General features: G+C 36.1%; 55 protein-coding genes (1 of these 55 only partly in view). 28 read left to right on the top strand and 27 right to left on the bottom strand.

Annotated features, from left to right (window positions below; genetic code table 11):
- Positions 1-416 carry the final stretch of an aminotransferase class IV gene (locus B5440_RS07195; RefSeq protein ID WP_070055451.1) on the top strand. Its footprint begins 430 nt before the window's first position, so 416 of the gene's 846 nt are visible here — the last part of the coding sequence; its start codon lies beyond the left edge, outside the window; it ends in the stop codon at positions 414-416.
- Here the strand turns inward: B5440_RS07195 and B5440_RS07190 are convergent.
- The 5 genes from B5440_RS07190 to B5440_RS07170 form a co-directional block, all read right to left on the bottom strand.
- Positions 413-973: a YqgE/AlgH family protein gene (locus tag B5440_RS07190; protein WP_057483011.1), complete on the bottom strand. Its 561-nt coding sequence runs from the start codon at positions 971-973 to the stop codon at positions 413-415. The genes B5440_RS07195 and B5440_RS07190 overlap by 4 nt on opposite strands.
- A gap of 121 nt (positions 974-1094) precedes the next feature.
- Positions 1095-1367 carry an HU family DNA-binding protein gene (locus tag B5440_RS07185; protein WP_057483012.1) on the bottom strand — a complete coding sequence of 91 codons (273 nt, stop codon included), beginning with the start codon at positions 1365-1367 and terminating at the stop codon, positions 1095-1097.
- A 185-nt stretch (positions 1368-1552) separates the two neighbouring features.
- Positions 1553-2500, bottom strand: a complete 948-nt coding sequence (gene fmt, locus B5440_RS07180; RefSeq protein ID WP_070055452.1) for a methionyl-tRNA formyltransferase — start codon at positions 2498-2500, stop codon at positions 1553-1555.
- Positions 2500-4401: a RecQ family ATP-dependent DNA helicase gene (locus tag B5440_RS07175; protein WP_070055453.1), complete on the bottom strand. Its 1902-nt coding sequence runs from the start codon at positions 4399-4401 to the stop codon at positions 2500-2502. The genes fmt and B5440_RS07175 overlap by 1 nt, the downstream gene beginning before the upstream one ends.
- 5 nt (positions 4402-4406) lie before the next feature.
- On the bottom strand, positions 4407-4943 hold the full coding sequence (locus B5440_RS07170) for an AAA family ATPase (RefSeq protein WP_070055454.1): 537 nt from the start codon (positions 4941-4943) through the stop codon (positions 4407-4409).
- Positions 4944-5027: 84 nt separating this feature from the next.
- On the opposite strand from B5440_RS07170, the gene B5440_RS07165 reads away from it, so the two are divergent.
- The 3 genes from B5440_RS07165 to murA all read left to right on the top strand — a co-directional run bounded on the left by B5440_RS07165 (position 5028) and on the right by murA (position 7579).
- On the top strand, positions 5028-5321 hold the full coding sequence (locus B5440_RS07165) for a DUF493 family protein (protein ID WP_070055455.1): 294 nt from the start codon (positions 5028-5030) through the stop codon (positions 5319-5321).
- A gap of 279 nt (positions 5322-5600) precedes the next feature.
- Complete coding sequence (locus tag B5440_RS07160; RefSeq protein ID WP_070055456.1) at positions 5601-6248, top strand: DUF4290 domain-containing protein; 648 nt, start codon at positions 5601-5603, stop codon at positions 6246-6248.
- A gap of 17 nt (positions 6249-6265) precedes the next feature.
- Positions 6266-7579, top strand: coding sequence for a UDP-N-acetylglucosamine 1-carboxyvinyltransferase (murA, locus tag B5440_RS07155; protein WP_070055457.1), 1314 nt, complete (start codon positions 6266-6268; stop codon positions 7577-7579).
- Positions 7580-7712: 133 nt separating this feature from the next.
- Here murA and B5440_RS07150 read toward each other — a convergent pair whose 3' ends face one another.
- On the bottom strand, positions 7713-9173 hold the full coding sequence (locus B5440_RS07150) for a nicotinate-nucleotide adenylyltransferase (protein WP_070055538.1): 1461 nt from the start codon (positions 9171-9173) through the stop codon (positions 7713-7715).
- Between the two features lie 106 nt (positions 9174-9279).
- On the opposite strand from B5440_RS07150, the gene B5440_RS07145 reads away from it, so the two are divergent.
- A complete protein-coding gene (locus B5440_RS07145; protein ID WP_070055458.1) occupies positions 9280-10041 on the top strand; it encodes an MBL fold metallo-hydrolase in 762 nt (253 codons plus the stop codon).
- Position 10042: 1 nt separating this feature from the next.
- A complete protein-coding gene (locus tag B5440_RS07140; RefSeq protein WP_070055459.1) occupies positions 10043-10540 on the top strand; it encodes a hypothetical protein in 498 nt (165 codons plus the stop codon).
- Here B5440_RS07140 and B5440_RS07135 read toward each other — a convergent pair.
- From B5440_RS07135 to B5440_RS07095, 9 genes are all read right to left on the bottom strand, one after another.
- Positions 10537-11196 carry an alpha/beta hydrolase gene (locus B5440_RS07135; RefSeq protein ID WP_070055460.1) on the bottom strand — a complete coding sequence of 220 codons (660 nt, stop codon included), beginning with the start codon at positions 11194-11196 and terminating at the stop codon, positions 10537-10539. The two genes, B5440_RS07140 and B5440_RS07135, sit on opposite strands and share 4 nt — an antisense overlap.
- Positions 11197-11523 carry a DUF4870 domain-containing protein gene (locus B5440_RS07130; RefSeq protein WP_070055461.1) on the bottom strand — a complete coding sequence of 109 codons (327 nt, stop codon included), beginning with the start codon at positions 11521-11523 and terminating at the stop codon, positions 11197-11199.
- A gap of 44 nt (positions 11524-11567) precedes the next feature.
- The gene (locus B5440_RS07125; protein WP_070055462.1) at positions 11568-12818 is read right to left on the bottom strand and encodes a dihydroorotase; all 1251 of its coding nucleotides are present in this window, start codon (positions 12816-12818) and stop codon (positions 11568-11570) included.
- Positions 12819-12908: 90 nt separating this feature from the next.
- Positions 12909-14831, bottom strand: coding sequence for a BatA domain-containing protein (locus B5440_RS07120; protein ID WP_070055463.1), 1923 nt, complete (start codon positions 14829-14831; stop codon positions 12909-12911).
- A 43-nt stretch (positions 14832-14874) separates the two neighbouring features.
- Positions 14875-16077 carry a sensor histidine kinase gene (locus B5440_RS07115; RefSeq protein WP_070055464.1) on the bottom strand — a complete coding sequence of 401 codons (1203 nt, stop codon included), beginning with the start codon at positions 16075-16077 and terminating at the stop codon, positions 14875-14877.
- A gap of 134 nt (positions 16078-16211) precedes the next feature.
- On the bottom strand, positions 16212-17426 hold the full coding sequence (locus B5440_RS07110; RefSeq protein WP_070055465.1) for a sensor histidine kinase: 1215 nt from the start codon (positions 17424-17426) through the stop codon (positions 16212-16214).
- A 60-nt stretch (positions 17427-17486) separates the two neighbouring features.
- Positions 17487-18251, bottom strand: coding sequence for a TIGR02757 family protein (locus B5440_RS07105; protein ID WP_070055466.1), 765 nt, complete (start codon positions 18249-18251; stop codon positions 17487-17489).
- Between the two features lie 5 nt (positions 18252-18256).
- The gene (locus B5440_RS07100) at positions 18257-18931 is read right to left on the bottom strand and encodes an ABC transporter ATP-binding protein (protein WP_070055467.1); all 675 of its coding nucleotides are present in this window, start codon (positions 18929-18931) and stop codon (positions 18257-18259) included.
- A 50-nt stretch (positions 18932-18981) separates the two neighbouring features.
- The gene (locus B5440_RS07095) at positions 18982-21420 is read right to left on the bottom strand and encodes a DUF5916 domain-containing protein (RefSeq protein ID WP_070055468.1); all 2439 of its coding nucleotides are present in this window, start codon (positions 21418-21420) and stop codon (positions 18982-18984) included.
- 134 nt (positions 21421-21554) lie between these two features.
- On the opposite strand from B5440_RS07095, the gene msrA reads away from it, so the two are divergent.
- The 5 genes from msrA to B5440_RS07070 all read left to right on the top strand — a co-directional run bounded on the left by msrA (position 21555) and on the right by B5440_RS07070 (position 24568).
- A complete protein-coding gene (gene msrA / locus B5440_RS07090) occupies positions 21555-22097 on the top strand; it encodes a peptide-methionine (S)-S-oxide reductase MsrA (protein WP_070055469.1) in 543 nt (180 codons plus the stop codon).
- Between the two features lie 4 nt (positions 22098-22101).
- The gene (gene folE, locus B5440_RS07085) at positions 22102-22698 is read left to right on the top strand and encodes a GTP cyclohydrolase I FolE (RefSeq protein WP_070055470.1); all 597 of its coding nucleotides are present in this window, start codon (positions 22102-22104) and stop codon (positions 22696-22698) included.
- Positions 22699-22743: 45 nt separating this feature from the next.
- Positions 22744-23052: a hypothetical protein gene (locus B5440_RS07080; RefSeq protein WP_070055471.1), complete on the top strand. Its 309-nt coding sequence runs from the start codon at positions 22744-22746 to the stop codon at positions 23050-23052.
- Positions 23053-23296: 244 nt separating this feature from the next.
- Positions 23297-24190: a YihY/virulence factor BrkB family protein gene (locus B5440_RS07075; protein ID WP_070055472.1), complete on the top strand. Its 894-nt coding sequence runs from the start codon at positions 23297-23299 to the stop codon at positions 24188-24190.
- A gap of 138 nt (positions 24191-24328) precedes the next feature.
- The gene (locus B5440_RS07070) at positions 24329-24568 is read left to right on the top strand and encodes a hypothetical protein (protein ID WP_070055473.1); all 240 of its coding nucleotides are present in this window, start codon (positions 24329-24331) and stop codon (positions 24566-24568) included.
- A gap of 97 nt (positions 24569-24665) precedes the next feature.
- On the opposite strand, the gene B5440_RS07065 is transcribed toward B5440_RS07070, so the two are convergent.
- From B5440_RS07065 to B5440_RS07030, 8 genes are all read right to left on the bottom strand, one after another.
- On the bottom strand, positions 24666-27002 hold the full coding sequence (locus B5440_RS07065; protein WP_070055474.1) for a TonB-dependent receptor: 2337 nt from the start codon (positions 27000-27002) through the stop codon (positions 24666-24668).
- Positions 27003-27049: 47 nt separating this feature from the next.
- On the bottom strand, positions 27050-27367 hold the full coding sequence (locus B5440_RS07060) for a hypothetical protein (protein ID WP_070055475.1): 318 nt from the start codon (positions 27365-27367) through the stop codon (positions 27050-27052).
- Positions 27368-27373: 6 nt separating this feature from the next.
- A complete protein-coding gene (locus B5440_RS07055; RefSeq protein ID WP_057483037.1) occupies positions 27374-27676 on the bottom strand; it encodes a DUF6787 family protein in 303 nt (100 codons plus the stop codon).
- A gap of 44 nt (positions 27677-27720) precedes the next feature.
- A complete protein-coding gene (locus tag B5440_RS07050; RefSeq protein WP_070055476.1) occupies positions 27721-28140 on the bottom strand; it encodes a DUF6146 family protein in 420 nt (139 codons plus the stop codon).
- Positions 28141-28237: 97 nt separating this feature from the next.
- Complete coding sequence (locus B5440_RS07045) at positions 28238-28858, bottom strand: DUF937 domain-containing protein (protein WP_070055477.1); 621 nt, start codon at positions 28856-28858, stop codon at positions 28238-28240.
- Positions 28859-28921: 63 nt separating this feature from the next.
- On the bottom strand, positions 28922-29875 hold the full coding sequence (locus B5440_RS07040) for a D-2-hydroxyacid dehydrogenase (RefSeq protein WP_070055539.1): 954 nt from the start codon (positions 29873-29875) through the stop codon (positions 28922-28924).
- Positions 29876-30042: 167 nt separating this feature from the next.
- On the bottom strand, positions 30043-31107 hold the full coding sequence (serC, locus tag B5440_RS07035; protein ID WP_070055478.1) for a 3-phosphoserine/phosphohydroxythreonine transaminase: 1065 nt from the start codon (positions 31105-31107) through the stop codon (positions 30043-30045).
- Positions 31108-31139: 32 nt separating this feature from the next.
- On the bottom strand, positions 31140-32189 hold the full coding sequence (locus B5440_RS07030; protein ID WP_070055479.1) for an acyl-CoA reductase: 1050 nt from the start codon (positions 32187-32189) through the stop codon (positions 31140-31142).
- A gap of 134 nt (positions 32190-32323) precedes the next feature.
- On the opposite strand from B5440_RS07030, the gene B5440_RS07025 reads away from it, so the two are divergent.
- Positions 32324-32677, top strand: a complete 354-nt coding sequence (locus B5440_RS07025) for a 4Fe-4S dicluster domain-containing protein (protein ID WP_070055480.1) — start codon at positions 32324-32326, stop codon at positions 32675-32677.
- A gap of 102 nt (positions 32678-32779) precedes the next feature.
- Here the strand turns inward: B5440_RS07025 and B5440_RS07020 are convergent, their stop codons facing one another.
- A complete protein-coding gene (locus tag B5440_RS07020; protein ID WP_079711098.1) occupies positions 32780-33358 on the bottom strand; it encodes a helix-turn-helix domain-containing protein in 579 nt (192 codons plus the stop codon).
- 269 nt (positions 33359-33627) lie between these two features.
- Between B5440_RS07020 and B5440_RS07015 the strand changes: the two genes are divergently transcribed.
- The 7 genes from B5440_RS07015 to mscL all read left to right on the top strand — a co-directional run bounded on the left by B5440_RS07015 (position 33628) and on the right by mscL (position 44887).
- Positions 33628-34173 carry a T9SS type A sorting domain-containing protein gene (locus tag B5440_RS07015; protein WP_070055481.1) on the top strand — a complete coding sequence of 182 codons (546 nt, stop codon included), beginning with the start codon at positions 33628-33630 and terminating at the stop codon, positions 34171-34173.
- Positions 34174-34450: 277 nt separating this feature from the next.
- Entirely contained in the window at positions 34451-38794 is a 4344-nt protein-coding gene (locus tag B5440_RS07010; RefSeq protein WP_070055482.1) for a PAS domain-containing protein, read from the top strand.
- Positions 38795-38889: 95 nt separating this feature from the next.
- Complete coding sequence (locus B5440_RS07005; protein WP_070055483.1) at positions 38890-39318, top strand: response regulator; 429 nt, start codon at positions 38890-38892, stop codon at positions 39316-39318.
- Positions 39319-39441: 123 nt separating this feature from the next.
- Positions 39442-41304, top strand: coding sequence for a DNA topoisomerase IV subunit B (locus B5440_RS07000; RefSeq protein WP_070055484.1), 1863 nt, complete (start codon positions 39442-39444; stop codon positions 41302-41304).
- The gene (locus tag B5440_RS06995) at positions 41301-41783 is read left to right on the top strand and encodes a hypothetical protein (RefSeq protein ID WP_057483048.1); all 483 of its coding nucleotides are present in this window, start codon (positions 41301-41303) and stop codon (positions 41781-41783) included. Before B5440_RS07000 ends, B5440_RS06995 begins: the two co-directional genes overlap by 4 nt.
- Positions 41783-44431, top strand: a complete 2649-nt coding sequence (locus B5440_RS06990; protein ID WP_070055485.1) for a DNA gyrase/topoisomerase IV subunit A — start codon at positions 41783-41785, stop codon at positions 44429-44431. Before B5440_RS06995 ends, B5440_RS06990 begins: the two co-directional genes overlap by 1 nt.
- On the top strand, positions 44432-44887 hold the full coding sequence (gene mscL / locus B5440_RS06985) for a large-conductance mechanosensitive channel protein MscL (RefSeq protein WP_070055486.1): 456 nt from the start codon (positions 44432-44434) through the stop codon (positions 44885-44887).
- A gap of 1 nt (position 44888) precedes the next feature.
- Here the strand turns inward: mscL and B5440_RS06980 are convergent, their stop codons facing one another.
- Both B5440_RS06980 and B5440_RS06975 read right to left on the bottom strand, forming a co-directional pair.
- Positions 44889-45263 (bottom strand): DNA topoisomerase IV, encoded by a 375-nt coding sequence (locus B5440_RS06980; RefSeq protein ID WP_070055540.1) that lies wholly within the window; start codon positions 45261-45263, stop codon positions 44889-44891.
- Positions 45264-45312: 49 nt separating this feature from the next.
- Positions 45313-45723 carry a helix-turn-helix domain-containing protein gene (locus tag B5440_RS06975; protein ID WP_070055487.1) on the bottom strand — a complete coding sequence of 137 codons (411 nt, stop codon included), beginning with the start codon at positions 45721-45723 and terminating at the stop codon, positions 45313-45315.
- Between the two features lie 278 nt (positions 45724-46001).
- On the opposite strand from B5440_RS06975, the gene B5440_RS06970 reads away from it, so the two are divergent.
- The 6 genes from B5440_RS06970 to B5440_RS06945 all read left to right on the top strand — a co-directional run bounded on the left by B5440_RS06970 (position 46002) and on the right by B5440_RS06945 (position 52601).
- Positions 46002-47165 (top strand): M14 family metallopeptidase, encoded by a 1164-nt coding sequence (locus tag B5440_RS06970; protein WP_070055488.1) that lies wholly within the window; start codon positions 46002-46004, stop codon positions 47163-47165.
- Positions 47166-47240: 75 nt separating this feature from the next.
- Positions 47241-47720, top strand: coding sequence for an Lrp/AsnC family transcriptional regulator (locus B5440_RS06965; protein WP_037314044.1), 480 nt, complete (start codon positions 47241-47243; stop codon positions 47718-47720).
- Positions 47721-47815: 95 nt separating this feature from the next.
- Complete coding sequence (locus tag B5440_RS06960) at positions 47816-50389, top strand: phosphoenolpyruvate carboxylase (RefSeq protein ID WP_070055541.1); 2574 nt, start codon at positions 47816-47818, stop codon at positions 50387-50389.
- 1 nt (position 50390) lies between these two features.
- A complete protein-coding gene (locus tag B5440_RS06955) occupies positions 50391-50915 on the top strand; it encodes a DinB family protein (protein ID WP_070055489.1) in 525 nt (174 codons plus the stop codon).
- Positions 50912-51922: a YihY/virulence factor BrkB family protein gene (locus B5440_RS06950; protein WP_070055490.1), complete on the top strand. Its 1011-nt coding sequence runs from the start codon at positions 50912-50914 to the stop codon at positions 51920-51922. The genes B5440_RS06955 and B5440_RS06950 overlap by 4 nt, the downstream gene beginning before the upstream one ends.
- 130 nt (positions 51923-52052) lie before the next feature.
- Positions 52053-52601 carry a type 1 glutamine amidotransferase domain-containing protein gene (locus B5440_RS06945; RefSeq protein WP_057483253.1) on the top strand — a complete coding sequence of 183 codons (549 nt, stop codon included), beginning with the start codon at positions 52053-52055 and terminating at the stop codon, positions 52599-52601.
- A gap of 80 nt (positions 52602-52681) precedes the next feature.
- Here the strand turns inward: B5440_RS06945 and B5440_RS06940 are convergent, their stop codons facing one another.
- Positions 52682-53971: a dipeptidase gene (locus B5440_RS06940; protein WP_070055491.1), complete on the bottom strand. Its 1290-nt coding sequence runs from the start codon at positions 53969-53971 to the stop codon at positions 52682-52684.
- A gap of 163 nt (positions 53972-54134) precedes the next feature.
- Between B5440_RS06940 and B5440_RS06935 the strand changes: the two genes are divergently transcribed.
- The 3 genes from B5440_RS06935 to B5440_RS06925 are packed head-to-tail and all read left to right on the top strand — an operon-like array spanning position 54135 to position 57504.
- Positions 54135-55586, top strand: a complete 1452-nt coding sequence (locus B5440_RS06935; protein ID WP_070055492.1) for a RimK family protein — start codon at positions 54135-54137, stop codon at positions 55584-55586.
- Between the two features lie 2 nt (positions 55587-55588).
- The gene (locus B5440_RS06930) at positions 55589-56809 is read left to right on the top strand and encodes a glutamate-cysteine ligase family protein (protein WP_070055493.1); all 1221 of its coding nucleotides are present in this window, start codon (positions 55589-55591) and stop codon (positions 56807-56809) included.
- Positions 56806-57504 (top strand): N-formylglutamate amidohydrolase, encoded by a 699-nt coding sequence (locus B5440_RS06925; RefSeq protein ID WP_070055494.1) that lies wholly within the window; start codon positions 56806-56808, stop codon positions 57502-57504. The genes B5440_RS06930 and B5440_RS06925 overlap by 4 nt, the downstream gene beginning before the upstream one ends.
- Positions 57505-57671: the final 167 nt, after the last annotated feature.

Genomic DNA, 57671 nt, shown 5'->3' with positions numbered 1-57671 from the left:
TATTTTCTACTATCAAATCGAATAACCGTGCAATTAATGTTCTTGGAAGTATTTTCGCTTCTGAAAACGGATATGAAAACTGTTTTCTGATTAATGAAAAGAAAAATGTGGTGGAAGCCCTTAACGGAAATCTTTTTCTCGTAAAAGGTGATAAGATCAAAACCCCACCGCTAACAGATGGTGCATTAAACGGGATTACCAGGAAAAAGCTAGTTGAAATAATTAAGACCTTACCCGATCTAACTTTAGAAGAAACTTCAATTTCGCCTTTTGAGCTTCAAAAGGCAGATGAATTGTTTATCACTAATGTAATCAAAGGAATTCAACCGGTAACGAAATATCGTAAAAAGAAATTTGAGAATAAAGTGGCTAAAGATCTGCTTTCAAAATTAAATGTAAAAGCAAGATTGGGTTAATTGTAGCTTGGGTTTTCTGGGGCGTTAGACCATAATATATATTCCCCGCCAAGTTGCATCATTTTATCTTTCCAAAATGAACGGTAAGGACGTTCTATAATGTCTTTAGTGTCTTCGTTGGTGGTAATGATCCAGGAATGTGAGTTTAGTTCCTCATTTAACTGGTTAGCATCCCAACCGGAATATCCTAAAAAGAATCGGATCTCTTTTTCGCTAATTAAACCTTGATTAATTAGTTCTGTAACTACATCAAAATTACCACCCCAATAAATGCCATTCGCTATTTCTACGCTTTGCGGAATTAGATCTGGTATTTTGTGAATAAAGTAAAGATTGTCCTGTTCTACCGGGCCGCCATTATATATTTTAAAATTAGCGGAGAGATCGGGGACAAGATCTTTTAAGGTGAAGTCCAGTACTTTGTTGAGTATAAAACCTACAGAACCTGCTTCAGAATGCTCAGCAAGTAGCACTACAGAGCGGTTAAATGCAACATCTCCAATTATAGATGGTTCTGCTACCAATAGATGGCCTTTGGTTGGTTTTAAAGCAATCATTTTAGCATAGTTTTACTCTAAGCTACCATTTATTTAAAAAAAATCAAATAAAATGCTAAAGTATTTTCATTAAAAAAGCCTCCCATAGAGGAGACTTTTAATGTTTTACTAATACAAATTATTAGTTTACAGCTTTTTGTAAATCTGCACCGGCTTTAAATTTCACTACATTTTTAGCAGCAATTTTAATGGTTTTTCCGGTTTGTGGGTTTCTTCCTTCACGAGCAGCTCTTTTAGAAACTGACCAAGATCCAAATCCTACTAAAGAAACGCGATCTCCTTTTTTAAGAGAACCTTCTACGTTTTCTAAGAAAGATTCTAGGGCTTTTTTTGCTGCTGCTTTAGAAATTCCAGCATTTTCAGCCATTGCGTCGATTAAATCTGTTTTGTTCATAATTTGAATTTTAAATAAATTGTTGGTTAAACATTCTGTTAAATTGCTCTACAAATTTATATGGAATTCTCGGCCGTGCAAGTAATATCAAGGGAAATGCAGGATTTTGTTAATAAGTCGGTCATTTTGTTAATAAACAAGTCTCGATTTAGTTGATTTTTTACCGTTTCAGTAACCATAAGGCCTTAGAGGAATTTTGCTCCTTTTGAAAAATCGTAACCATTTAAAAGTGATTTTACATCCATTTTTCGCTTTCCGGGAAGTTGTAATTCTTCAATTATAAGGTAACCGCCCTTTGTTGCTACCTTCAGCTTTTTATCTTCAACCAGAATACTTCCATTTTCTAAAGAATGACTGGTGATTTCTTTTTTACAATGATAGATCTTGACTTTTTCTTCTTTCCCATCGTTAAACAAAATAGACCAGGCCGCCGGGTAAGGGTTTAGGCCGCGAATTAGGTTGTAAATTTGATCTAATGAATCGTTCCAGTTAATTTTTGTATTCTCTTTATTTAGCTTTGGCGCGTCTTTTAATAACTGGTCAAATGGCTGCGGAGTAGGAGTGAGGTTACCTTTTTCTATAAGCTCTAAAGTTTCCACTACCACTCCAGCTCCTAATTCCATTAGCTTATCATGGAGTTCTCCAACACTTTCTTCTTCAGCTATATTTATTTCTTTCTGTAAAATCATCGCCCCGGTATCAATTTTTTCATCTAGAAAAAAAGTAGAAACGCCGGTTTTAGTCTCGTTATTGATAATGGCCCAGTTAATTGGCGCCGCACCCCGATATTGCGGAAGCAGGGAAGCATGTAGATTAAAAGTGCCAAATTGTGGCAAATCCCAAACCACCTTAGGTAACATTCTAAAAGCAACTACTACCTGTACATTGGGATTTAGAGCTTTTAATTCGTCAATAAAGGCTTCATCTTTTAGATTTGTGGGCTGCATCACCTTTAAACTTTTGCTAATCGCGAATTTTTTTACCGGGCTTTCCTGTAATTTTCTTCCGCGACCTGCGGGTTTATCGGGTGCGGTAATTACACCAACAACCTTATAATCGGCGTTTAGAATACTTTCCAGACTGGCCACCGCAAAATCTGGCGTGCCCATAAATACGATTCTTAATGATCTCATCAATTATTTATTTTATAGCTATTCCCTGATTCACGGGAAATAAATTCTTTATCTAATAATAAACGTAATACTTCCAGAACCTGATCTTCCGGGTAATTTATTGCTTCAGTAAGTTCGCGGGAAGAAGCTTTAGAGGTTTTTAAAACTTTCATAATTTCCAGGTAAATTGCATTTTTAAGTTCCCTGGTTAGTGGCGTCATTTGTTTTTGACAAACCGAACAAATACCACAGTTTTTAGCTTTTTCCTCTCCAAAATATGCTAAAAGTTGTTTGCTCCTACAAATTTTATCGTTTTCTAAATAGCCTAAGACCGCGTCAATTTTTTCTTTTTTAGATTTATTATGCTGTTTTATGTAGGGTGCAAGCGGAAAAATAACCGAATCGTCTTCCCGCGGAACCAAAAATAGCACAGTAGCATCATGTTCGGCAAAAACATATTCCAATACCTGGGCTTTTTCTAATTCCTTGAGATATTTAAGCGCTGTTTTTTGATCTGTATTAGATTTTTTACAAACCGAAGCCAGGTCTATATTAGTTTTGTTTTCTAAAATTCCGCCATAGGTTCTCAAAAGAGCCTTGACAAAGTTTTCGTATTTCTGGTTCTGATCTAAATAAAACTGAAGTTGTTTTCCGGAAACCATAAAATGTATACTTGTTTTTTTATGAAATTCCTTTGAAAGCTTTAATACGCTACATCGGTCTAAAAGCTGAAGTACTTCGTAAGTTTTAGAAAACGGAAGTTCGTACTGAGCGCAAAATTCCGAAAAACTAAAATTATGTTCGGTTTGCTCCCCTTCGCCATAAGCGATCCTAAAATAGGTGTTTAGTTTTTTATAAACCAGTTTTACATCTTCCAGTTGCGGTAAATTTGCAAGGAACTGATTTTTTAAAATAGGAATATCGCTCTTATTGGTTAAAATAGTGGCGATCGCTTTTTTTTCATCTCTCCCGGCGCGCCCTGCTTCCTGGAAATAACTTTCTAAAGATTCCGGAAGATTTAAATGAATAACCTGCCGTACATCGGCTTTGTCTATTCCCATTCCAAATGCGGTGGTGGCCACCATTATCTGGTGTTTATTTTCCAGCCAGTCGCTAAGTCTTTTGGTCTTTTCTTTTGGTTGCAAACCACCGTGAAAAGCATCAGCTTTATAGCCTTTTTTATTTAATAACTCAGCAATTTCAAGGCTGGCTTTCCGGCTTCTTACATAAATTATCGCAGGCTCGTTTTTGTTATTCAACAGTTGATCCAGACGATAATATTTATCTTCAGCTTTTAGCACATTATAGGCTAAATTGGCCCGGTAGAAAGAGTCTTTTAGTACTTCTATATTTTCCAGTTCCAACTCTTTCACAATATCTTTAACTACGGCTGGGGTTGCGGTTGCTGTAAGCGCTATAAATGGTGTGCCGGGTTTTAAGTCTTTTAATTGAGAAATATTGCGATAAGCCGGTCTAAAATCGTGGCCCCATTGCGAAATACAGTGCGCTTCATCTACAGCAATAAGATTAACATTCATCAACTTAATACGCTCCTGTACCAGATCCTGCTGAAGCCTTTCAGGAGATAAATAGAGAAATTTATAATTTCCGTAGATACAATTATCAAGAGCAGCATCAAGATCGCGATATGCCATTCCGCCAGTTAGGGCCATTGCTTTGATACCTTTTTGCTGAAGCGCGTTCACCTGGTCTTCCATTAAAGCCACAAGAGGGGAAACTACAATACAGATTCCTTCCTGCATTAACGCCGGGATCTGGAAGCAAAGCGATTTTCCGCCACCGGTAGGCATTAGGGCGAGCACGTTCTTTTGCTCCAGGAGTTTTGCTATTACGGGTTCCTGCAGCGGCCTAAAGGACGAATGTCTCCAGTATTTTTTTAATATGTGATGTGCATCCTGCAAATAGCTTATTCAATTTGATTTAAAATAAACTGAGTTCTTTCAATAATTGAGGTTTTGGGGACTTCAATAGGGTTGTAACCGTAAGTTTTATACGTTTCAAAAAGATATTTTGAAATTAGACTGGCTTCTTTAAAAGATTCGTAACGCTCGTTATCACTCTGATAAATTTCTTCCCAGGGCGGTAAAAAGAATATCTTGTCATAAGCATATTCTGTACAGGCATCGGTAAAATATGTGGAATACTCTGTTTTAAAATAATCCATATATGCCAAAACATCTGGGATGCCGCGATCTATAAATATAGTGGAAGTAGGAATCATATCGGCTTCCCTATGTTGATTTTTTCGGCCTTCCAATAGCTTTTCGCTAAAGAGCACAGGTTTTTCGAGGAATAACTGAGCAATTCCCTGCTTTTGCGCTTCTAGGGTTACCTGCCGGGAAATCTCATGAAGACATTCGTGCCCGTGTTTTTCCAGTTGGCGAATTATTGAAGATTTCCCTGCACCGGGGCCACCGGTAATTACTATTTTTTGTTTTTTCACGCTGCAAATTTCGACATTTGAAATTGATTATAAAAATGTATTCAATCCTTGTATCTTTGCAACCTAAATTTAAGTTAGAAAATTATGAGTGAAGCGAAAGATCAGGAAGAGTTTTATAGCAAATTAAAGTCGCAATTGCAGGATACATCTCTTTGGCCATCTGAGTATCTTTATAAATTTATAGTACCGGCAAAGTCAAATCAGGTGAAAATTATTGAAGATATTTTTGATAATATGGGAGCCGTAATAACGACTAAGAAATCAAAAAAGGGAACGTATATAAGCACTTCTGTAAATGTGCGAATGAAAAATCCTGACGCCGTAATTGAAAAATATAAAGAAGTTGCAGATAAAGTAGAAGGAGTGATCTCCCTTTAATCAATCTTGGAAATGGGGTAATTCATTTTTGGTTTGCTCTGACGGAAGAAATAATTTTCAATTTCCTAAGCGAGCTTTAAATTTCCTTATTTTTTAAATTCTTAAAATTTTATCTATTTCGATAATATTTAGTATTTTGCAGCGATTAACTTCTACAGCAAATTACCTCTGGGGGAAGCCTATGAGGCATTAAAGGGAAGATTTTTTTGATTTTGAGCCTGGCCTCAAAGTATTTAAGTCTCGATTATCGAGTAAAGTATCATCTTATAAATTTCAATTTTGACACACGCATTAGAATATAACTCCGAAAGGAGCTACTTAATTATTCCCGAATACGGAAGACATCTTCAAAAAATGGTAGAAGAAGCCGTAGAAATTGAAGACGATAAAGAACGTAACCAGGTTGCAAAATCTATAATTGCCGTAATGGGTAATATGCAACCACATCTACGTGATGTGCCAGATTTTCAGCATAAATTATGGGATCAATTATTTATAATTAGTGATTTTAAACTTGATGTAGAATCGCCTTTCCCAAAGCCTAGTAGAGAAATGCTAGAAGAGCGACCTGAAATGTTAGGTTATCCGCAGAATTTCCCGAAATATCGTTTCTACGGAAATAATATTAACCGAATGATCAATGAGGTTAAAGATTGGGAAGAAGGCCCTTTAAAAGAAGGTTTGGTTTTGACTATAGCCAACCATATGAAGAAATCTTACCTAAACTGGAATCGTGATGCAGTAGAAGATGATGTGATCTTTGAACATCTTCGTGAACTTAGCGGCGGTAAAATTAACTTAAAGAACGCCGACGAAGATCTTAGCGATGCTTCCAGTCTTGTTAGAAATAAGAAGAAACACAGCAGTAAAAACAATCATCCTAAAAAGTCCAACCGCAAAGGTGGAGGTGGACGTAAGCGCTACTAAAAAAATACTTTACTTTCATGGGAACTTTCCAAATTGAAGGCGGGCAGCAACTTAGCGGAGAAATTCAACCGCAAGGAGCCAAAAACGAAGCCCTGCAAATTCTTTGTGCCGTATTATTAACTTCAGATGAAGTTGTTATCAATAACATTCCGGATATTCTGGATGTGAATAAATTAATTCAGCTTTTAGAAAATCTTGGAGTTAAGATCAAAAAACTTGGAAAAGGAAGCTATTCTTTTAAAAGTGATGATCTAAATCTTGATTATCTAAGCAGCGAACAATTTAAGAAAGACGGTAGCGGTTTACGAGGATCAATAATGATAGTAGGGCCACTTTTAGCAAGATTTGGTAAAGGTTTTATTCCGAAGCCGGGTGGCGATAAAATTGGTAGAAGAAGACTGGATACCCATTTTGAAGGATTTATAAAACTGGGTGCTAAGTTTAGATATAATAAAGAAGAGCGATTCTACGGTGTTGAAGCTCCAAACGGACTTAAAGGTGATTATATGCTTCTTGAAGAAGCTTCAGTTACCGGTACTGCTAATATTGTAATGGCTGCCGTGCTTGCCGAAGGAACTACTACAATTTATAACGCAGCCTGCGAGCCTTATTTACAGCAACTCTGTACAATGCTAAATTCAATGGGTGCTAAAATTAGTGGTGTTGGTTCTAATCTTTTAACTATTGAAGGAGTAGATTCTTTGAAAGGTTGTGAACATCGAATTCTTCCAGATATGGTAGAAATAGGTTCCTGGATTGGGATGGCTGCAATGACTAAAAGCGAAATTACTATAAAGAATGTTCGGTGGGATATGCTGGGTATTATTCCAACTACCTTTAGAAAATTAGGAATTACCATTGAGCACAGGGGAGACGATATTTTTATTCCAGCACATACCAGTGGCTATGAAGTGCAAAGCTTTATAGATGGTTCTATAATGAATATTAGTGATGCGCCGTGGCCAGGATTTACGCCAGATTTATTGAGTATTCTTCTGGTAGTGGCGACACAAGCTCGCGGAAGTGTACTTATTCATCAAAAAATGTTCGAAAGCCGTTTGTTCTTTGTGGATAAACTGATAGATATGGGCGCGAAGATCATTTTATGTGATCCGCACCGTGCTACAGTAATTGGCCACGACTTCCAGTCGCAGCTAAAGGCTACTACAATGACTTCGCCAGATATTAGAGCAGGTATTTCTTTGCTTATTGCGGCGCTTTCAGCTAAAGGAACTTCTACCATTCATAATATTGAACAAATAGACAGAGGTTATGAAAATATAGATGAACGTCTTAAAGCAATTGGCGCTAAAATAGAGCGAGTGGCTTAAGGCTAAATTATTAAAATATAGATCTCCGAATAAATTTCGGAGCAGGCTCTTAAATAAATTAAGAATAACGATTAAACATAAAAAAATCCGGATGATGATTTATCCGGATTTTTTTATGCTTGCAGTTCAGTAACTATACTTCAGTTTCTGCTTTTTTCTTGTTTTCTTTATAATGAAAAAGATTATGCTCTTTAATCATTCTAGTAGTTTTTTCGGGTAACATATCTTCCCAACCTTCTTTTCCTTCGCTAATCATTTGAAGTACTTCTCTAGAGTATACATCGAGAATCTCAGGGTTGTAGTTTTCAATATCTTCAACTCTTCCATTATATTTAAAGAATTTATACAATTCTTTCATTCTAGGATGCACCTTAAGGTTGTCGCTGGTAGTAATTTCTCCGGTCTCAGGATCTTTAAGAGGGTAGAGGTAAACCTTAAGATCTTTAAAGAATAATTTTCCGAAAGCTTCTAATATACCACCACTTAAATGTCTGTAATATTTCTCATCAAATACATCAATAAGATTATTCACACCCATACCTAAGCCCATACGTTGTTTAGAATATCTTGAGAAATACTCAACCACACGATAATATTCCTGGAAATTGGAGATCATTACGGTTTGTCCCAGGGAACATAGAAGTTTTGCCCTGTCCATAAAGTCACGTTCATCAATTTCACCTTCGGCCCTTAGGTTAGATAAAGTGATCTCAAAAATAACTTCGGTATTTTCTTTTTCTACCTTGCTTTCTTTAAGGAATAATTCAAGCGAACGCTCGTACATATCCATATTAACCTTAGTCACAGGTCTAAAACTTCCGCGGAATGCGAGAATATTCTTTTTATAAAGAATTTTGGCAGGCAGAACGTTATTTCCGTCAGGAGCAAACATCACGGCATCTGTCATTCCATTCTTCACCAGCTGTAAACTCATTAGGCGATTGTCTACACCTTTAAATCGAGGTCCGCTAAAGTTTATGGTATCGATCTCAATTTGATCTTTATCTATATGATCGTAGAGGTAACGTAAAAGTTTTTTCGGATTATCATATTTGTAATAGGCACCGTAAATAAGGTTTACACCAAGTATTCCTAAAGTATTTTGTTGATGACGTGCGTCATTTTCGTGAAATCTTACGTGCAGGCTTATTTCATTATAATCCTCTTCCGGGCTCACCTGGTATTTAATACCTACCCAGCCGTGGCCTTTATACTTCTTTGCAAAATCTATAGTTGCAACGGTGTTAGCGTAACTAAAGAAAAGTTTATTGGGATGTTTTTCGCGGGAAATTCGCTGTTCAATCAAGCCAATTTCATGCGAAAGCATCTTTTTTAATCGCGCTTCAGTTACATATCTCCTATCATTTTCAACTCCATAAATAGCATCACTAAAATCTTTATCGTAAGCACTCATCGCTTTTGCGATAGTACCAGAAGCGCCTCCAGCTCTAAAGAAATTCCTTACAGTCTCCTGGCCGGCACCAATTTCAGAAAAAGTTCCGTAGATATTTTCATTTAAATTAATGCGAAGTGCTTTACTTTTTATAGAAGGAACATTTTCAAATTCCTTATCGCCCATTATTGTAATTGGCATAATTTTTCTTTTAAGTGTGATTTCTTTTTTGTGTATACCAAAGGTACTAAAAACGGTAAGGTATAGAAAAAAATTATCTTTACTTTTGCAGGAAAACATATAATTCTTGGAAGTAATATTTTTAGGCACAGGCACCTCTCAGGGAATTCCAATAATAGGCAGCAAGCACCCGGTATGCCTCAGTGAAAATCCAAAAGACAAACGTTTACGGGTTTCGGTTCTGGTAAAATGGGAAGGCAATAATATCCTTATAGATTGTGGTCCCGATTTTAGGATGCAAATGCTTTCAAATCCTATAGAGAACCTGGACGCTATATTGTACACGCATGAGCATAACGACCATACCGCAGGTTTAGACGATATTAGACCATTTTTTTTCCGGCAGGGAGATATTCCGGTTTTTGCACATAAACGGGTACTGGATTCTTTAAGAAAACGCTTTGAATATATTTTTACTTCCACCAATAAATATCCCGGAGCTCCCGGGGTAATTGAACACGAAATTGTAAATAAACCTTTTTATTTTAACGATCTAAAGATCACGCCTATAGATTATAAGCATAATCGCTTACAGGTTTTTGGATTTAGGCTTAAAGATTTCGCTTATCTAACCGATTTAAAATCTATTGAGGAAGAAGAAGTGCAAAAACTTGATGGTGTAAAAGTTTTGGTGGTGACCGCTTTAAGAATTGAGCCACACCATTCTCATTTAAACCTTGAGGAAGCTTTGGAATTTATAGATCGCGTGAAGCCGGAAAGGGCTTATTTAACCCATATTAGCCATTTACTCGGGTTTCATGATGAAGTTCAGGAACAACTTCCAGAAAATGTATTCGTTGCTTACGATAACCTAGAAATCACTATTTAAGATGCGTAAAAACTTATTACTCTACCTTTTTATTTTTTCTCTTTTGTTTACCATTTTTATTTATGTGAATGATAAAAAGATCCTTGATTCCAGGGATGCTGATATTCAGGATTTAAAAGGAGAGGTTGAAAGACTGGAGTTTGAAAATGATTCTTTAGCTGAACTAAACGAAAATACTGGCTATTTTTCTTTGCTTGATAATGGAGATGCGATGAGCTATTTTGAAAATAAGGGAATTGAAGCTGTAAATGTTTCTGAAGCTATAGAAAACGAGCTCATGAGTCAGAATAAAGTAGATGCCGATAATTCTTATGTGCCTTTCGCCGGGATGGAAGGTGATATGCGCATAAACAAGATCAAGATTCTAAATCATAAATGGATTATCGCCGATTTCACCGATGGTAAGTATTGGGGCGAAGTATTTTTTACTTATGAAATAGATGAAAACGGAGAATTAGCGCTAAATGCAGAAAAATCATTTCTCTACCCTGCAAATTAGATTCTTTTTTTAAGCCATTCCCGCAATTCAAAGAAATTCTGTGGAGCAACACCGTGACCCACCGGGAATTCTGAATAGCTATTTTCAATATTAAGCTCGTCTAATGCAGGTTTGGTTTTACGTGCCCATTCTACAGGAATAACCTGGTCTACCGAACCGTGTGAACAATAAAATGATAGGTTTGAAAAATCGTTTTTCTCAAATCCGGGTTTTATAATTCCCTTGTTTATATAACCGCTTAGCGCAGCTATATTTTTAACTTTATCTGGGTAGGAGAGTGCTACTGCATAACTTAAAATACTGCCCTGGCTAAACCCTAAAAGCGTAACATTTTTAGCATCTAAATGATAAGCTTCCACCGCTTCATCTATAAAATCAACGATTTTTTCACGAGATTCTTTTGCCTGCTCATCGTCACTAAATTTCCCGTCCTGGTTATCCCAATGGATCGCATACCACGCATTACCGTAAGGTTGCATCGCGTAAGGCGCTTTTACTGAAATCACGAATAACTCATCTGGTAATTCTTCAGCAAAAGAAAAAAGATCGTTCTCGTCGCTTCCGTAACCGTGCAGCATAATAAGCATTGGCGGCTTATCGGATTCTATTTTGGGTTTTCTTATAAGATGTTGTAGGGAAAGTTGTTTGGTATTCATTTATTGTATTGTACTAAACCATTTTTGAAAATATGCACCAAGAATTGGTACTTCTTTTTGTTCGCCCTGTATGGCGGTTACCAGCCCGTAAATGCCTAAAACTGCGATAAAAATATAAAAGGCCGATGAAATTAGCCAGCTGTCAAACAAGCCCACCAGAACTCCTAGTACGTAGAAAGTCACGTGTATTCCTAATGCCTGCCTAATGTGAAAGGAAGCAAAAAGATTTTTATGCTCATTATTCATGAAATAGGCTATAATAGTACCAATTATCGTGAGATAGGCAACTATAGCTGGGGTTTTTCCTTCTTCGGCCACTGTTTTCATAGCTGGTTTTGTATGTTGTAAAGGTATTAAATTTAAAGCGAAATTTATAAACCGAAATCCCCCGCTTTGGTAATAATTCCTAAAGCTTTTCCTTGAAGTGGATAGGCTTTAAAAATGCTGTTTTTAGATGTTGAAAAAATATAAGCTTCGGTAAATTCATATTTTTCCTTCGGAATAAACAGCGTTAAATCTGCGGCATTTCCTTTTTTAATTTCTATATCTTCCAGGCCAAAACGTTGCTTTCCTTTGGTTAATAGTTCAATCACTTCTTCCGTTGAAAAAATGGTGCTCAAAGCGCCAAATGCCGATTCTAAACCAATAGTACCATATAAAGCATTATCAAACTCCACTTTTTTGTGCTCGGTATCAATAGGAGTGTGATCGCTGGTAAGCATATCTATAGTACCATCTTTTATCCCTTTTATTAAAACTTTTATATCTTCTTTGGTTCTTAATGGTGGCAAAACTTTAGCATTAGTGTCAAAGTCTTGCAAGAGTTCATCAGTAAAAATTAGATTATGAATGGCCACACTACAGCTAACATCTAAACCTTTCTTTTTGGCTTCTTTAATCAGCGCCACCGATTTTTTAGTTGAAATTGTAGGAATATGTAATTTTCCGCCGGTATATTCCAGTAAATAAAGGTCTCGTGCTATTTGTAATTCCTCTGCGAGATTAGGAATTCCTTTTAATCCTAGAGAGGTGCTGCTTTGTTCTTCGTTTACCATTCCATTTCCGGCAATACGGTCTTCCTGTGGAAATGATTGCACCAGCGCATCAAAATTTTGAGCGTATTGAAGTGCAATCTTCAGTAGATTAGGATTTTTAATCGCTCTTTTATAATCTCCAAAAGCTACGGCACCGCCTTGTTTCATATCATAAAGTTCGGCAAGATCTACACCTTCAGCTTTAACAGTTAAAGCCCCGGTGGGAAATAATTTAACCGGGTGATGAGCGGCCTTAGATTTAACCGAAGTGATCGCGCCATTATTGTCAATTATAGGGTAGGTATTGGGATTTAAGGCAATGCTGGTAAATCCACTTTTAGCTGCAGTATCTAATCCATTCGCTATGGTTTCGCGTTCCTCAAAACCGGGTTCTCCAAAACTTACACTACTATCAAACCAACCCCTGGAAACATGAAGATTTTCTTCATTAATCACTTTATCGGCCTTTGAAGAAATGTCTTTGGCAATCTCTTTTATAATTCCATTTTCAATTAAAATATCCAGCCTTTTATTGTTGTAAACCGATTGTTTATCAATGATTGTGGCCGATTTTAAGAGTAGTTTCATTTCTTTATAAATTTAATCCCAATGCGGGAATTTATTACAGGCATATAATCATTTTCCTGTATATTTTTTGATTCCGATATCGTACTGATTTCACTTAAGAAACTTTAAGAGTAGCATCTCTACAACTAGAAATAGCAATGCAAAAATAACAAAGCTTTTCCAAAGCTCATGGCTTTGGCTGGCTACTTTTAGTTCGTTAAAATAAGCACCTATATTTTGATGAATTTTTATGTTTTCTGTTTCTTCTGGAATGTTATACTCAAGTTCACTCTCGCTTCTGGGAGAGTTAAAACTCAGGTAAGTTTGTTTCTCGCCCCTATATTCTAAAGAATAATTTCCAGACGGAATTTCAAGTGAATTAGTATTAATTTCTACATTGTCACCAAGAGATCGTTGCTGCGGAATAAAATCTTCAGTTTCTGAAACTATATGAACTACTTCGTCTTGTTGGGTTTGAAGCGGAATTTTAATTTCGATATCTTTTCCTGTTTCGTAATATAGGTCTGGGCTTTTTAAAGCGCTAAGACCCAAATTATAAAATACAGGAACTATTAGAGGGGAGTTTCTGAAATTCGAATTTTCAGTATTCAATGGTGCCGAGAATAGATAAACTCCATTTCCTTCCACTAGAAAACCTGAATTGTCCTGAAAAGAAATTACGTTATTTCCATTTTGGATTTCATAATAAGTCTGGACTTTGGGATAGTCAAAATTTTCAACTTTTTCGTTGAAAACACCAGCGAGTAAAGGATGATCAAAAGCAAGTTCGGTAATTAAAGTTTCTTTGTTTTTCAATCCAGAATATAAAGGAGCATTTAGCTGAGTAAGGAAGTTATTGTAAGAATTGAGGTTACTGTTTCCTGACGGAATTATTACGAGCGGCACTGTGTTACTATGAAGGTTTACTAAATTAGTTTTTAAAGCCCCTGAGACTGATTCCAATTCATTTAGAATTACAAGATCGGCAGTATTTAGTTTATTAAAATCGAGCTGATCTATTTCAAATATTTCTGTTTTAAATTCGGGAGGAGTAAGAATACGATTTATGAAAGTAGCATCTGAATTTGCAGTTATAATCACCATCTTGGCAGGGTTTGGTTTATTAAAACTAAAAAAAAGTGTATTATCATATTCCAGAGAAGCATCTTCAATTTTTATCATTCCATCTTCAATTTCTTCGGCATCAATTTTAAAACCGGCTTGTGCGCTTTCGTTTTCTTGAAAACTCACCGCAGTTTTTGCCAAAAGATCTTCCCCATTATAAACAGATACACTTATGTTTTCAGAATAACCAGAGGAACTGCTAAGCAACACCTGAAAATTAATTTCATTGGCTTCCCGATTGCTAATAAACATTGAATCTATACTTATATTCTGGGTGTTTTCGGGAACCAGGGGAATAAAATGATAGTTAGTAGTAGAATCTATTATTTTATCTAAATTCAAATTTTCCTGAAAATCGGAAATGAAAATAAAGTCTTTTTCTTCAGCAGATGCCTTTAAAAGCTGATTTGCTTTTAGTTTTAGGGTGTTGAAATCTAAAGGATTTTCGGCAAAACCAAGATCTTGAAGTTCTGTAGTTAATTCTTCAGCAGAAAGATTTCTAAATTCATCATTATGGGTAAATAGGCTTATTTCTTCATTTTCAGGAATGCTTTTTATCAAGTTCTGTATCGCAGCCGTGAGGAGTTCACCATTTTGGCCCGTAGCCTCCATACTGAAAGAATTATCTAGAAAAATAACTTTTGCGCTAGATGCAGCTTCTGGATCTTCTGCAGGGAAATAAGGTTGGGCAAAAGCAAGGATCAAAAATGCAAGCATCAGCATTCTTGTGGTTAGTACCAGCCATTTCTTTAATCGCGAGCTTTTTCGGGTTTGCCGGATAACCTTTTTTAGAAACTTTACATTAGTAAAATCTTCTTTTTGAAATCGGCGGAGTTGAAATAAATGAACAGCCAGTGGGATAAGTAGTAAAAACAGGGCATAAAGAAGTTCCGGCTGTTTAAATTCCATAAAGCTTTAAAAAGTTTATCAAATATAGGAAATGGAATTTAAGCTAAGGGCGTTTAATTTTGAATTTAAAAGTGCTGCCTTCACCTTTTTTTGAAATAACATCAATAGAGCCCTGCATTTGTTCTATATGTTTTTTAACTGTTGCGAGGCCAATGCCGCTGCCGTGATTTCCGTCCCTATCTTGCGCATCTAAAGTTGTGAAGAGTTTAAAGATCTTTTCTACATCTTCTTTTTTTATTCCATTCCCGTTATCGCTAACGGCAAAACAATAATAGGAGTCTGTAGTTTTAAAGGTAATATCTACTTTTCTAAGGTTTTTATTATTGTATTTTAAAGCATTGCTAATCAAGTTCATAAAAACCTGGCTAAGCGCAGCCTTGTTTACATTTTTTAAATGCCCTTTATCTGGATACGTAATCTGTACGTTTTCTTCTAAGCTATATAGATCGGTGATTTTTTTTAGTAGAGTAGGGAGGTGGACATCTTCAAAATCTTTTTCCAGAATGTGATCACTGCGGTAAAATTTTAAAATTCCGTCTACGTAATTACGAAGGGAATAAGACGATTCTACCAGAAAATCGAGATACTGCCGGTTTTGTTCGTCCAGTTTTTCTTTGTTTTCATCTTTGAGTAATTCGGTTAAAGAAATGATATTGGCTAAGGGTGATTTGATATCGTGCGAAACCAGGCTGGCAAATTTCTCTAACTCTTTATATTTCTGCTTTAACTTGCGCTGAACGTGTTGAAGTTTGGTTTTGTGTTTACGAGCCTCGAAAAGGTTCATACACTGGTTGGCCAACGCCAGTAATGACTTTTTCTGCTCTTCCTCTAACTTTCTAATTTTTGTATCGAAAATACTGAAAACCGCTATGGCATGACCATTTGCATTTAATAAGGGCACACCGGTATAAAAATGATAATTGCATTGATAAACTCCTTTAGCTTGCTCAAAGAATTCCGGATGATCTTTACTGTTAATGCTAAAAATTTCTTCTCCTGCCCAGATACTTTGTTCGCAAAATGAGTTTTTCCTTGATATTTCATCTTGCTCCACACCGTAAACAGATTTATACCAGATCTTATTTTTACCTATAATACTAATCTTAGCTACAGGAACCTGGCAAATTTTAGCCGCCAGGTAAGTAAGTTGATCATAATCTTTGTCTTCTCCAGAATTAAAAATTGCATATTCTGCAAGAGCTGCCCGGCGTAATTTTTCTTTTGAAGAGACTTTTTTTTGCTGCATATCATCTGCTATGTTACTCAGTATAAGTTATTTGATAAACTAAAAATGTGCTGTGAGGATTTTGTTGTGGATCCCGCTATTACAGCTTAATTTAATATAGAAAAAATTAAACATTTTTCTATAAAAAAGCAGCATCAATTATGTTTTTTTCTAATCGAAAAATCGAAACGAGTACCTTCTCCTATTTCTGAATTCACCTTTAGGTTTCCGCCTAAATTACCTACGAGTCTTTTTACTGTAGAAAGGCCAATGCCATTGCCTTTATTGCCGGAACGGTCACTTTTGGCTACGGTAGTAAAGAGTTTAAAAATGTCTTCTTCTTTTTCTTTAGGAATTCCTATACCATTATCCTGAATACTGAAGTAATAGAAATCGGGGTTTTGGGAGAATTCAATATCAATTATAATTTTTTGCTTATCGTTGTACTTTAGGCTGTTCCCCAATAAATTCAAAAATATTTGTTCCAGCGCGGCGCGGTTAGAACTTATAATGGTATTATCTTCAGGAAGGTTGATGATGCAGTCTTCGGTAATATTTAAGAGGTCAATAATTTCCTCTAATAATTGATGTACGTCAAATTCTTCATTATTTGAGGCAGCAATATTATCGCTTTCGTAATGATCTAAAATGCCATTTATGTACTCGCTAAGTCTTAACCCTGCCTGTTTTAGATTTTTTAGGTATTCTAAACCTTCTTCTCCCAGTTTTTTGCCGAATTTTGCTTTAAGGATATCTGCGGTGATAATCATATTTGCCAGGGGCATTTTCATATCGTGAGATACTACCCCAGCAAAATCTTTAAGCATGGCGTTGTGGTCGTTCAGTTCCTTTTTTACATTCTCCAGGTAATCGTTTTTCCGTTTTAATTCTAAGAGAATTTCTACTTGTTTGGCAAGCGATTTCAAGGCTTTCCTTTGATCCAGATTTAATTTGTTTGGTTTGGTGTCTATCACGCACAGTGTGCCTAGAGCCATTTTATTAACGTCTTTTAAAGGCATCCCGGCGTAGTATATAACAGGATCATTTTGGGTGAGTACAAAAGGATTGTCTTCAAAACGTTCGTCTAGCCTGGTATCCTCTACTTCCATTAATTCCTCCGGGTTGAGAATAGCGTGACTACAAAAAGAAATGTCACGATCTGAAGTGCACAGATCGGTGCCGTATTTAGATTTAAACCATTGTTCGTGCTCGCCAACCAAAGAAATTAAAGAAACCGGTGTCTTGCAAATAAATGAAGCTAACTGGGTAATATTATCAAATTCTTCCTGGGTAGGACTATATAAAATGTTAGCATCCTGAAGCGCTTTCAGTCGTTGACTTTCGTTTTCTGGAATCGCAGGTCGTAACATAGAATGTAAAATTGAATTAAATCAAATTTAACAAAATTACCGGACAATGTTAAATTTTTACTAATACTTTTCAAAAACTCCGAGTCCGAATAAAGCAAAGTCATATTTCACGGGATCTGAAGCATCAAGTTTTCTTAATGAAGTATCCAATTCGGCTAAAGCTTTTGCATCGTTAGCTTTTCTTTTTAAAAGTTTTAATTTTCTTGCTACGTTTCCCGAATGTACGTCTAAAGGGCAACTTAACTGAGATGCATTAAGCTTTTTCCATAATCCAAAATCTACACCGGCCTTATCATCTCTTACCATCCAGCGCAAATACATATTAATTCGCTTGGCTGCAGAGTTCTTCAGGGGATCACTCACATGCTTAGGTGTTCTGGGGGGATGAGGAATTTCAAAAAAAATCTTTTTGAATTCGTGAATAGCCGGTTGTAAGGATTCTTTTTCAGCATTTTCAGTAAAAACAGTTTCAATCCCGCCGTGATTTTTATAGATATTCTTTAAAGCCGAAATAAAATAAATAAGATCTATTTCATTAAAAGTACGATGCACAAAACCAGATAGATTTTCAAGATCGTTTTCTGAGTGATTCAAAATAAAATCGTACGGACTGCGATCCAGCATTTCCATTAAACGATTAGCGTTTTTAAGAATGCTTTTTCGGTTTCCCCAGGCAATGGTGGCGGTAAGAAATCCAGCAATTTCAATATCTTCTTTTTTACTGAAGTGATGCGGAATTTGCACCGGATCGGTAGCTATAAATTCAGGAGTATTGTATTGTTCGGCTTTGAAATCGAGAAAAGATTTGAGTTCACTTTTTTTCAAACTGCTTAAATTTCCTTTTTATCAATAATTTTTCCGTCCTGCATCGTGATTTTCCTATCGGCCATATCAGCTAGTTCCTCGTTATGGGTTACAATCACGAAAGTTTGTTGAAACTCATCCCGAAGCTTAAAAAATAACTGGTGAAGATTTTCTGCAGATTCGCTATCTAAATTTCCCGATGGTTCATCGGCAAAAATTACAGCGGGATTATTTATAAGTGCCCTGGCCACAGCAATACGTTGCTGTTCCCCACCGCTAAGTTCCCCGGGTTTATGGTTGGCCCTGTTTTTAAGTCCTAAGAAACCCAAAAGCTCTTGGGCGCGTTCTTCAGCTTTTTCTTTTGGGGTGTTGTGAATATAAGCAGGAATACAAATATTTTCCAACGCGGTAAATTCAGGTAATAACTGGTGAAACTGGAAAATAAACCCAATATTCTTATTTCTGAACTTTGATAATTCCTTTGAAGAAAGTCGGTAAATATCCGTGTCGTTAATTTGGAGGGAAGATTCCTTATTTTTTTCGGGTTTATCTAAAGTCCCTAAAATTTGAAGCAAAGTGGTTTTACCGGCTCCCGAAGCTCCCACAATAGAAACGATTTCGCTTTTTTTAATATGAAGATCAAGACCTTTTAAAACGTGAAGGTCTCCGTAGTATTTATGAATATTTTTAGCTGAAATCATTTCTTCTATTTAGGCCCGGAAAATTAGCCAAATTAAGGAAAACCCCCAAGCTAAGAATTGAATATGTTTTTAACCCGGTTGTAATCTATGTAATATACAATACGCAGGCTAATATTATGTCTTGCCGGCCTGGCGAAAAGATTATCCATACTTTGCTGAAAGTCAAGATCACTCAATTCATCCTGGTTAAAAATGGAATTTCTATATAGTAAAATGGCTTCACTGCCGGGTGCAAATTGCCAGCGATAACTTAGATCAAGATTCCAAATATTAAAATTAGCATCGGGATTATAATTCTCTTCAGGATTGTAATTTACAGCCGATAAACTGCCATCTTTATTTAATTTTGAAAATTTATCTTCTTCAAATTGAGCAACTGACCAAAAGTTACGAAAGCTTAAGTTTAAACCCTGTCGCGTGGTAAAATTATAATTTGCCTGTAGCGAGTTTTCAAAACTTCTCATATCTCTGTTGCCAAAAATAATATCGTGAGGCTGAAGCGTGACGAAGCTGGGACGATTAATCTCATTGTCGTATTCAAAACCATAAATTACCAGGAATTTATTGCTTATTCGAACCCTGGGCTTAAAGATAAAATTGAAACTTTCGCGCGAATTCTCACCAAAAACCTGGTAAGTAGAGCGAATATCTAAAGCTAATTTCTTTCTATAATCTGAAGAGATCCAGGCATTCCCGGTAATATTGGGCTGGTAAGTGATAAAAGTGTTCCCCCGGCGCGGTTCAAAAAAGTCTTTAAAAGCTGAATTCACTTCTGCAAAACCACCAAAAGCAAATCTATCCCGCGTCATTGCAAATACACTTGCACCGCCGCCACTGGCTACATTAATATCTGGGCGATATCTGCGTTGATGATTTCCATACAATTCTACACTATACTGATTGAAAATTCCGCTGGGTTCAAAAATTTGATAGGAAGTGTTCAGGTAAAAATTATTGTAATTATTGGTGAAACTAATTCCAAGGTCATTAATGTCATAGGTCTCATTAGCTAATTCGTGAGAAATGCCATATCTGAAATTACCTTTAGTTCGATTCAATGAAAATTCAGAAGCAAAGCCGGTTTCATTTTGCCCCGGTAAGTTCACATTGCTCATTTTTGCTTCTCCGGTTACATTAAAAGAATTCGATTTATTAAAAACATCAAAAAGAAAGCCGGTTACATTACCATCTCTAAAATGTCCCTCTCTCGTAACATTCGTGTTAATTAAACTAATAGAAGAGTTCTTGTTAAAACGCTGATCAAGAACTAAAATATTATAATTAGCCAGTGGTTCGGTCACTTTCTCGCGGTTATTACCGGTGAGGGTGTCTCTAAAAATGGCTTTAGTTTCAGCCGTAACCGCATTAAAAAAACCAACTCCAAGGCCGCGCTCTGTTCTTCCGGAAACTTTTAATGCATTTAGAAGATCTGTTCTTTCTGGGTTTTCAAGAATTTCTTCATTTTCAAGCTTTTCACGTTGTGCATTGTTAAATCCTATAGGAGTATTTCCCACCCGTCTGGAATAAAAGAGATCTCCTTTTGTAAACAGCTCAGTTCCTTCAGTAAAAAAGGCACGATTTTCTCCAAAGATTTGCTCAAATGGGCCTAAGTTGAGTTCTACATCATCGTAAGCGGTTTGACCAAAATCCGGGACCAAAGTCATATCTAAAGTAAAGGCTTTGCTAATTCCGTATTTAACATCCAGCCCGGCATTAAAGTTAGTTTCGGTTTCCCCATCAAATCTATCTACTTCAGCAGAAGTATAAGGGTAGAAACTCAATCGGGTAGGAGGGTTTATATTTCTTATTCCACTAATTAAGCCTGTTTGCTGACTCATTTGCCCTACGGCTTTGTTTACATAATTCCAGGTGTAACTTTCATTTTTATGAGAAATTTGCCTTAAAAACTGAATTCCCCATTCCTGTTCTTTGCTCTCTGGAAATCGTAGCGCAGCATAGGGAATACGCATCTCTACATACCAGCCATTTTGATCTTGAGAGACTGCAGCATCCCAAACAATATTAAAACCAAAATCTGTATTCTCACCGGTTATTTTTGCATCAGCACGGGTTCCAGCCGCTGTTACCGCAAACCGAATTTGATTTTCACCATCGTCGTAAGTATTAATATCTACCTGGAAATAATCGCTTTGCTCCAGATTATCTCTTTGGGTAAATTGCTTTACAATTTTTTCAGGATTTTTGTCAATCAAAGTAGCGGCTATATATAGTGCATTATTGTCATAAACCACTTTAACCGTAGTTTTATGACTTTCAGGAATTGGATTTCCATCTCCGGGATAATACATTACAAAATTATTCGCCACAGGCACTTTGTTCCAGGCTTGGTCGTCTAAAACTCCATCTATTATTGGAGCTTTTTGCGTTGCTACTGCCGTATAATTTTTACGCTGAAGACTATCAATTTGAGCATGAATTTGATGAGTAAAAATGAAGAATAATGAAATAAACCAGAATTTCGAAAGCATTAATTGATGATTTGGGTAAAAATGAGTTCAAATATATCATAGTTCTCAATGGAGAACAAGCTATAATTTAAATTCAAGTTAAATTCGCTGTTTTTGTTTATTAATACCTTAAATTTGCTAAACAAAATTAATCTATGAATTCAGAAAATTTAGAACTTGCAACTTTAGCAGGAGGTTGCTTTTGGTGTACAGAAGCTGTTTTTCAACGTTTAAATGGAGTAGAAGAAGTGCTTTCGGGATTTACCGGGGGAAATATAAAAAATCCTGCTTACCGTGAAATCATCACCGGTAGAACCGGCCACGCCGAGGCTATCCAAATAAGGTTTAATCCTGAAATTATAAGCTTTCAGGAATTACTATACGTGTTCTTCGCGACGCACGATCCTACAACGCTAAATCGACAACAGAATGATGTAGGCACTCAATATAGAAGTGCGGTATTTTATCATTCAGAAAAACAAAAAGAAAAAGCTGAAGAAGTAATTCAGAAACTGGAAGAAAAAGAAATTTTTGAGAATAAAATTGTTACCGAAATTAGTGCGGTAAAAGATTTTTATATTGCCGAAAAGGAACACCAGGATTTCTATAATCAGCACAGGCAGCAGCCGTATTGCCAGTTTATAATAGATCCTAAAATAAAGAAACTAACAGAAGTCTTTGCAGACAAATTGAAATAGAAAGATGGCTTACAAATTTAAAGAAGAGTATAATATTGAAGTCACCGATGGACTTCAGGAAAATTACAGAAATATCCTTGAAGGAATAGGAGAGGATATTAGCCGTGAAGGCATAGAAAAAACACCCGAAAGAGCGGCTAAAGCCATGCAGTTTTTAACCCAGGGCTATAAGATGGATGGGGAAACCATTTTAAAAGAAGCCATGTTTAAGGAAAGTTATGACGAAATGGTGGTGGTAAAAGACATTGAGTTATACTCGATGTGTGAACACCATATGTTGCCTTTCTTTGGGAAAGCACACATAGCCTACATTCCTAATGGGCATATTGTTGGATTAAGCAAATTACCACGGGTTGTAGATGTTTTTGCAAGAAGGCTGCAGGTACAGGAACGTTTAACAAATGATATTCTGGAATGTATTAATAATACAATAAAGCCAAAAGGAGCAGCGGTAGTTATCGAGGCGGTGCATATGTGTATGATGATGCGCGGTGTACAAAAGCAGAATAGTGCGACCACCACTTCAGGGTTTAGGGGACAGTTTGAAAAAATAGAAACCAGAAATGAATTCTTAAAACTCATCAGCTCAAATCTTAAATAGGGAATTGGCACTTTATTTGCTTTATTAAGGTTAAAAGCAATCAAAATGAAACTTCTAAAAGATAGATTATTTATAAAGGGCCTTATGTACGATGCGGTAGGTATGGCTACCATGGCAATTCCGTTAGTGGGGTCGTTTCTAGATTTATTGTGGGCACCCTATGCAGCCAAAAAAATGGGCGAAATGTACCCCGGTAAAAAAGGAAAAGTGGCATCGGTATTAGTATTTATAGAAGAGATTTTACCTGGAACCGACATTATTCCAACCTTTACCCTAATGTACTTCTATACTTTTGTATGGGGCAAAAACAAACAACGAAATAACCGGGTGATAGATGTTGAAATTATAGAATAAAAGTTCAACATATTTTTTAGAAAAGTTACAAGATCCCAAAATTTGGATCTTTTTTTTGTTTTAATCTAAATTATTTAAAAACTCTTTAACAGCTATATTTCTTTGGTTTAGAGCACATTTATGTATTTTACTCGATAATCGAGATTGAATGCTCCGAGGCTTGCCTCGAAATCAAATTATATTTTTCAATAATAATGCTTCGTGAGCTTGCTCCGAAGTAGTTTACTTAAATAAAACTTATAAAATGTCAGAATTTGAAAACGACAGACCAAAAATTTCTAAACCATCGAAAATATCATTTTCAGGATGGAAGAAAATAGCTTTTATAATAAAGGACAAAATAGACGAAAATAACCTGGGAATTGTATCTGCCGGTGTAGCTTTCTATTCATTTCTGGCGATTTTCCCGGCTATAATGGCTTTGGTTTCTATTTACGGTCTAGCAGTAAGTCCGGCTCAAATTGAAAATCAATTAACTCAAATAGGGTCTATGATTCTGGAACAAGCTTTTGGAATTGTAGAGGAAAGGTTACAGGAATTTATTTCTACTTCGGGAAGCACTCTCGGTTGGGTTATGGCCCTCGGTATACTTTTTAGTATTTGGAGTGCAAATAAGGGAATGAAATCTTTATTTAGGGGTGTAAATGTAGCCTACGCTACCCGCAGTAAACGTGGCTTTATAAGAGAAAATGCGCTTACCTTATTATTTACTTTTGGCGCCATAGTACAAATAATTCTAAGTATGGCCTTAATTGTAGCCTTTCCGGCTATTATTGGGGAATTTGGTTTGCCTAAAAATATTGAAGTCTTAATTAACTGGTTGCGTTGGCCTCTTTTGGCAATAATTGTCGGGTTTTTCCTTTGTGTTATTTATAAATATGCACCCCAAAGAACTAATCCTAAACTAAAATGGGTAATTCCCGGTGCGCTGGTTGCTACTATTTTGTGGTTAATCGCTTCCTGGGGTTTTTCATTTTACGTAAGTAATTTTGGAAGTTATGGTGAAGTTTATGGCTCTATTGCTGCCGTAGTTATCATGATGCTATGGCTTTCTATTACTTGCTTTACGGTTTTATTAGGAGCTCAAATTAATTCTGCTTCAGAAAGATATGCCAGGAAACTAACTTCTTTTAGTTAAAAGATTGAACTGAATTTCACAAAGAAACATCATACCGTTAAAACTGTGTTATTTGAAATCTCTTTAACGCTTATCGTATAAAATTACTACGATATTTAATTTACCTAAAAAATGGTATCAACCAATAAACATAGAATTATGAATAATCAAGTAGTAGAAAAAGGAGTAAAATGGCTCAAAAGAGCTGTTATTCTGAAAGCAGGAAAAGCTATCCTTAAAAAACCGGCAAGTGCGCTGGGAGTTGGGGCATTAGCCGCGGGAGCAGGTATAGCTGCTTACAGCTTTATCAAGAAAAGAAAAAAGAACGATTTAACTCATATAGATAATATTGAAGACAATAATCCTGAAGTAGAAGGAAAAAAGAAAATAGTAGTATAAATAACTGCTAAAAATAAAAAGGCCTCACAAGTTTATGAAACCTGTGAGGCCTTTTTTTTGGTTTAAACCGAACCTGGTTTAACTTCTTAGCAGACTATTAAAGCAACCATCTAACCGAAACCGAAATGTTTCTCCCAATATTTGAAATGCCATCAGGTTTTAAACGGGAAAGGTGCGAGATATAATCTTTATTTAAAATATTATTTCCACTTACTCCAATTATCATTTCTGTTGAATTAATAGCAAACTCACCTCCAAAGCCGGCGCCTAGAAGACCGTAACCTCCGGTTTGGGTTTCAAAAGCGCTCACATTATTTTGATCAAAAACATTTTTTAATCTAACAAATGCGTATTTGCTATAAATCTTTTCATCTACATCTTCAAACTCTACTCTAAAAGTATTGGTTAAAGAGTTGGCAGGAATTAAAGGTAAATATTCACCATTATTTCTCTTACCGGTTACTGTTTCAAAGCTACTTTCCAAGTGCAACCAATCTAATGGGTGAGGATGAATGTGAAGTCCGATTTCTCCACCATACAATTCAGCATTATTCTGTGTATATTCAAAAACAGGGTTTTCTTCAATCAATTCTCCGGTAGGTTGCAAATAAATATAATCGTTTATCGAGTTATGAAACCCGTTTACGAAGGCTTCAAAATGCTTGTTTCGCCATTCTAAAGAAAGATCTACCTGGAAATTTTGTTCGTTTTCAAGAGTTTGATCTCCAACTTCATATCTATTAGTTCCGTGGTGAGCCCCGTTAGAAGTCAATTCAGATAGGTTAGGAGCTCGAAAACCGGTAGCAAGATTCAAACGAGCACTTAGTTTATCGGTAATAATATATTTTGCCCCTAAGGCTCCGTTTATACTCTTGTAAGATCTTTCTACAGCCGCAATTTCTCCACTTTCGTGCCCGTGCTCATCCTCCTCTTCGTGTTCTTCTTCGCCGTGTTCTTCTTCGTGAGGCTCTACTGCTTCGCTATCAATATTTCGTACATCATATCTAAGTCCACCTTGAAAATCCCACTTATCAAAATGCACGTGGGTAGTGGCAAATATGCCAAAATCTGTTGTTGTTGCATCAGGAATTAAAATTTCTTCGCCGTAATTAGTATTGGTTTGGTGCATTCCCTGAACCCCTAAAATAGTTTCAAACCTTCCGGTTCGTGGCAAATTATATTTTAAGTTATAATTTAAAGTTTCAAGATGCATCTCTAGCGCAGGATGATCTACACCTTCTTCTTCGTGCTCTTCTTCAGCGTGTTCTTCCTCACCTTCGTGTTCCTCTTCTCCGTGTTCTTCGTGATGATGTTCTTCAAATTCCTTTCGGTCATTATATTGATAACCAATCTTAAAATCCAGACTCGATTTGTTGAAGTAAATCTTATTTTCTAAACTTAGAATATGGTTATCTATTTCCTGATAGGGAAGAAGAGGGTCTTTATCTGTAGATTGTACACCAATCTCTTCCGGAATTCCAATATTAGATTTATTGAAATTGTATCTTAAATCGGTTTTGAATTTAGCATCCTGGTAACCAATTCCTGCTTTGAAATCGGTTGCATTAAACCGGGTATTGGTAACTCTTTCACCATCTCCTGTCTCATAATCACTATGCGCGGCGTAACTCCCACGAGCAAGAAATTTTAATTTTTCTCCCGAAGTCTTCGCCATTAAACTTCCCTGGTAACCCTGGGTATTACTGAAATAATTGACGTCTGCTTCAGCATTGGTTTCATTTTCTGCAGCATAGCGTTCAGGGTTTAGATAAAGAACACCACCAATAGCGTCGCTCCCATAGAGTAGGGAAGCGGGACCTTTTATAACCTCAACACTTTCAATTCCTTTAGAGCTTATTCCCAGCCCGTGTTCATCTCCATATTGCTGATTTTCCAACCGAACGCCCTGGGTGTAAACCAAAACGCGATTAGAACTCAAACCACGAATTACAGGTTTGCCAATTCCCACGCCGGTAGTTAAACTTTCTACCCCGGCAATTTGCGTAATCCCGTCACTTAACGTGATAGCACCTTTTCGATTAAGTTCTTCCACATTTTCACGTTCTACACGCATTACATTTTCACTTTGTAACTGGTGGAAAGGAGTAGAGACGATCACTTCTTCCATTTCTATGGCAGATTTTTCTAAAGTGATGTTTAAACTTGAAGTTCCCGGGAAATCCAGTTCATTAGAATAAGTAGCGAATCCTACTGATGAAATTACCACTTTAAATTTTCCGTTAGGAATATTTTGTATGCTAAAACTTCCATCAATATCGGTCATATCGCCTTTACCGAGTTCTGGGAAATAAATATTTGCGCTAAATACCGGTTCTCCGGTTTCAGCATTGGTAACCTTGCCAGAAAAAGTATTCTGAGCATATATAATGGGGCTCACTGCCAAAAATAGCAATGAGAAAAGTAAACTTTTCATATTAATTTTTTAAATAATTATACTTCTAACAAATAAAAATCGAAATGTTAGGCAGTCGCTGGCGGACCGCGAAGCTGGAAAGGCAGCTTCTGATAATCACTTAAAAATTGATAAAAATCGAAGAATTGTTTTTTTACCTGCTTTTCTACAAAGGGTTCAAAATTAATGAAGCTTGTAGCCAGTGCAGGGTTTTTGTGAAAAGAATGTAATTCACAGTCAATGCTGCTTGCGTGAAAATGTTCATCGGCATAATTATAACACAATTCGTGCCCGTGCCCGCTAAAGATATGCGAGAAGCTAATTATCACGGGAAGCAAAAGTAAAGCTCCCAGTGAGATGGCGAATATGTGTTTAAAGATCTTCAAAAAATATTATTGAAATAGTTTAGCAAGTCCCATTCTACTTAACATTTTCTTCTGGAAAGACCAAAAGAACTGGAACTGGCCGAAGATCCAGCCGAAACTAACCAATAATACCTGGTAAATAGGAAATATCAGAAAAATTCTGGCGCTCCAATAAACAGCCCAATGGGAAGTAGTTTCATAAATACCTAAAAAATTACATAGAGGTTCAGCCAATTTAGCCGATGTAGATCCAGTAATAGCGAATACTATAAGAATTATAAATATTTGCCAATTAGAATCTATACCCCAACGCGCTTTTAATTTATTCATACGGCAAAAGTACTAAAAGCATTGAAGAATTAAAATAAACACTGTTAAATGCGTGTAGGCACAGAGAATTTTTGGTTGTAATGCCTGCTAAAAAAGACAAAATAATTGTACAGCAAGTAATTCACTTCGTAACCATAATCTATGGAAGGATTATAATTTATTTCCTGAAGATAGAGATCAGGATTATAATTCTGCGGCTGGCTTACCCTTTGATTGTATTCTGAAACCAAAAATCTGTTTTTGTTTTCTAAATATTGCTGAGAGTAATAACCTTCTGGTCTCGCGATAGAATTGATAAACAAATTAAAACCGGGCTCGATAATAATTATTTCATATTCCAAACTATCATTAGCAATACGTACGGTGTCTTCGTTAATTTGAGAGTCTCCAAGATTTCTGTCTTTTGTGCTCCCGCAACTGTAAACAAATAGTCCAAGTATTAATATATAAATGAAATTTTTCATTCCTGTTTTTTAGCTTACCCTTAAAGGTAGTTTCTTTATCTAAATTTTTATTTAGAAGTATTTCTATAATAATTAAGGCAAAAATTATACCTTATTTTTATTTACCACCCAACATACCGCCGAGCAAACTTCCGCCTTTTTTTCCTTTTTTGCCGCCCAGTACCATTCCGGCTACATCGTCTATTACGCTACCGTCACCATCGGCATCTAATAAAGTTTCCACTAAAGATTGATCGTGAGAGGAATTGGAGCCCATAACAGAGCCTAATAGGCCAGATAATCCTGAAGCGCCTACATTATCTTTCCGCTTTTGTTGACTTAATAAACCCATGATGACCGGCGCAACCATTTCCAGAATTTTGTTTACAGAAGATTCGTCCATATTTAAAGCTCCGGCAATGGTTTTGCTTATTCCGCTTTGCCTGGACCCCAGAACGTGGTTTAAAATCTTACTGCCTTCGCCGGTAAGTTCTTCAGCATCTTTTTCTTCCAGGTTGTTTAAGACGTCCCCATTATGTTTTTCGCTCTGTAAAGCTTTATCTAAATTTTCAGCACCTTCCGGATCTTTAGTGTTTCGCTTCATGGCACCAAGAATTAGGGGTAAAGCCATTCCAAGGGCCGATGTTACTTTTCCCTTATCTTCAGAAGTTTTTGAACTGGCTTTCTTTACCAGTTCTTCTCCCATTTGTGTATTCAGTAAATCTAATATAGAAGCCATAAATTATTTTTTATTGAATTTACGGCTTTTAACCAGTATTAGGCGTTAAAGCTTTATTATAATCTACTTTTTAAAGTGTGAAATTATCTGTTGAGCAAGTTCTATACCTATGCGTTCCTGTGCCTCAAGAGTAGAAGCGCCAATGTGTGGGCTCAAAGAAAGCTTTTCGTTCATTAACAATTTTATGGCCGGTCTTGGTTCTGCTTCAAAGGTGTCTAAACCAGAAAATGCGACTTTTCCTTCCTCTATAGCATCCAAAAGCGCTACTTCATCTATTACTCCGCCGCGAGCCGTATTAATTATACCAACTCCGGGTTTCATCGCATCCAGCTCCTTTTTACCAATTAATGGCTTAGTTTGCGCCGGTACGTGTAGCGTTATAAAATCTGAATGTTTTATGAGTTCTTCAACAGGTTCAGTTTTAATAGGAATTTCTATACTTTGATGATTGTAAAATTCTAAAGTGATTTTTACTTCTCCTACTTCCTTATCACTCGCAATAACTTTCATTCCCAGACCTAAGGCAATTTTGGCGACTTCTCTACCAATTCTTCCAAAACCAATAATTCCCAGCGTTTTTCCTCTAAGTTCTATTCCTGCGGAGTAGGATTTCTTTAATTCTTTAAACCGGGATTCACCTTCTAATGGCATATTTCTATTGGCATCGAATAATTTTCTAACTCCGCTAAAAAGATGTGCAAAAACTAATTCGGCTACAGAGCCTGAAGCTGCCTGCGGAGTATTTATTACCTTAATTCCTTTACTTTCGGCATATTCCACCGCAATGTTATCTAGACCAACACCGCCGCGACCTATTAATTTTAAATCTTTACAGGAATCTAAAAGTTTATTATCTACCGTGGTTGCACTACGAACCAACAAAACCTGAATATTCTTTGAGTTTATATATTCGGCCAATTGTTCCTGGGCTACTTTAGTGCTTATTACTTCAAAACCGGCGTTTTCAAGTTGCTCTACACCGGCTTTAGCAAGACCATCGTTAGCGAGTACTTTAATTTTTTCAGGTTTTGAAGGAGTTGGTGGTTTATTAAAAAAATCTTCAGGCTTCATTTGTTTATATTTTGATCCCTCGGTGGGAATTTAAGACAGGAGTATTATAATTTTCCTGTGTATTGCTAATTTTTGCGTCCAGCATCTTGCCGGATTTTTTGGTATAGTTCTATTTAAGATTGCTTTTCTAATTGCTGCATCGCATTAACCAGAACTTTTACGCTTTCTATGTCTAAGGCGTTGTACATAGAGGCACGGTAACCTCCAACACTTCTATGACCATTAAGTCCGTTAATACCGGCCTCTTTCCACAGTTTATCAAAAGCTTCTTTTTTACTTTCATCGGTAAGGTTAAAGGTTGCATTCATTGCTGAGCGATCTTCAACTTCAGCAAAACCTTTAAATAATGGATTTCTGTCTATTTCTTTATAAAGTAAATCGGCCTTTTCTGCATTTCGTTTTTCCATAGCTTTAATCCCGCCGTTTTTCTTGATCCATCGTAAAGTTAACAGGGAAACATAAACCGCATAAACAGCCGGAGTATTGAACATACTGTCCTTTTCTATATGAACTTTATAATTTAACATTGAAGGAATCTCACGCTCGACTTTTCCTAAGATATCTTCCTTAATTATCACAAGTGTAGTTCCCGCCGGGCCCATATTTTTTTGTGCACCCGCATAAATAAGATCGAATTTTGAAAAATCCAGTTCCCTGGAAAAAATATCACTACTCATATCACATACTATTGGCGCATCAACTTCAGGAAAGCTTTTTATTTGGGTTCCGAAGATAGTGTTGTTGCTGGTGCAGTGAAAATAATCTACATCTGCAGGAATTTGATAATCTTTCGGGATATAGTTGAAATTTTTGTCTTTAGAAGAAGCGACTTCAATCACCTCTCCAAAAAGCTTGGCTTCTTTTATCGCTTTAGAAGACCAGGTTCCTGTATTGAGATAAGCCGCTTTTTTATTTAATAAATTATAAGCGGTCATTAAAAATTGCATACTTGCACCTCCTTGCAAAAACAAGGCGGTATAACCTTTATCTTTGAGGCCTAAAAGTTCCAGGGAGAGGCTTCGGGCTTCTTCCATCACCTCAATAAAAGCGGTACTACGATGAGAAATTTCCATAATAGACAATCCTGAATCCTGGTAATCTAAAATGCCCTGCGCGGCTTCCTTAAAAACTTCCTGTGGTAATATACAGGGGCCGGCGCTATAATTATGTTTTTTCATAGTTGGTTTATAAAAGTGGTTAGTCTTATGTTTTAAAGTTCTTCTAAAAATTTTAAAGTATCTACCCCATCGGCATAATCCCATAATTTTGGTTGCTGGGTTTGGCCAAAATCAACTTCAGCTTCACGGCCTACAACGCACTGTAGATTTTCTTTATTTTGTTGAAGTTTTTCCTGTAAGTTTTTTTCATCTTCATATTCTTCATAAAATAAAGTGGCGATAGGGGAACCGAAACTTTCGTCTTTTTTCAGGATAAGAAAACCGTTTTCCAGTAATTTGAATTCACTCATTAAATATACGGCTTTGTTATAATCGTAATTGTTGGCGTATTTAGCTGAATTCAATAAAGTATTCCAGGGATAAATAGCTTTGAAAAAATTATCGAAATCATATTCTTTTGGGACATAAAGCTTGGATACATTCCGGCAACCTAAACCAAAATACCTGAAAATATCTTCGCCCAAAGCTTCCAGTTCTTCTTTACTTTCTTTACCGGTGAGAATAGCTACCGAATTTCTGTTTTTTCTAATAATACTAGGTTTTCCTTTAAAGTAATATTCAAAATAACGTGCGGTATTGTTGCTTCCGGTAGCGATCACCGCATCAAAATCGCTTAGTCTATCCTCTGTAAATTTTATTCGATTTTCAAATTCAGGAGCGATCTCCATTAAAAAACCGGCAATTACCGGTAACAATTGTTTATCGTTAGAAGATTGTTTTACCAGTACTTTATGCCCAGATATTAAAACCGAAAGAAAGTCATGAAACCCAACCAATGGGATATTCCCGGCCATGACAATGGCTACTGTTTTTTGCTCATCCTGGTTAAATTCATAAGGTTTAAGCCAGGTATCCAAATTGCTTGTAGTTAGCGTTTTGCTCCATTGCTGAAGGGAAAAAATTACATTTTCCCGGGTAAACCAACCGTTATAATGAATAGACTGCTCTATTTTATCATTCAATTCATTAAAAAATCTTTCGTTACGAGGTGTGATTTTTACTGAATTATTAGTCTTATCCCCAAAAAGACTCAGGAATTTTCCCAGTTCAACAAAATATGATTTTCTTTCTTCGATTGTCATTTCCTTATTTGGTTATGATAGCCAATGGCTTTAAATTTGTATGCGAAATTAAAACTTAAGCAGGCAAACTCCTAAAATTACAGGGGAAATACCACATAAGTTTTGAGTTAATTAATTTACAAAGAAAGAAAGCTATGGCAATTGTTATAACAGATGAATGTATAAACTGCGGAGCCTGCGAGCCCGAGTGCCCAAATACAGCTATTTATGAAGGTGCAGACGATTGGCGTTATGCCGATGGTACAGATCTGGAAGGAAATGTAGTGCTACCAAATGGAAAAGAAGCTGATGCAAATGAGGCACAGGAACCTATTAGTGATGAGATCTATTATATTGTACCCGATAAATGTACGGAGTGTAAAGGATTTCACGAAGAACCACAATGTGCGGCGGTTTGTCCCGTAGATTGCTGCGTGCCAGATGATGAGCACGTTGAAACAGAGGAAGAACTACTTGGGAAGCAAAAATTTATGCACGGAGACGAGTAGTATTAACTACCGAAAATTTATACGTAAAAGATCTTGTTTCTATAGAAGCAGGATCTTTTTTAGTTTATACTCTAAATGAAATTATAGAGTTTCATTCTTTTTTTAAGAAACTGCAAACTTGATCTCATTGCGATAAACCGAGGGAGATTTTCCCGTAAACTTTTTAAACTGCTTATTAAAATGGCTAAAATTATTGTAGCCACTCTCAAAACACACATCGGTAATGCTTATTTGTTTTTGGTGAAGTAATTTAGCAGCGTGAATCAGTCGGTATTCATTTACAAACTGGACGAAAGTTTTTCCTGTTGTTTTTTTAAAATACCGGCAAAATGCAGGAACCGTTAAACTTATCAGGTTGGCAATTTCTTCTAATGTTATATTTCTTTTAAACTCGTTTTTCACAAAATTAAAGATCACATTTATCCTGTTGTTGTCTTCTAACTCTGTATCAAGTACAAATCCTTCAGCATTTAATAGGGTGAAATCTTTTGCATTCTCAAGCATATTAAGCACATCCAGTAGGCCTAAAAGGCGTTTGTAATTAGTAAGAGAACTTAAAGCTTCAATTTTTTCACCAATTAGTATTTTATCTTCTCCCTGGAAGACGATTCCTTTCTTAGCCCGCTCCAGTAAAACTTTTAAAAGAAAATGAACTTCCAAAGCTTGGATCAACTTTTTCAAAAGAAGGTTTGCTGGTTTTTATCATATCATCAATAAATTAACTTTTATATAATGTGAGCTTAATGTTCTGCTTTAAAGCAAAATTAACCCTAAAATATGCTATTTGTACAATAAACAACTATTAAATAATTACAAAGGTTAATAATGAACATTTTCTTGTTTATTCACTACTATTCTAAAGGGAAATCCTGGCTTATCTTTGTAAATGAAAATAAGGAGTATTAACAGTTAAAAAACAGGATTATGAAAAACTATTGAAAAATTCGTTATTGCTAGTAGCTTTAATTACAGGAATAAACATTTATGCGGCTAATCGTGTGGAGGTTAGTGTAAAAGAAGAGCAAACTCTTATTATAGAGTTAGATGAGGTAAGTACTATAAGTTTAAAAGATATTTCTGGCTTTATCTTATTTAAAGATAGCCCGGCGTTAGATGGCAATTACAGTAAACAAATTGATTTTAGTCGAATTCCTGCCGGAACTTATTTCTTAAATACTGAAGATCTTAATGGCATTTATACTACGGTAATTAAAAAATCTTCTAGCGGGATTAAAATTGAAGCTAAAACAGCAGCCGTAGTGTTTAAGCCCATCTATAGGGTTAACGCTAAAGAAGTGAGATTTTTCCTGACTAATCCTTCAAAAACCTATGCCAGCCTTAGAGTATACGATGCTAATGGTGAGTTAGTTGGAGAGATGAGAGAGAAAACTTACACTATGAATAAAACACTTGACTTTTCGAAAATGCCAAAAGGTGAATATACTTTTAAAGTAAGTGTTTCTGGCGAGGTTTTTACTGAAAAACTAGCTATCTAATTAAACTAATTGTATTAAATAAAAGCAGGGGTTTAAGCCATAAATTCCTGCTTTTTTTATGGCTAATTTAAATGTTTTCGGAGCTGCCCAAGTTCATGAGGTATTGGAAGTATTTTTTAATGAAATAAAATTATTTTATGTTTTATTATAAAACCGAAGTGCTAACTGAAGGCTTCGGTTTTTTTGTACCCGGCTGTTAAATTATTTAAAAGATTTTAAGTATTTTCAGCCTGAAATGGAGTTTTGTATCCTTAGTGAAATCCGTAATTAGCCTACAATGATAAGCCCTGCCCAATTAAAGGAAATATTTCAGTCTTTTCCAGACAACTGCGTGTTATTAAAACCAGATTTACCAAGATTCAATATAATTGAGGTTAATCGTTCTTTTGAAGAAATTACCGGAATCAAAAAGGAAAAACTTTTAGGGGGTGATCTAATAGAATTTTTTACCGGTGAGAGCGTGGATCAGGAATTTGTAGATATACTTTCTTCTTCTTTGCAAAATGCATTAGAATCTGGAAAACCAGATCATATATCATCGTTTAGATACGATCTCACCGACTCTGAGACAGGAACTTTACAACGTAAATTCTGGGAGGCAGATAATATTCCTATTACAAACGATAAAGGGGAAACCGACTTTATATTACACCGTCTTCGTGATATTACACATACAGTTATAGCTAAAGAAAAAGAACAAACTTCCTTAAAAACCCTTAGGGAAAATGAAAACCTATTAAAGGAGACTCAAGAGGTAGCGCAAATAGGAAGCTGGGAATTGGATGTGGAAGAAGGTAAGCTACATTGGTGTAATATGCTAAAAAAAATTCACGAAGTTCCACAGGACTATATCCCTAACCTGGAAACCGCCATAGATTTTTATAAAAAAGATAGAGATAAAACTATAATAAGTAATGCAGTTTCAAACGCTATTGAAACCGGAGAAGGATTTGACCTTGAACTGGAAATAGTTACCGCTAAAAATAATGATAGGTGGATAAGAGCTACCGGGAAAACAGAATTTAAGAACGGAAAATGTCTTCGTATATACGGTGCTACCCAGGATATTACTTCTCGAAAATTTGTTGAAACCAGACTGAAGCATATAAACGATAACGTTCCCGGAGTTGTATTTAGATATAAACTTAAACCTAACGGGGAGGATGAATTAATGTATGTGAGTGAAGGAGCGAAAGAGGTTTGGGGTATTTCTGCCGATGAGGCTACTCGTGATAATAAAAGAATATGGGATTTATACAGTAAAGAGGATTTCGAATACGTTAACGAGACTATAATGGAATCTGCTAAAAATATGCAGGTATGGTCCAAAGAATGGCGAATAAACCACCCAGATAAAGGAATTAGGTGGAATAGAGGAATTGGAGCGCCTCAAAAACTTTCTGACGGTAGCATAGTTTGGGATTCTATAGTGCTTGATGTAACCGAAGAAAAAGTAGCTTACGAATTATTAGAGATCAATGAATCCAGGCAGAGTAGTTTGCTGGATTCGCAGACTAATTATGTGATTAGAACAGATATTCACGGAAATTATACTTATTTTAATAATAAATTTAAGGAAGATTTTGGTTGGATACATGAAAAATCTGGAGTAATAGGAGACAGCTGCATGGTAGCTGTAATTGAGGAAGATAGACCTAAAGTAGAAGCCACAGCCCTAAAGTGCCTGGAAAACCCTAATGAAACCTTTCAGATAGAAATAGGAAAGCCAAGGCGTGATGGGAAGGTACGCACTACAGTTTGGGATTTTGTTGCTCTTACTGATGCTGAAGGGAATCCCACAGAAATTCAATGTATAGGAATAGATATTTCAAAGAAAAAAGAGGCCGAAATTGCTTTGAATAAAGCAAAGGAACAATACGAAGGATTGATACAAAGTATCGAAGGTGTTTTTTGGGAACTAGATATTGGAACATTTGAATTCACTTTTGTGAGCAGGCAGGCTATAGACCTTATAGGAATTGAGCCTTCTAAATGGTACCACGATCCCAAATTCTGGGAATCTCACATTCATCCTGAAGACCGGGAAGACGCAGTTAATTTCTGTATGAATCAGGTGGAGGAAGAAAAAAACCACAGTTTTGAATATAGGATGCTAAGAGGAGATGGCAGTTATGTTTGGGTGAGCGATGTGGTTTCAATAGTTAAAGAAGACGGAAAGGTAAAGTGGCTTAGAGGTATAATGACTGATATTTCTAAGCGGAAACTCGCAGAAGAACAGCTTCAGCTTAGTGAACAGCGTTTTAAAGGCCTGGTGCAGGAGGGTGGAGATCTCATCGCTTTATTAGATGAAAATGGGGATTATAAGTATGCCAGCCCTACTTCCATTTCTGTATTGGGGTACACACCTGAGGATTTCAGTAATCGAAATGCTTTTGAGTTTATTCACCCGGAAGACGTGGAAAGAGTTCAGGAGAAATTTGAAAAGATTTTATCGAAAAAAAGATTAGAAATAAGTCCGTTTAGATTTAGTCATAAAAATGGTGGTTGGCGTTGGTTGGAAACCACGGTAACCAACCTTATGGACGATCCAGCTGTAAAAGGTTTTGTTGCAAATTCCAGGGATGTTACCGAAAAATTGCGTTTTCAGGAACTGGAATACCTGGAGCGCAAAATCCTGGAAATGAACTTTAAAAAAGGTTTAAGATTAAAGCAGATTTTAAATTTTTATCTCGAAAAATTAGAGGCTATAAATCCTAATGCCTTTTTCATCATACGGAAATTGGAAAATGGCAAACTACACAATTGGGCTTCGGGAGGTGCTCCTGCAAATTTAGTCGAGGTTCTGGAAGGGCGAAAAATTAAAGAGGAAAATGGAATTTGTGAGTTGAATTTTAAAGGAAAAACATCAAAAATTTTAAAAATTGAAGATGCCATGGATTCCCCGTTGAAGACCATAGCTTTAGAAAATAAAATTGATTGCTGTTGGTCTTTTCCTATTATAGATTCAAAAGGAGAGACGCTGGGAATATTTTCTGTTTTCTATAAAAATGATCCCTTACCAGAGAAAAGCCAGGAAAAAAGAACTATTAGGAGAACAATTGGACTGTTGCAATTAATAATAGAATTTCATCTGAATGAGATCGCTTTAAAACGAAGTAACCAGCGTTTCGAATTTGTAAATAATGCCACCGAAGATGCTATTTATGATTGGGATGTTATAAACGATGAATTACAATGGGGAGATGGTTTTTATAAAATGTTTGGCTATGAGCGTGACGGCAAACATTCTAACTTAGATAAATGGAGTTCCGGTGTGCATCCCGATGATGTTGCTGTAGTAGAACGAGACCTGGAAGCCAGTCTAAAAAATACTAATATAAATAGATGGAATTCTGAATATTGTTTTAGAAAAGCTGACGGTAGTTATCTTGACATTATTGAAAACGGATATATTATTAGGAATGAAGAGGGCGAAGCGGTAAGGATGATAGGAGTTTTGCGGGATATTACCAATATAAAAGCCTACGAAAAAGAACTTGAAAGCGCGAATGAAAGATACCGGTATGTAACCAAAGCCACTTCAGATGCTATTTGGGATTATAATATGGTTGACGGTAACTTATTTTGGGGCGCCGGTTTTGAGACTTTGTTTGGATATAGATTAAATGAGTTTAAGCCACAGCTATCTACTTGGTATAATAAAATTCATCCCGAAGACCTGGAAAGGGTTTTGGATGGTTTCCAAAAGTTCATTCAAGGAGAAGAGACTATTTGGGAAGAAGAATATAGATATAGAAATGCCCATGGAGAATATTTAGATGTTTTTGACAGAGGTTTTGTGGTGCGGGATAAAAAGGGAAAAGCCCTAAGGATAGTAGGTGCAATGCAAGATATTACCCGTAAAAAGCAATACGAGATCTCTCTAACAAAACTGAATGCTGATTTAAAGGAAAGGGCCAAGGAACTTGCAATTTCTAATGCTGAATTAGAGCAATTTGCCTACGTGGCTTCTCACGATCTCCAGGAACCGCTTCGTATGGTAACCAGTTTTTTAACCCAATTAGAGAAAAAATATGCTGATGTATTAGATGAAAAAGCTTTGCTATATATAGATTTTGCGGTAGATGGAGCAAAAAGAATGCGGCAAATTATCCTGGATCTTTTAGAGTTTTCGAGGGTAGGGAGAACCGAAGATAAACTGGAGACAGTTGATATAAATGATGTCCTGGATGATGTAAAACACCTTTATCGAAAAAAGATTTCAGATAAAAAAGTAAGAATTATAACCGAAACCCTACCGGTAATAGAAGCACCTAAAAGCCCGATAAGACAGGTTTTTCAGAATTTAATTAGTAATGCGATAAAATATAGTAAAGAAGGGGTAAATCCGGAAATAAACATAAAACACAACGAAACTGAAGATTTCTGGGAGTTTACTATTCAAGACAATGGGATTGGAATAGAGCAGGAATATTTTGATCGTATTTTTGTAATATTTCAGCGTTTGCATCGCCGTGAAGAATATTCTGGTACCGGTATGGGGCTTGCAGTGACGAAAAAGATCATAGAAAATCTTGGCGGTAAAATATGGCTGGAATCCCGGGAAGGCGAAGGGACTACATTTCATTTTACGATTTCTAAAAATATTGCTAAATTGTAATATAATTCTTACATTTTAACTTGTATTTTTAGTTAAAGTAATTTTAAATAATCTGTATTAATATGCTTATATTATACTAAATATTTTTTATGACTATGGAATCTGTGCACATACTTTTAGTTGAAGATAATGAAGGAGATGTTATATTAACAACCGAAGCTCTTGAAGAAGGTAGAATTCTCAACAAGTTAAGTGTGGTTAGAGATGGCAGGGAAGCCGTAGATTTCTTGAATAAAGATGGAGCTTTTGTAAAAGCACTTACTCCAGATCTAATTCTATTAGACGTGAACCTTCCAAAAATGAATGGCCACGAAGTGCTAAGATTTATAAAGCAACACGAGACTTTAAAAAAGATACCGGTAATAATGCTTACCACTTCATCATCCCAGGAAGACATTGATAATTCTTACCAGAATTATGCTAACTGTTATATTACAAAACCTATAGAAGTTGGCGATTTTATGAAAGCCGTTAATCAAATTGAAGAGTTTTGGGTGAATTTGGTGAAACTTCCTTCTAAATAGTTATTTTTCCTTAAAATTATAGTTAACATTAAATTTTAAATCTTTGTTAATTAAAATAGTCCAGCTTTGTTTTAACTTTTTGGGCTATGCCTTATATTAGCGCCACAACTCCATGAACTACTTATGAGCCAGGAAACGAAGTATACTGAAGATAATATACGGTCTTTAGACTGGAAAGAACATATTAGGATGCGTCCCGGAATGTACATTGGTAAGCTGGGAGACGGCTCCAGTGCAGATGATGGGATTTATATTCTCTTAAAAGAAGTGCTGGATAACAGTGTTGACGAATTTGTAATGGGATCTGGAAAAACCATTGAGATCTCGGTGCAAAATCAGCGTGTTATTGTTCGTGACTATGGTCGTGGAATTCCTTTAGGGAAAGTAGTTGATGTAGTTTCAAAAATGAATACGGGCGGGAAATACGATACCCGCGCCTTTAAGAAGTCGGTAGGACTTAATGGAGTTGGTACTAAAGCAGTAAATGCACTTTCCTCATATTTTAGAGTAGAATCTTCCAGGGATGGGAAATCTCACGCTGCCGAATTTGAGCAGGGAGAATTAAAAGATGAAGAACATCTTGATGAAACTTCCCGCCGTCGCGGAACCAAAGTAACCTTTGTTCCCGATGAGGTTATTTTTAAGAATTTTAAGTTCCGAAATGAATACATAGAAAAAATGCTGAAAAATTATGTGTACCTGAATCCCGGGTTAACCATAATTTTTAACGGCGAAAAATTCTATTCAGAAAACGGACTTAAAGATCTTTTAAAAGATAGTATTCACGAAGATGAGCGTTTGTATGAAATTATTCATATGCGCGGTGAGGATATTGAAGTTGCATTAACACATAGTAAAGCCCAATATAGTGAAGAATATCATTCTTTTGTGAATGGGCAAAATACTTCCCAGGGAGGAACACACCTGGCGGCTTTTAGAGAGGCAATAGTTAAAACGGTACGCGAGTTCTACGGAAAAAATTACGATGCCAGCGATATTAGAAAATCTATAGTATCGGCAATTAGTATTAAAGTGATGGAACCTGTTTTTGAAAGCCAGACCAAAACAAAATTAGGTTCTACAGATATGGGTGGGAAAATGCCTACCGTACGGACATACATTAACGATTTTCTAAAAACACAGCTGGATAATTACCTGCATAAAAATCAGGAAACTGCCGATAGGCTTCAGCGTAAAATACTGCAAGCAGAAAGAGAACGTAAAGATCTTTCGGGAATTAGAAAACTTGCAAAAGATCGGGCTAAAAAAGCCAGTCTTCACAATAAAAAATTACGTGATTGCCGTATTCATCTCGGTGACAGTAAAAAAGAACGCTATTTAGAAACTACTTTGTTTATTACCGAGGGAGATTCGGCGAGTGGTTCTATTACTAAATCTCGCGATGTAAATACGCAAGCGGTTTTCAGCTTAAAGGGAAAACCTTTAAACAGTTATGGCTTAAGTAAAAAGATAGTTTACGAAAATGAAGAATTCAATTTATTACAGGCCGCATTAAATATTGAAGAATCTTTAGAAGATCTTAGGTACAACAATATAGTAATTGCAACTGATGCCGATGTAGATGGAATGCATATTAGGTTGTTGCTTATTACATTTTTCCTTCAGTTTTTTCCTGAACTGATCAAGGAAAATCATTTATATATTCTGCAAACGCCTTTATTCAGGGTTCGTAATAAAAAAGAAACCATTTATTGCTACAGCGAAACCGAAAGAAGAAATGCGGTAGAAAAATTAACCGGAAAAGCTGAAATCACTCGATTTAAAGGTTTAGGTGAAATCTCTCCAGATGAATTTCAGCATTTTATTGGAGAAGATATTCGATTAGATCCCGTGATGCTGGACAAAGAAAAGTCTATAGACGAAATGCTTAATTTCTATATGGGTAAAAATACGCCAGACAGGCAGGAATTTATTATTGACAATCTTAAAGTTGAACTTGACCTTATTGAAGAGTTAGGCTTATGAGATTCACCAATAGAAATGAAGTAAAAATAGTTCCTTCAATGTACATCGTTTTGGTGGCGATATTTGTTACCAACATTTTTGTGAATATTGAGCTCATGAGCAGCGAAGAACCGGTAAGGTTTAGCCATTATGTGCCAAATATTGTGGTGCTTATACTTGGTTTTTATGTACACAAAATAGGTCAGAGTTTTGACTTTGATAGTGATGGTGAAACCCTGAATCTAAAGAATAACGGGGTTTTCTTTTCAAAATTTATGGAATACCGGGTAAAGAAAGCCGAATTCCCAAAAAGAAAACTTGGGAAATTTAGATTCAGCGATTACTTTTTTTATTCCGCAGTAACAATTTACATAAGTTCTCGCAGAAGACGCGGGTACAAAAAATATACTTTTAATACTACTTTTCTCAGCCGTAAAAAGAAGCGTGGCATGATAGCTTCTATGCAGAAAATAGTGGAAAATCAAAAAACTACAGCTTAATGGAAGAAAACCAGGAAGAAGCTAAAGATGAACATTTAGAACAACCAAAAGAAGAGCTTATAAAAGTAACCGGGATGTACAAAGACTGGTTTCTTGATTATGCATCTTATGTGATTCTGGAACGTGCGGTACCTGCCATGGAAGATGGTTTTAAACCGGTGCAGCGCCGTATCATGCATTCTATGAAAGATCTGGACGATGGTCGTTATAATAAAGTAGCGAATATCGTTGGGCATACCATGCAGTATCACCCGCACGGTGATGCCAGTATTGGCGATGCCATGGTGCAAATTGGCCAAAAGGATATTCTTATAGATACCCAGGGAAACTGGGGAAATATTTTAACCGGAGACCGTTCTGCCGCACCAAGATATATTGAAGCCCGTTTATCTAAATTTGCACTGGAAGTTTTATTTAATCCGAAATTAACTGAATGGCAACTTTCTTACGATGGTAGAAAGAAGGAGCCCGTAAACCTGCCGGTAAAATTCCCAATGTTGCTTGCTCAGGGAGCTGAGGGTATTGCTGTAGGTTTGAGTACTCGCGTGCTTCCGCATAATTTTAATGAACTTATAGATGCTTCTATAAAACATTTAAAAGGAAAAAAATTCACCTTATTCCCCGATTTTCCAACCGGTGGAATTGCTGATATTTCAAATTACAACGATGGTAAGCGTGGAGGCCGTGTTAGAGTTCGGGCTAAAATTAGCCAGTATGATAAAAATACCCTGGCAATTACCGAAATTCCCTATGGAACCACTACCACAAGCCTTATAGATTCCATTTTAAAAGCAAACGATAAGGGTAAGATTAAGATCAAGAAGATTGAGGATAATACAGCTGCTGAAGTTGAGATACTTATTCATCTACCAAATAATATCTCGCCAGATAGGACTATAGATGCACTTTATGCATTCACTTATTGCGAAAATTCTATCGCACCGCTTGGCTGTGTAATTATAGATAATAAACCTATTTTCCTTGGAGTTTCAGAAATATTGAGAAGCTCTACAGATCATACGCTTCATTTGCTGAAAAGGGAATTAGAGATCACGCTTGACGAATTGGAAGAGCAATGGCATTTTTCATCTTTAGAGCGAATTTTTATTGAAAAACGAATCTATCGTGAGATAGAAGAGGAGGAAACCTGGGATGGCGTGATCAATGCCATAGATGAAGGTTTAAAACCACATATAAAACACCTAAAGCGCGCAGTAACCCGCGAAGATATTTCCAGGCTTACCGAAATTAGGATCAAGAGAATTTCGAAATTCGATTTAGATAAAGCACAACAAAAAATTGAGTCTTTAGAAGATGAGATCGCCAATGTGAAACATCATTTAGATCATTTGGTAGATTACGCCGTTGCCTATTTCACTAAACTTAAGAAAGATTACGGAAAAGAAAAGGATCGAAAAACCGAGCTTCGTATTTTTGATGATATAGAAGCAACCAAGGTGGTGATTAGAAACTCAAAACTTTATGTAAACCGTAAAGAAGGTTTTATTGGTACCGCGCTTAAGAAAGACGAATATGTAACCGATTGTAGTGATATAGACGATATTATTTGTTTTACTGCAGATGGTAAAATGATGGTCACCAAGGTAGATACTAAAACCTTTATTGGGAAAGATATTATTCACGTTGCCATCTTTAAGAAAAAGGATAAGCGTACCATTTATAATATGATCTACCGAGACGGTAAAGCTGGTGCCTCATATATAAAACGTTTCTCGGTAACTTCGGTTACTCGGGATAGGGAATACGATTTATCCCAGGGGAAAAAAGATTCAAAAGTGCATTACTTTACAGCAAACCCGAATGGTGAAGCTGAAGTAGTGACTATATTTTTAAGACAAGTTGGTAGCATTAAAAAATTAAAATTTGATGTAGACTTTGCCGATATGCTTATTAAGGGCAGAAACGTAAAAGGAAATATTGTTACCAAATATGCTGTAAAACGCGTTGAACTTAAAGAAGAAGGCGTTTCTACTTTAAAGCCAAGAAGAATCTGGTTTGATGAAACGGTAAAAAGATTGAATGTTGATGAACGTGGAGAACTCCTTGGAGAATTTAGGGGAGAAGATCGAATTTTGATCGTTACTCAGGACGGAACTGCAAAAACCATAATTCCTGAACTTACTACCCGTTTTGATGAAGAAATGGTAGTACTGGAAAAATGGGTGCCGAAAAAGCCAATTTCAGCAATTTACTGGGAACCGGAAAAAGAGCGTTTTTATGTAAAACGTTTTTTAATTGAAAATCCAGATAAAGAAGAAAAGTTTATCAGCGAACATGAAAACTCCTATTTAGAACTGGTTTCTACCGATTATTACCCGCAAGCAGAAATCGTATTCTCAAAACAACGTGGCAAAGAACAGCGTCCTAACGAAGAAGTGAATATTGAAGAATTTATTTCGGTAAAGGGCATTAAGGCTCTTGGAAACCAATTAACTACAGATAAGGTGAAACAGATAAATCCGTTAGAACCTTTACCATACGAAGAGGAAGAAGAAACACCAGCAGAAGATATTGAAGTGATAGACGATGAAGCGGTTTCAGAAGAAAAGAACAAGTTAAATATCGTGGGTAAAAAAGAAGATAAAGGGGACTCTTCTGAAAGCCAGGGAACATTATTTGATGAGTAAATGGGGATTATAAAAGAATTTAAAGAGTTTGCCATAAAGGGAAATATGGTAGATATGGCGGTAGGTATTATAATAGGTACCGCTTTTAACTCTGTTGTCAATACCCTGGTTAAAGAAGTGGTGATGCCACCTTTAAGCCTTATGACCAACGGTATTGAATTTGCCGATAAAAAATGGGTGTTACGCGATGGGGTTGCGGAAGCAGAAGGTGTTATTGCTATTGAGAAAGTAGCCATTGGCTACGGTGCTTTAATAGAAGCTTTCCTGGATTTTATTATTATTGGTTTTACTATTTTTCTGGTGATAAAAGTTATGAACCGATTTAGAACTAAAGCCGAAAACCCTGATGACAAGCGGGAAGTGACCCCAAAAGATATTGAGCTTCTGTCGAAAATGAACCATCTTATGGAAGAGCAAAACCGGTTGCTTAAAAAGAATTTTTCGAATAAAGATTAATCTATTTCACGCGGTCTACCTGGCCGCGTTGTTTTTTATCCTGGCCTACAATCCCATATTCAAAGGTATAACCATCTTTATTGGTGGTTAAGATCTTCATATGAATGGGTTTTTCTTCAGCCATACTCTTTGGGTTTAGATTTTTAAGGATATACTCGCAGTCATTTATCCATCTAACCGATGAGGTGTCTGATTTCCCCTGGAATTTATCAATTTCTATAGAATCGTTCCTTATAAAGGTAGAAGTGGCTAATTCGCCGTTTAAATAGGTTTTATACTCAAATGTGCCTGTTTTAAAATCTGCACAGTTTCTTTCCGGTTCAAAGCAGCCTGTAAAAATAAAAACCAGGCTTAAAATTAGTAAAAGCTTCTTCATTATTGCAATTCCTTTTGAACTGCAAAATAAACCTATTTTCCTCGGACTGTCAATTTTCAAAGGCTTCAAAAGTGCCATCTTCATAAAAAATAACAATTTTTCTAATGGGTTTGCTTTTTCCTTGCGGCGGAAAAGAAAAAGGCATTTCACTTTTCTCCTGGATATTTTGTTCGCTTGGTGGTTGAGTTGTGCTAATTTTCTGTTTGGTTAAAGGTGGAGGTGTAGGTTTTTCTGAAGGAGGAAAACTTCCTTTTCCGTTTAACAGCCAGTATAATTCTACTTCCGGAAAAGACTTTACGATCTTCATTACAAAGTCTAAACTTGGCTTATTTCTGCCAGATAAAATATGCGAAATAGAAGAGCGGCCTACCTCAATTTTATCGGCAAAACCAGCGGCCGATAATTCATAGAATTCCAGTATTCTATGCAACCTTTTAGAAAAATCTTCCGTGTTTACCATTGTAAATTATATAAAGCCAAATTGCTATTTACAAATGTAATCAAACCCTGAGTAGCCACCAAATTACAATTGTAATTAATTAAATATACATAAAGTTAAACTTTAGTTGTTTAGTTTTAAATAACTAAAAATAAATAACTTAAATATTTAAAATAAGAGTCTAGGATTTATTCCAATTTGGAAGTTAATAGTAACTCAGCGGTGTTTACACTTGTAACTAACAAAAGTAAATTCTGCTGTTTACAATTGTGAAATTTGTATTGTTTACTTTTGTAAACATGGAAAAAACAGGATTTATTAAATCGCTTTTTGAAGATTATAATTCATTCAAAAACCAAAAAATTTCAGGGCGGTATATCCAGCAAAAAGACATTCAAGTTTTACTGGATAAATTAGGAGAGGAATTTTCGCTAAAAGAAATTGGAGCATCGGTTTTAGGAAAACCTATTCATAGTATTCAATTTGGGAATGGCTCACTTAAAATTCTTGCCTGGTCACAAATGCACGGAAATGAATCTACCACCACAAAGGCCATTTTTGATCTCTTTAATTATATAAGTCTACATAATGAAGAACCTTTATTAGAATCTATTTTAAGTAACTGCAGTCTTTGTGTTATCCCGATGTTGAATCCCGACGGAGCCGAGGCTTACACTCGCGTAAACGCTAATAAAATAGATTTAAACCGGGATGCACAGGATTTAAGTCAGCCGGAAAGCAGAATTCTTAGCCAGGTTTTCAAGAATTTCAATCCAGATTTCTGTCTTAATCTGCATGATCAACGCACTATATTTAGTGCTGGCAATAATCCTGAACCGGCGGTACTGTCGTTTTTAACGCCTTCCATGGATAAAGACCGGCAAATCTTCCCTTCCCGTATTCAAAGCATGCAGCTTATCGCTAAAATAGCCCAGGATCTTGCTGATTTGTTACCGGGAAGAATAGGAAGATATGATGATGGATTTAATATAAATTGTACCGGAGATACCTTTCAAAGTACACAAACACCTACCATTCTTTTTGAGGCAGGTCATTTTCCGGGTGATTATGAGCGGGAAGAAACCAGGAAATATGTGTTTTTAGCCCTTATTTCTGTTTTAAAATCGATTAGCGAAAAGAATTTTGAGCAAATAGATTATCAGAAATACCAGGAAATTCCTGAAAATGAAAAATTGTTTAACGATATTATTTTGAGGGACGCTAATTCTGAAAATGGAGTAGTGGATATTGCTATTCAATATAAAGAAATGATAAAAGATGGAAAATTGGCCTTTTTCCCGGAAATTGAAAAAATAGCACCTAAAATTAAGAAGTTCGCACATAAAGAAATATTTTGTGAGAATAAAAAAATTGAAATTAACGATGAAAATATGCTCACCGAAAACGTTATAGTTAATAAAATAGTCTTAAATGGTGTGGAATTACCTCTTAAATGTGAATAATTCTCAAAAACCTTAGTAATAATTCAAGGATTTTGTATTAATTTTGAATTTCATATAAATAAAGAAGTTTAAAAAATGGCCAAGTTTAAATTAGACGAAACAGATCACCAGATTCTCGATATGTTAATTGAGAATACAAGGACTCCATTTACCGATATCGCGAAAAAGCTATTAATATCAGCTGGAACCGTGCATGTGCGTGTAAAGAAAATGGAGGAAGCAGGAATCATTAAAGGTTCTTCACTAACCCTTGATTATAAAAAATTAGGTTATGCGTTTATCGCCTACGTAGGCGTATTCCTAAAGAATACCTCGCAAACAAAATTTGTATTAGAGCGTATTAACGAAATTCCGTTTGTAACTGTAGCCCACGTTACTACAGGTAAATTTAATGTATTCTGTAAGATTAGAGCGCGCAATACACAACACGCTAAAGAAGTAATCTTTCAGTTAGACGATATTGAAGGAGTTTACAGAACAGAAACCATGATTTCTTTAGAAGAGAGCTTAAACGATAAAAAACGCTTAATGCACTCTATCTTTCAGGACATGTAAGCAATCCTAAACTTATTATAAAAACCCTTTAGGCTTACGTGTTTAAAGGGTTTTTTTATAACTTTAAATTTAATCTTAATCAACTAAAATTTATTATGCACAGAGAACCAAAACTAGAACGTTTTAATGAGAGCGTACTTTCAAAATATCAGGTTTATAACAGTATATTTTTAACGCTGCCTTTTGACGATATTAGTAAAACAGGATCGCTGCTGCCTCTTTTTCAGGAAATTTGCGAAGCGGGCTTTAAGGATAACAAAAACCCTTCAGAAATTATTGAAAATTTCTTCAGTAAATATCAGGATGATCCTTCAGAAGAAGACCAGATCAGTTTACTTTTCAGATTCATTCAGTATATTGAAAGACAGGTAGTGCTTTTTGATGCTATTGAAGATGCGTCTTTTACTACAGTGAATAATATGGATGGTCGTGGTACACTTAGAAACGTTAAGGAAGAAGCCGAAGCTAAAGATAAAGTACCACAACTTCGTGAATATCTTAAACGTTTTAATGTAAGACCAACTTTAACTGCCCACCCTACACAATTCTACCCGGGTGCAGTTTTGGGAATTATAACCGATTTAGATAAGGCTGTTCAGAAAAATGATATCACCCTTATCAAAAAGCTTTTAGCGCAACTTGGAAAAACACCATTTTTCAAAAAAGAAAAACCTACTCCTTATGATGAGGCCGTAAGCCTTATCTGGTATTTTGAAAATGTATTTTATCAAAGTGTAAGTAAGATTTATAATTATATTCAGCAGAATATTTTTGATGGTGAAGACATAGGCAACCAGGTTATTAATTTAGGATTCTGGCCAGGGGGAGACCGTGATGGAAACCCGTTTGTGACTACAGAAATTACCTTGAAAGTAGCCCAAAGATTAAGAAGTACAATTTTACTGAATTATTACCGGGACCTTCGAGCACTTAAAAGAAGAGTGACCTTTAATGAAGTAGATGTGATTATTTCTGAAATGGAAACTCCGCTGTATCAAAGTGCAATTTCCAAGACTGGAAAGATTAAAATGTCACTTGAAGACTTTAAATCTAAACTCTACCAGATCAAAGATATAGTTGAAAAGAAACACCAGGGTTTATTTGTTGAAGAGATTAACGATTTGATCAATAAGGTAAATATTTTCGGCTATCATTTTGCCACGCTAGACATTCGTCAGGATTCCGGAAAACACGCTGAAGTTTTAGAGGAAGTAATTAGTAGTCACCCAGAAATATTTCCAAAAGACTATGCTTCACTTTCTAATGAAGAACAAATTGAAATCCTAACAAAAGCTGAAGGGAAGATAGATCCTGATAAGTATGAAGATGGAATAACAAAATCTACGCTTTCTTCTATTTATGCGATGCAGGAAATTCAGAAGAAAAATGGGGAGAATGGAGCCAATAGATATATAATTAGCCATAGTGAAGTGCCACAAAGTATTTTAGAGCCTTTTGCCTTCTTAAAACTATGTGGATGGAAGAAACCAACAGTAGATATTATCCCGCTCTTTGAAACCGTTCCCGATTTAAAAGCTTCTCCAAATGTCATGGAGACTTTATATAACAATCCTGTTTACCGTGAACATTTAAAAAGAAGAGGAGATAAGCAAACAATTATGCTCGGTTTTAGTGATGGTACTAAAGATGGTGGATATTTAATGGCCAACTGGAGTATCTATAAAGCCAAAGAAATGCTTACAGAGGTTTCCAGAAGACACGGAATTAAAGTCGTATTTTTTGATGGTAGAGGAGGACCACCGGCACGTGGTGGAGGTAAAACTCACCAGTTCTACGCATCTTTAGGATCCGGTATTGAAAATGAAGAAATTCAATTAACCGTACAGGGACAAACCATTAGTTCTAATTTTGGAACCCGGGATTCTTGTAGATATAACCTGGAGCAATTGTTAAGTTCAGGGGTTTCTAATGAAATTTTTAGTCAGGATAAAAACCAGTTAACCAATGAAGACCGGGAGACAATGACGAACCTGGCTGAAATAAGTTATAAAACATATACAGACTTTAAGCAGCACGAAAAGTTTATTCCATATTTGGAGAAAATGAGTACGCTTAAATACTACTCTAAAACCAATATTGGTAGTCGCCCTTCTAAAAGAAATAAATCGGCTAAACTTAATTTAGACGATCTTAGGGCAATTCCATTTGTTGGAAGCTGGAGCCAGTTAAAACAAAATGTTCCAGGATTTTTTGGAGTAGGAACAGCTTTGGAGAAGTACGAAGAAGCAGGCGAATTTGAAAAGGTAAAACATCTTTATAACAATTCGGTTTTCTTTAAAACTTTACTGGAGAATTCTATGATGAGCCTTACAAAATCTTTCTTTGCCCTTACCAATTATATGGAGAAGGATAAAGAATTTGGTGAATTTTGGAAGATCATTTATGCTGAATATAAGCGTACCCATGCCATGTTACTTAAAGTAACCGGTTATGCTGAGCTTATGGAAAACCAGCCTGCCGGAAAAGCTTCCATTCAGGCACGCGAGCGCATTGTCTTACCTTTGTTAACCATACAGCAGCATGCACTTAGAAAAGTGCAGGAATTGCAGGAGCAAGGTAAAAGTGCAGAGAAAATGCTGGAGGTTTACGAGAAGATGGTAACGCGTTCCCTTTACGGAAATATAAACGCAAGTAGAAATTCAGCTTAATATGATAGCAAACAGTTTAAATTCTGATGAGTACAATGCGTACTACGACAGGTATTTACAAAAAATCCCCGGCAATTTAGAGCTGGGGATTTTACTTCTGGAAAATAAGGAAGAATTTCTTCGTTTACTGGATAAGATAAAGCCTGAAGACCTAACTTATAGCTATGCAGAAGGTAAATGGACCGTAGCCGAAGTAATTCAGCATCTTATAGATGTGGAAAGAATTTTTCAATATAGATCACTTACCCTGGCAAGAGAGCCCGGAATTAAATTACCCGGTTTTGATCACGATGCCTATGTTCCTATGAGTTCATCCAAAAATAGAACTTTAAAATCTCTTAAAAAGGAATTTGGAGCAGTTAGAGATTCGGGAATATCTCTTTATCAGAGTTTTTCAGAAGAAATGTTGGTACGCAAAGGATTTGTAAGTGGCAGCTCTACAAGTTGCCGTGCCTTAGGTTTTATTTCCGCAGGGCATACCAAACATCATATTGAACTCTTTAAAGAGAATTATAATATTATATGAAGTTTTTTAAAACTGCATGGTCGCTTTTTAAACAGGCCTACTTAAGCTGGATCAAGAATGAACCATACGCACGAAGCGCTACTATTGCTTATTACGCGTTGTTCTCTTTACCATCTTTGCTGATAATAGTAGTAACCCTGGCAGGATATTTCTTTGAGCAGGAAGCGGTGCAGGGAAGATTAACTTCAGAAATTAGCGGTTTTGTAGGGGAGGAACCTGCAAATGCTATAGAAAATATGATTGCCAGCGCCGCCCTGGCCACAGAGTCTACCTGGGCCATTATATTTGGTATAGGAATGTTGCTTTTTGGTGCTACCGGAGTGTTTTTTCAGCTTAAAATGGCGATGAATAATATTTGGAATGTTGCCGCAAAGCGAACCGATTTCCTAAGAATGCTGCTAGATAGGTTGATCTCTTTTGGAATGGTAATGGTTATAGGGCTTTTGCTTTTGCTATCCCTGGTTATTTCTGCTCTAATTCGGGTTTTAAAAGATGAGATAGAACAATATGCTCCAAACATTACCGAATTTATGGTAGAGGTTGCCAATTTTAGTATTTCCTTTCTGGTGATCACAACTTTATTTGCAGCTATTTTTAAATTACTGCCCGATATTAAATTACGTTGGAAAATCACTTATTTGGGAGCTGCAGTTACCACCATCTTATTTTTGCTGGGAGAAGCCCTTATAAGTTTTTATTTTGGACAAAGTGAACCGGCTTCGGTTTATGGTGGTGCTTCTTCGGTAGTGCTTATTTTACTTTGGGTTTATTACACCTGCTTGATTTTATTTTTTGGAGCCGAGTTTACTGTGCAATATGCCCTGCTGAAAAATGAAAGGGTAGTGCCCAATAAATATGGTGAACCTGCAATTTACCAGGAACTGGAAAAACTGCAGGAAAAGCGTACACAACTGGAAGAAGAAAAAGAAATAATAGATACGCTTAAAAATAATATGGACTGGGAGAAAAATAGGGGTAAGAATCAGAAATCCAGGAAGAAGAAATAGCTTGATTTTATAAACTTTTAAGAGAATTAATAAAGTTTAACTTTAACCTACTTTTCTTTTATAATGTTCTTAGCACACTGTCCTCTACACGCATTTTATCTTTGTATAAACCAAAAAAGAAGATAGAATTATGGAAAAGAGAATCGCAATATTAGCCACTAACGGATTTGAAAAAAGTGAATTATTTTCTCCGAAAGAGGCTTTAGAAAATGAAGGCTTTAAAGTAGATGTTATAAGCCTGGAAAAAGGAAAAATCAAAGGCTGGGAAGGTACTAACTGGTCTGGAGAAATAGATGTAGATCGCACCATAAATGAGGTAAGCGCTAAAGAATATAATGCTTTGGTACTTCCCGGTGGAGTGATTAACCCAGATCAATTAAGAAGAAACGAAGATGTACTTGTATTTGTACGCGACTTCTTTAAGCAAAGTAAGCCTGTAGGCGCTATATGCCACGCAGCCTGGACGTTAATTAATGCAGAAGTTGTAGAAGGCAGAACAATGACTTCTTTTAACTCTATCAAAAAAGACCTGGAAAACGCAGGAGCCCTTTGGGTAGATAAAGAAGTAGTTGTAGATGAAGCCTTTGTGACTTCAAGAAATCCTGACGATCTTCCGGCATTTAATGCTAAAATGATCGAAGAGATTAAAGAAGGAAAACACGATCTGCAACACGCATAATCTTAAATTGAGATATTAGAATTAAAAAGCCTGTCTGGTAAATTTACCGGACAGGCTTTTTAATTTTTAAACTTTAGAATTTATGCTTTCTGAAGTTCGGCAGCTACTGTATCAACTTCATCCATCACTCTAAGTAAATTCTCACCCCAAAGTTTGGCTATTTCCTCTTCGGTATAACCTCTTTTTACTAATTCTTTGGTAATATTTAAAGTTTCTGAGGCATCTTCCCAGCCATCTATGCCGCCACCGCCATCAAAATCTGAGCTTATACCCACGTGCTCAATCCCTATTAAATCTACCATATAATCTATATGGTCTACAAAGTCTGAAACTCCTACAGGTTCGATTTCTTCTTTTAGTAACTCAATGTCTGGAGACGCTGCATTTCTCACTTTTTGATAATCTGCATAATAAGTATTTCTTTCAGTATTACTCATAGCTCTAACAGTATCTCGTGGAAGAATTTCAAAATTCATTTCGGCAGCTTTTTCTTCATAAACTTTTTCACTTGCTTCGGAGAATGCTTTATCCTTTTCAGTATTTACATATGCGCTAAAGGCAACCGTTTGTACAACCCCACCATGTTCTTTAAATAACATTAAAAGCTCATCATCTAAATTACGACTGTGATTACAAAGCTCGCGTGCAGAAGAGTGGGAAGCAATTAGCGGTGCTTTTGAAAGTTCGAACATCTGTTTGATAGCTTTTTTAGAAGGATGCGAAACATCTATCATCATTCCCAGGCGATTCATTTCTGCAATTACTTCTTTTCCTAAATTGCTAAGTCCGTTATGTAACCATTCGTCATTTTCTTCACCGGTGTTAGAATCACTTAATTGGCTGTGACCCTGGTGAGAAAGGGACATATACCTGGCGCCAAGATTATAGAATTTCTCTACATTTTCGACATCAAGTCCTATAGAATAGCCATTTTCAACCCCAATCATCGCAACTTTTTTACCTTCAGAAACTAATTTGCGTACTTCCTGAGAGTTGGTGGCTAATCCTATTTGTTCCGGGGCAAAGTCTTCTACCAGTTTATGGATTGCATCAAACTTACTCATCGCATTTTCGTAGGCATCTGTGAAGGCTTCGTCGGTAAGTTCATCCTGTCCGGTATACACAATAAACCAGGCAACATCAAGTCCGCCGGCTTCCATTTTAGGAAGGGTAACCTGGTTTCCCAGGTCCATGGTGTAATTCCTGTCTTCTGTGAAATTATTGATATTAATATCGGCGTGCGTATCTATGGTAATGATATTCTCGTGAATTTCTTTGGCTTTTTTCAACAGAGCTTCATCGCTATTTTGTTGAGCAAATGCCAGTGTTCCCGTAAATAATAGGATAAGGCTAAAAAGTTTTAATTTCATATATAGTGTATTTCAATTTTAGTGAAGCCCTGAAATTACTAATAAAAATTAAAGAATTAAATTGAATACACAGTTTTGGTGAATATTGATCCAAAAATCAAGTCAAAATTTATTTACAGGTATTTGATTTTCGACTACATTTGATAGAATTTTCAATTATTCCATGAACAAATATATTATAGTTAATAAGCCTGAAAAGTGGAAGTTATCACTGGATAACATAGAGATTATTTCAGCGCAGTCCTATCTCACCAACCCCGAATTTGCCAGGATTAAAAACGCGAGGATCTTTAATTTATGTAAAGATTATTCTTACCAGTCTAAAGGATATTACGTATCACTTTTAGCCGAAGCTCGAGGTCATTTGGCGATTCCAACGGTAAAAAATATTGTGGATCTTAGAGAACCAAAGTTGGTGAAAATAGTTTCTGAGGAGTTTGACGATCTAATGCAAACCAGCTTAAAGGGAATTAAATCTCAGGAATTTACCCTAAGTATTTATTTTGGTCAAAATGTGGCGCAAAAATATAAGGAGCTGAGTGCGATGTTTCATCGACATTTTCAGATCCCGTTCTTACGTGTAAAATTCAATTTCACCACGAAATGGAATATTAAAAGTATTAAAGCGATTTCTGAAGCTGAAATTCCGCAAGAACATTTGGAAAGCATGTATGTGTTTGCAGCCCAATATTTTGCTAAAAAGCGCTACGATACTCCGCGAGCCAATACTGCTGAATTTGATCTGGCAATTTTAGTACAACCCGAAGATCCTGCTCCACCAAGTAATGCTAAAGCATTAAAGAAATTTGTGGAGATCGCTGAAAAGATGAACTTCTATGTAGAAATAATTTCTCCAAAAGATCTCTCACGTTTATCGGCTTTTGATGCATTGTTTATTCGTCAAAGTACCGAAGTGAATAATGAAGCCTATGCGTTTGCCAGGAAAGCCCAGCAGGAAGGCATCGCCATTGTAGATTATCCCGATGCCATTCTTAAATGTTGCAACAAGGTTTTTATGGCCGAAGCATTGGAGAATGCCAATATTCCTACACCAAAAACATTGATAGTTCATAAAGAAAATATAGATAAGGTTTTGGAAATTACAGGACTGCCGGTGGTTTTAAAATCTCCGGATTCTACTTTTTCTTTCGGAGTAAAGAAGGCTACAACACCTGCTGAATATCAGGAGTTGGTTACCACGATGCTTAAAAAATCTGAACTTGTTATTGCCCAGGAATTTTCTCCTTCTGAATATGACTGGAGAATAGGAATTTTAGACAATAAACCTTTTTATGCCTGCCGATATTATATGGCCAAAGGCCACTGGCAGATCTACAACTGGGACGCAAAAGTGAAAGACGACCAGGACGGAAATGCCGATTGTTTACCTATAGAAAAGGTTCCGAAGAAAATATTGGAAGCCGCATTAAAATCGGCTAAATTAATGGGAAAAGGACTATACGGGATAGATATCAAAGAAGTAGGAGGAAAGCCGCTTGTGATTGAAATAAATGATAATCCGAACATCGATTTTGGCGTAGAAGACGGGTACTATGGCGATCAGGTTTATATCGACATTATTTCGGCATTAAAAGAACGATTAGAAAAGAAGTAATTATGAAATATCATCTTTTTGAAGTTTTTGGAATTGAACTGGAATATATGCTTATCAATACGTTTAGCTTCAAAGTGAATCCAATCGTAGATCAGCTTTTTATTAGTAAAAATGGCGAAATCACTTCAGATATCGAAAACGGTAAAATTGAATGGAGCAACGAGCTGGTAGCGCATGTAGTAGAACTTAAAACGAATGGTCCAACCGGAGATATAGAAAACTTAGATCTGCTTTTTGCTGAAAATATAAAGGAAGTAAATCTTTTGCTGAAGAAAAAAAATACCATGCTTTTACCTTCGGCGGCACATCCTTTAATGAATCCTGAAACTGAAACCCAATTATGGAAGCATAGTTCCAGTAAGATTTATTCACTTTACAACAGAATTTTTGATTGCAGCGGCCACGGTTGGAGCAATGTGCAAAGTATGCATATTAACCTTCCGTTTTTTAATGATGCAGAATTTGAAAAATTACATGCTGCGGTTCGTTTACTTTTACCTATTATCCCGGCATTAAGTGCCAGTTCTCCTATTTTTGAAGGAAAAGATACCGGTTTTAAAGATGCCAGGATGCAGGTATATAAGACCAACCAAAAGGAAATTCCGCAAATGACTGGAAAGGTAATTCCGGAGCAGGTTTTTTCTAAAGACGATTATTACAAAACTATTTTTGAACCGATCAATAAAGCAATAAAACCTCACGATACCGAAAATATCCTGGACCATCACTTTTTGAATTCCCGTGGAGCTATTGCACGATTTGACAGGAATGCTATAGAAATTCGTGTTATAGATGTTCAGGAATGTCCCAAAGCAGATTTGGCGATTGCCATTTTTATCATAGAATGTTTAAAGCTGCTGGTTAGTGAAGAATTGATCTCTACAAAAGATCAGAAAAAATGGCACGAAAATGAGCTTTTTGAGATTTTTGATGCCATAATTAAAGATGCTGAAAATACTAAAATCAGTAATAAGAACTACCTCAAGATTTTTGGACTTTCACAAACGATAGAAGTGAAAAAAATTTGGCGTATTTTATTTTCAAAAGTAAAAAGAAACATCGCGGAAAAACACCAGCAGAGTATCAAATTTTTATTGAACAATGGGAGTCTTTCTACCCGAATTTTAAAAGCAGTGGGAAATGATTTTTCAGAAGAAAATATCAGAAAAACCTATTTTGAGCTAGCAGATTGCCTGGAAGAAAATAAATTCTTTAATCCGTGAAACTTATTCTAACCTGCGAGCACGCTTTCAATACTATTCCGCAGGAATATCAGGATTTATTTAGTAATGCCAGGGAAACTCTGGAATCTCATCGTGGCTATGATCCCGGTGCCTTAGATTTGTTTAATGAGCTGAAGGACTTAGCCGATTTTTCATCTTTTCATGAAACGGGACGTTTGCTAGTAGAAGTAAATAGATCTAAAGGTCATTCTAATTTATTTTCCGAATTCACTAAAAACCTCTCTAAAACTTCGAAAACTAAGCTTTTAGACGAATACTATTTTCCTTATCGAAATTCGATAGAAAAGCAAATTTCAAGCTTAATCGAAAAAGGAGAGAAGGTGCTACATTTTTCGGTGCACACTTTTACTCCAAATTTAAACGAAGAGATTAGAAATACAGATATTGGGCTACTTTATGATCCTTCAAGGATTGGCGAAAAGGAATTCTGTATAAATTTTAAACGAAATTTAAAGGATCAAAATCCCGATTTAAAAATCAGGTTTAATTACCCTTATTTGGGAAAAGCAGATGGATTTACTACCTATTTACGAAATAGATTTCCTGAAAATTATATGGGAATTGAATTGGAAGTAAACCAGAAATTTGTGAATAATAACAAAATGAACTCAGCTCTTAAGGAGCAAGTATTTCTAGCTTTAAAAGAGGAATATGCGTTAGCTTTTAATAAGTAAGAGGTTGTCTAAAAGTTTATTTCGTCAAGCTGAACTTGTTTCAGCTTCTAACATGATTTGATCATCCTTAACTTAGATTCTGAAATAAATTCAGAATGACGAGATGTACACGTTTTAGCCAACCTCCTATAATTCTTTTTTACCTTCTTTTAAGATTTTTTCAAAAC

Origin of the sequence: Salegentibacter salarius, assembly GCF_900168265.1 — a bacterium.
GTDB lineage: Bacteria > Bacteroidota > Bacteroidia > Flavobacteriales > Flavobacteriaceae > Salegentibacter > Salegentibacter salarius.
The sequence above is the reverse complement of the archived record's forward strand: the minus strand, read 5'-3'. Positions and strand labels throughout refer to the sequence as shown.

What these genes read in the sequence shown, in the direction of transcription:
- folE (WP_070055470.1), top strand. Translation starts at nt 22,102, where the DNA reads ATGGCTTACAAATTTAAAGAAGAGTATAATATTGAAGTCACCGATGGA.
- B5440_RS06980 (WP_070055540.1), bottom strand. Translation starts at nt 45,263, where the DNA reads ATGAAGAAGCTTTTACTAATTTTAAGCCTGGTTTTTATTTTTACAGGC.
- B5440_RS07070 (WP_070055473.1), top strand. Translation starts at nt 24,329, where the DNA reads ATGAATAATCAAGTAGTAGAAAAAGGAGTAAAATGGCTCAAAAGAGCT.
- B5440_RS06990 (WP_070055485.1), top strand. Translation starts at nt 41,783, where the DNA reads ATGGAAGAAAACCAGGAAGAAGCTAAAGATGAACATTTAGAACAACCA.
- B5440_RS07100 (WP_070055467.1), bottom strand. Translation starts at nt 18,931, where the DNA reads ATGATTTCAGCTAAAAATATTCATAAATACTACGGAGACCTTCACGTT.
- B5440_RS06930 (WP_070055493.1), top strand. Translation starts at nt 55,589, where the DNA reads ATGAAATATCATCTTTTTGAAGTTTTTGGAATTGAACTGGAATATATG.
- B5440_RS07125 (WP_070055462.1), bottom strand. Translation starts at nt 12,818, where the DNA reads ATGAAACTACTCTTAAAATCGGCCACAATCATTGATAAACAATCGGTT.
- B5440_RS06975 (WP_070055487.1), bottom strand. Translation starts at nt 45,723, where the DNA reads ATGGTAAACACGGAAGATTTTTCTAAAAGGTTGCATAGAATACTGGAA.
- B5440_RS06935 (WP_070055492.1), top strand. Translation starts at nt 54,135, where the DNA reads ATGAACAAATATATTATAGTTAATAAGCCTGAAAAGTGGAAGTTATCA.
- B5440_RS06955 (WP_070055489.1), top strand. Translation starts at nt 50,391, where the DNA reads ATGATAGCAAACAGTTTAAATTCTGATGAGTACAATGCGTACTACGAC.
- serC (WP_070055478.1), bottom strand. Translation starts at nt 31,107, where the DNA reads ATGAAAAAACATAATTATAGCGCCGGCCCCTGTATATTACCACAGGAA.
- B5440_RS07045 (WP_070055477.1), bottom strand. Translation starts at nt 28,858, where the DNA reads ATGGCTTCTATATTAGATTTACTGAATACACAAATGGGAGAAGAACTG.
- B5440_RS07120 (WP_070055463.1), bottom strand. Translation starts at nt 14,831, where the DNA reads ATGGAATTTAAACAGCCGGAACTTCTTTATGCCCTGTTTTTACTACTT.
- B5440_RS07185 (WP_057483012.1), bottom strand. Translation starts at nt 1,367, where the DNA reads ATGAACAAAACAGATTTAATCGACGCAATGGCTGAAAATGCTGGAATT.
- B5440_RS07080 (WP_070055471.1), top strand. Translation starts at nt 22,744, where the DNA reads ATGAAACTTCTAAAAGATAGATTATTTATAAAGGGCCTTATGTACGAT.
- B5440_RS07030 (WP_070055479.1), bottom strand. Translation starts at nt 32,189, where the DNA reads ATGACAATCGAAGAAAGAAAATCATATTTTGTTGAACTGGGAAAATTC.
- B5440_RS06950 (WP_070055490.1), top strand. Translation starts at nt 50,912, where the DNA reads ATGAAGTTTTTTAAAACTGCATGGTCGCTTTTTAAACAGGCCTACTTA.
- B5440_RS07190 (WP_057483011.1), bottom strand. Translation starts at nt 973, where the DNA reads ATGATTGCTTTAAAACCAACCAAAGGCCATCTATTGGTAGCAGAACCA.
- fmt (WP_070055452.1), bottom strand. Translation starts at nt 2,500, where the DNA reads ATGAGATCATTAAGAATCGTATTTATGGGCACGCCAGATTTTGCGGTG.
- B5440_RS07115 (WP_070055464.1), bottom strand. Translation starts at nt 16,077, where the DNA reads ATGCAGCAAAAAAAAGTCTCTTCAAAAGAAAAATTACGCCGGGCAGCT.
- B5440_RS06960 (WP_070055541.1), top strand. Translation starts at nt 47,816, where the DNA reads ATGCACAGAGAACCAAAACTAGAACGTTTTAATGAGAGCGTACTTTCA.
- msrA (WP_070055469.1), top strand. Translation starts at nt 21,555, where the DNA reads ATGAATTCAGAAAATTTAGAACTTGCAACTTTAGCAGGAGGTTGCTTT.
- B5440_RS07150 (WP_070055538.1), bottom strand. Translation starts at nt 9,173, where the DNA reads ATGCCAATTACAATAATGGGCGATAAGGAATTTGAAAATGTTCCTTCT.
- B5440_RS07010 (WP_070055482.1), top strand. Translation starts at nt 34,451, where the DNA reads ATGATAAGCCCTGCCCAATTAAAGGAAATATTTCAGTCTTTTCCAGAC.
- B5440_RS07135 (WP_070055460.1), bottom strand. Translation starts at nt 11,196, where the DNA reads ATGAATACCAAACAACTTTCCCTACAACATCTTATAAGAAAACCCAAA.
- B5440_RS07110 (WP_070055465.1), bottom strand. Translation starts at nt 17,426, where the DNA reads ATGTTACGACCTGCGATTCCAGAAAACGAAAGTCAACGACTGAAAGCG.
- B5440_RS07025 (WP_070055480.1), top strand. Translation starts at nt 32,324, where the DNA reads ATGGCAATTGTTATAACAGATGAATGTATAAACTGCGGAGCCTGCGAG.
- B5440_RS07000 (WP_070055484.1), top strand. Translation starts at nt 39,442, where the DNA reads ATGAGCCAGGAAACGAAGTATACTGAAGATAATATACGGTCTTTAGAC.
- B5440_RS07005 (WP_070055483.1), top strand. Translation starts at nt 38,890, where the DNA reads ATGGAATCTGTGCACATACTTTTAGTTGAAGATAATGAAGGAGATGTT.
- B5440_RS07050 (WP_070055476.1), bottom strand. Translation starts at nt 28,140, where the DNA reads ATGAAAAATTTCATTTATATATTAATACTTGGACTATTTGTTTACAGT.
- B5440_RS06965 (WP_037314044.1), top strand. Translation starts at nt 47,241, where the DNA reads ATGGCCAAGTTTAAATTAGACGAAACAGATCACCAGATTCTCGATATG.
- B5440_RS06940 (WP_070055491.1), bottom strand. Translation starts at nt 53,971, where the DNA reads ATGAAATTAAAACTTTTTAGCCTTATCCTATTATTTACGGGAACACTG.
- mscL (WP_070055486.1), top strand. Translation starts at nt 44,432, where the DNA reads ATGGGGATTATAAAAGAATTTAAAGAGTTTGCCATAAAGGGAAATATG.
- B5440_RS06995 (WP_057483048.1), top strand. Translation starts at nt 41,301, where the DNA reads ATGAGATTCACCAATAGAAATGAAGTAAAAATAGTTCCTTCAATGTAC.
- B5440_RS07130 (WP_070055461.1), bottom strand. Translation starts at nt 11,523, where the DNA reads ATGAAAACAGTGGCCGAAGAAGGAAAAACCCCAGCTATAGTTGCCTAT.
- murA (WP_070055457.1), top strand. Translation starts at nt 6,266, where the DNA reads ATGGGAACTTTCCAAATTGAAGGCGGGCAGCAACTTAGCGGAGAAATT.
- B5440_RS07065 (WP_070055474.1), bottom strand. Translation starts at nt 27,002, where the DNA reads ATGAAAAGTTTACTTTTCTCATTGCTATTTTTGGCAGTGAGCCCCATT.
- B5440_RS07075 (WP_070055472.1), top strand. Translation starts at nt 23,297, where the DNA reads ATGTCAGAATTTGAAAACGACAGACCAAAAATTTCTAAACCATCGAAA.
- B5440_RS07140 (WP_070055459.1), top strand. Translation starts at nt 10,043, where the DNA reads ATGCGTAAAAACTTATTACTCTACCTTTTTATTTTTTCTCTTTTGTTT.
- B5440_RS07095 (WP_070055468.1), bottom strand. Translation starts at nt 21,420, where the DNA reads ATGCTTTCGAAATTCTGGTTTATTTCATTATTCTTCATTTTTACTCAT.
- B5440_RS06945 (WP_057483253.1), top strand. Translation starts at nt 52,053, where the DNA reads ATGGAAAAGAGAATCGCAATATTAGCCACTAACGGATTTGAAAAAAGT.
- B5440_RS06970 (WP_070055488.1), top strand. Translation starts at nt 46,002, where the DNA reads ATGGAAAAAACAGGATTTATTAAATCGCTTTTTGAAGATTATAATTCA.
- B5440_RS07165 (WP_070055455.1), top strand. Translation starts at nt 5,028, where the DNA reads ATGAGTGAAGCGAAAGATCAGGAAGAGTTTTATAGCAAATTAAAGTCG.
- B5440_RS07055 (WP_057483037.1), bottom strand. Translation starts at nt 27,676, where the DNA reads ATGAATAAATTAAAAGCGCGTTGGGGTATAGATTCTAATTGGCAAATA.